57 protein-coding genes and 1 pseudogene (2 of these 58 running past the window's edge) are annotated in these 54,524 nt (G+C 73.1%); 28 read left to right on the top strand and 30 right to left on the bottom strand.

Translation table 11 applies throughout. The features are described from left to right. The 5 genes in view from paaA to paaE are tightly spaced (at most 9 nt apart) and all read left to right on the top strand, a layout consistent with a single transcriptional unit that may run on beyond the window. Positions 1-582 carry the 3' portion of a 1,2-phenylacetyl-CoA epoxidase subunit PaaA gene (gene paaA / locus ACFWJB_RS08590; protein WP_385457442.1) on the top strand. Its footprint begins 396 nt before the window's first position, so 582 of the gene's 978 nt are visible here — the last part of the coding sequence; the start codon falls outside the window, past its left edge; it ends in the stop codon at positions 580-582. After that, positions 579-872 (top strand): 1,2-phenylacetyl-CoA epoxidase subunit PaaB, encoded by a 294-nt coding sequence (paaB, locus tag ACFWJB_RS08585; RefSeq protein WP_386921111.1) that lies wholly within the window; start codon positions 579-581, stop codon positions 870-872. Before paaA ends, paaB begins: the two co-directional genes overlap by 4 nt. A 9-nt stretch (positions 873-881) precedes the next feature. Next, a complete protein-coding gene (paaC, locus tag ACFWJB_RS08580; RefSeq protein ID WP_385457439.1) occupies positions 882-1,709 on the top strand; it encodes a 1,2-phenylacetyl-CoA epoxidase subunit PaaC in 828 nt (275 codons plus the stop codon). Continuing rightward, positions 1,703-2,209 carry a 1,2-phenylacetyl-CoA epoxidase subunit PaaD gene (gene paaD, locus ACFWJB_RS08575; RefSeq protein ID WP_385457437.1) on the top strand — a complete coding sequence of 169 codons (507 nt, stop codon included), beginning with the start codon at positions 1,703-1,705 and terminating at the stop codon, positions 2,207-2,209. The genes paaC and paaD overlap by 7 nt, the downstream gene beginning before the upstream one ends. Beyond that, positions 2,209-3,315 (top strand): 1,2-phenylacetyl-CoA epoxidase subunit PaaE, encoded by a 1,107-nt coding sequence (gene paaE, locus ACFWJB_RS08570; RefSeq protein WP_385457435.1) that lies wholly within the window; start codon positions 2,209-2,211, stop codon positions 3,313-3,315. The genes paaD and paaE overlap by 1 nt, the downstream gene beginning before the upstream one ends. Before the next feature lie 7 nt (positions 3,316-3,322). On the opposite strand, the gene ACFWJB_RS08565 is transcribed toward paaE, so the two are convergent. Further along, positions 3,323-4,237 (bottom strand): aminoglycoside phosphotransferase family protein, encoded by a 915-nt coding sequence (locus ACFWJB_RS08565; protein WP_385457434.1) that lies wholly within the window; start codon positions 4,235-4,237, stop codon positions 3,323-3,325. A 65-nt stretch (positions 4,238-4,302) separates the two neighbouring features. Continuing rightward, positions 4,303-4,869: a tellurite resistance TerB family protein gene (locus ACFWJB_RS08560; RefSeq protein WP_385457526.1), complete on the bottom strand. Its 567-nt coding sequence runs from the start codon at positions 4,867-4,869 to the stop codon at positions 4,303-4,305. Between the two features lie 280 nt (positions 4,870-5,149). Between ACFWJB_RS08560 and ACFWJB_RS08555 the strand changes: the two genes are divergently transcribed. Then, positions 5,150-5,662, top strand: a complete 513-nt coding sequence (locus tag ACFWJB_RS08555) for a GtrA family protein (RefSeq protein WP_386921108.1) — start codon at positions 5,150-5,152, stop codon at positions 5,660-5,662. 223 nt (positions 5,663-5,885) lie between these two features. Here the strand turns inward: ACFWJB_RS08555 and ACFWJB_RS08550 are convergent, their stop codons facing one another. After that, positions 5,886-6,788 carry an endonuclease/exonuclease/phosphatase family protein gene (locus ACFWJB_RS08550; RefSeq protein WP_386921106.1) on the bottom strand — a complete coding sequence of 301 codons (903 nt, stop codon included), beginning with the start codon at positions 6,786-6,788 and terminating at the stop codon, positions 5,886-5,888. Between the two features lie 65 nt (positions 6,789-6,853). After that, complete coding sequence (locus ACFWJB_RS08545) at positions 6,854-7,666, bottom strand: SAM-dependent methyltransferase (protein ID WP_386921104.1); 813 nt, start codon at positions 7,664-7,666, stop codon at positions 6,854-6,856. Between the two features lie 167 nt (positions 7,667-7,833). Here ACFWJB_RS08545 and ACFWJB_RS08540 point away from each other — a divergent pair, with 167 nt between their 5' ends. The 4 genes from ACFWJB_RS08540 to ACFWJB_RS08525 all read left to right on the top strand — a co-directional run bounded on the left by ACFWJB_RS08540 (position 7,834) and on the right by ACFWJB_RS08525 (position 10,957). Continuing rightward, complete coding sequence (locus ACFWJB_RS08540) at positions 7,834-9,045, top strand: MFS transporter (protein ID WP_386921102.1); 1,212 nt, start codon at positions 7,834-7,836, stop codon at positions 9,043-9,045. Positions 9,046-9,124: 79 nt separating this feature from the next. Next, a complete protein-coding gene (locus ACFWJB_RS08535) occupies positions 9,125-9,706 on the top strand; it encodes a sugar O-acetyltransferase (RefSeq protein WP_386921100.1) in 582 nt (193 codons plus the stop codon). Between the two features lie 12 nt (positions 9,707-9,718). Continuing rightward, the gene (locus ACFWJB_RS08530) at positions 9,719-10,276 is read left to right on the top strand and encodes a TetR/AcrR family transcriptional regulator (protein WP_385457423.1); all 558 of its coding nucleotides are present in this window, start codon (positions 9,719-9,721) and stop codon (positions 10,274-10,276) included. A 69-nt stretch (positions 10,277-10,345) separates the two neighbouring features. Then, positions 10,346-10,957, top strand: coding sequence for a DUF998 domain-containing protein (locus ACFWJB_RS08525; protein ID WP_386921098.1), 612 nt, complete (start codon positions 10,346-10,348; stop codon positions 10,955-10,957). A 51-nt stretch (positions 10,958-11,008) separates the two neighbouring features. Here ACFWJB_RS08525 and ACFWJB_RS08520 read toward each other — a convergent pair whose 3' ends face one another. Continuing rightward, positions 11,009-11,677, bottom strand: coding sequence for a CBS domain-containing protein (locus ACFWJB_RS08520; RefSeq protein WP_385457419.1), 669 nt, complete (start codon positions 11,675-11,677; stop codon positions 11,009-11,011). 176 nt (positions 11,678-11,853) lie between these two features. Here ACFWJB_RS08520 and ACFWJB_RS08515 point away from each other — a divergent pair, with 176 nt between their 5' ends. Beyond that, on the top strand, positions 11,854-12,516 hold the full coding sequence (locus ACFWJB_RS08515; protein WP_385457417.1) for a glyoxalase: 663 nt from the start codon (positions 11,854-11,856) through the stop codon (positions 12,514-12,516). A gap of 48 nt (positions 12,517-12,564) precedes the next feature. Here ACFWJB_RS08515 and ACFWJB_RS08510 read toward each other — a convergent pair whose 3' ends face one another. Further along, positions 12,565-14,646: a SpoIIE family protein phosphatase gene (locus ACFWJB_RS08510; RefSeq protein WP_385457416.1), complete on the bottom strand. Its 2,082-nt coding sequence runs from the start codon at positions 14,644-14,646 to the stop codon at positions 12,565-12,567. 237 nt (positions 14,647-14,883) lie between these two features. Here ACFWJB_RS08510 and ACFWJB_RS08505 point away from each other — a divergent pair, with 237 nt between their 5' ends. The 4 genes from ACFWJB_RS08505 to ACFWJB_RS08490 all read left to right on the top strand — a co-directional run bounded on the left by ACFWJB_RS08505 (position 14,884) and on the right by ACFWJB_RS08490 (position 20,323). Continuing rightward, the gene (locus tag ACFWJB_RS08505; RefSeq protein WP_386921221.1) at positions 14,884-16,092 is read left to right on the top strand and encodes a Cmx/CmrA family chloramphenicol efflux MFS transporter; all 1,209 of its coding nucleotides are present in this window, start codon (positions 14,884-14,886) and stop codon (positions 16,090-16,092) included. A gap of 783 nt (positions 16,093-16,875) precedes the next feature. After that, positions 16,876-18,204: a uracil-xanthine permease family protein gene (locus tag ACFWJB_RS08500; protein ID WP_386921219.1), complete on the top strand. Its 1,329-nt coding sequence runs from the start codon at positions 16,876-16,878 to the stop codon at positions 18,202-18,204. Further along, positions 18,201-19,616 carry an amidohydrolase family protein gene (locus ACFWJB_RS08495; protein ID WP_386921095.1) on the top strand — a complete coding sequence of 472 codons (1,416 nt, stop codon included), beginning with the start codon at positions 18,201-18,203 and terminating at the stop codon, positions 19,614-19,616. Before ACFWJB_RS08500 ends, ACFWJB_RS08495 begins: the two co-directional genes overlap by 4 nt. After that, positions 19,613-20,323 (top strand): sulfite exporter TauE/SafE family protein, encoded by a 711-nt coding sequence (locus ACFWJB_RS08490; RefSeq protein WP_385457410.1) that lies wholly within the window; start codon positions 19,613-19,615, stop codon positions 20,321-20,323. The genes ACFWJB_RS08495 and ACFWJB_RS08490 overlap by 4 nt, the downstream gene beginning before the upstream one ends. A gap of 68 nt (positions 20,324-20,391) precedes the next feature. Here ACFWJB_RS08490 and ACFWJB_RS08485 read toward each other — a convergent pair whose 3' ends face one another. The 5 genes from ACFWJB_RS08485 to ACFWJB_RS08465 all read right to left on the bottom strand — a co-directional run bounded on the left by ACFWJB_RS08485 (position 20,392) and on the right by ACFWJB_RS08465 (position 24,785). Continuing rightward, positions 20,392-21,432 (bottom strand): substrate-binding domain-containing protein, encoded by a 1,041-nt coding sequence (locus ACFWJB_RS08485; RefSeq protein ID WP_386921093.1) that lies wholly within the window; start codon positions 21,430-21,432, stop codon positions 20,392-20,394. A 96-nt stretch (positions 21,433-21,528) separates the two neighbouring features. Next, positions 21,529-21,816, bottom strand: coding sequence for a hypothetical protein (locus ACFWJB_RS08480; RefSeq protein ID WP_386921091.1), 288 nt, complete (start codon positions 21,814-21,816; stop codon positions 21,529-21,531). Between the two features lie 214 nt (positions 21,817-22,030). After that, complete coding sequence (locus tag ACFWJB_RS08475; protein WP_386921089.1) at positions 22,031-23,221, bottom strand: GDSL-type esterase/lipase family protein; 1,191 nt, start codon at positions 23,219-23,221, stop codon at positions 22,031-22,033. Continuing rightward, positions 23,211-23,783: a TetR/AcrR family transcriptional regulator gene (locus ACFWJB_RS08470; RefSeq protein ID WP_386921087.1), complete on the bottom strand. Its 573-nt coding sequence runs from the start codon at positions 23,781-23,783 to the stop codon at positions 23,211-23,213. Before ACFWJB_RS08470 ends, ACFWJB_RS08475 begins: the two co-directional genes overlap by 11 nt. A gap of 144 nt (positions 23,784-23,927) precedes the next feature. Next, on the bottom strand, positions 23,928-24,785 hold the full coding sequence (locus ACFWJB_RS08465) for an NAD(P)-dependent oxidoreductase (RefSeq protein ID WP_385457522.1): 858 nt from the start codon (positions 24,783-24,785) through the stop codon (positions 23,928-23,930). A gap of 131 nt (positions 24,786-24,916) precedes the next feature. Here ACFWJB_RS08465 and ACFWJB_RS08460 point away from each other — a divergent pair, with 131 nt between their 5' ends. Together ACFWJB_RS08460 and ACFWJB_RS08455 are read left to right on the top strand one after the other, a co-directional pair. After that, positions 24,917-25,294 carry a winged helix-turn-helix transcriptional regulator gene (locus ACFWJB_RS08460; RefSeq protein WP_385457520.1) on the top strand — a complete coding sequence of 126 codons (378 nt, stop codon included), beginning with the start codon at positions 24,917-24,919 and terminating at the stop codon, positions 25,292-25,294. A gap of 142 nt (positions 25,295-25,436) precedes the next feature. Further along, positions 25,437-25,994, top strand: a complete 558-nt coding sequence (locus tag ACFWJB_RS08455) for a pyridoxamine 5'-phosphate oxidase family protein (protein ID WP_386921085.1) — start codon at positions 25,437-25,439, stop codon at positions 25,992-25,994. A 25-nt stretch (positions 25,995-26,019) separates the two neighbouring features. Here ACFWJB_RS08455 and ACFWJB_RS08450 read toward each other — a convergent pair whose 3' ends face one another. From ACFWJB_RS08450 to ACFWJB_RS08420, 7 genes are all read right to left on the bottom strand, one after another. Beyond that, positions 26,020-26,424 (bottom strand): PGPGW domain-containing protein, encoded by a 405-nt coding sequence (locus tag ACFWJB_RS08450; protein WP_386921083.1) that lies wholly within the window; start codon positions 26,422-26,424, stop codon positions 26,020-26,022. 221 nt (positions 26,425-26,645) lie between these two features. Continuing rightward, entirely contained in the window at positions 26,646-27,407 is a 762-nt protein-coding gene (locus ACFWJB_RS08445; protein ID WP_385457394.1) for a ZIP family metal transporter, read from the bottom strand. 40 nt (positions 27,408-27,447) lie between these two features. Then, positions 27,448-28,239, bottom strand: a complete 792-nt coding sequence (locus ACFWJB_RS08440; RefSeq protein ID WP_385457392.1) for an alpha/beta fold hydrolase — start codon at positions 28,237-28,239, stop codon at positions 27,448-27,450. A gap of 165 nt (positions 28,240-28,404) precedes the next feature. Next, entirely contained in the window at positions 28,405-29,610 is a 1,206-nt protein-coding gene (locus ACFWJB_RS08435; protein WP_386921216.1) for a VWA-like domain-containing protein, read from the bottom strand. A gap of 194 nt (positions 29,611-29,804) precedes the next feature. Next, entirely contained in the window at positions 29,805-31,073 is a 1,269-nt protein-coding gene (locus ACFWJB_RS08430) for an AAA family ATPase (RefSeq protein WP_386921080.1), read from the bottom strand. A 112-nt stretch (positions 31,074-31,185) separates the two neighbouring features. Next, the gene (locus tag ACFWJB_RS08425) at positions 31,186-32,646 is read right to left on the bottom strand and encodes a hypothetical protein (RefSeq protein ID WP_386921078.1); all 1,461 of its coding nucleotides are present in this window, start codon (positions 32,644-32,646) and stop codon (positions 31,186-31,188) included. Between the two features lie 114 nt (positions 32,647-32,760). After that, on the bottom strand, positions 32,761-33,150 hold the full coding sequence (locus tag ACFWJB_RS08420) for a VOC family protein (RefSeq protein WP_385457386.1): 390 nt from the start codon (positions 33,148-33,150) through the stop codon (positions 32,761-32,763). Positions 33,151-33,301: 151 nt separating this feature from the next. On the opposite strand from ACFWJB_RS08420, the gene ACFWJB_RS08415 reads away from it, so the two are divergent. After that, positions 33,302-34,189: a LysR family transcriptional regulator gene (locus ACFWJB_RS08415; protein ID WP_386921076.1), complete on the top strand. Its 888-nt coding sequence runs from the start codon at positions 33,302-33,304 to the stop codon at positions 34,187-34,189. 17 nt (positions 34,190-34,206) lie between these two features. On the opposite strand, the gene ACFWJB_RS08410 is transcribed toward ACFWJB_RS08415, so the two are convergent. Then, entirely contained in the window at positions 34,207-34,758 is a 552-nt protein-coding gene (locus ACFWJB_RS08410; protein ID WP_386921074.1) for a YciI family protein, read from the bottom strand. A gap of 74 nt (positions 34,759-34,832) precedes the next feature. Continuing rightward, a complete protein-coding gene (locus tag ACFWJB_RS08405; protein WP_385457380.1) occupies positions 34,833-35,267 on the bottom strand; it encodes a hypothetical protein in 435 nt (144 codons plus the stop codon). 167 nt (positions 35,268-35,434) lie between these two features. Between ACFWJB_RS08405 and ACFWJB_RS08400 the strand changes: the two genes are divergently transcribed. The 4 genes from ACFWJB_RS08400 to ACFWJB_RS08385 all read left to right on the top strand — a co-directional run bounded on the left by ACFWJB_RS08400 (position 35,435) and on the right by ACFWJB_RS08385 (position 38,702). Beyond that, entirely contained in the window at positions 35,435-35,644 is a 210-nt protein-coding gene (locus tag ACFWJB_RS08400; RefSeq protein WP_385457378.1) for a hypothetical protein, read from the top strand. A gap of 324 nt (positions 35,645-35,968) precedes the next feature. Further along, entirely contained in the window at positions 35,969-36,550 is a 582-nt protein-coding gene (locus tag ACFWJB_RS08395; RefSeq protein WP_386921071.1) for a TMEM165/GDT1 family protein, read from the top strand. A 201-nt stretch (positions 36,551-36,751) separates the two neighbouring features. Continuing rightward, entirely contained in the window at positions 36,752-37,750 is a 999-nt protein-coding gene (locus tag ACFWJB_RS08390) for an aldo/keto reductase family protein (RefSeq protein ID WP_386921069.1), read from the top strand. Between the two features lie 229 nt (positions 37,751-37,979). Continuing rightward, positions 37,980-38,702 (top strand): dienelactone hydrolase family protein, encoded by a 723-nt coding sequence (locus tag ACFWJB_RS08385; RefSeq protein WP_386921067.1) that lies wholly within the window; start codon positions 37,980-37,982, stop codon positions 38,700-38,702. Between the two features lie 72 nt (positions 38,703-38,774). On the opposite strand, the gene ACFWJB_RS08380 is transcribed toward ACFWJB_RS08385, so the two are convergent. Next, positions 38,775-39,269, bottom strand: coding sequence for a hypothetical protein (locus tag ACFWJB_RS08380; RefSeq protein ID WP_385457373.1), 495 nt, complete (start codon positions 39,267-39,269; stop codon positions 38,775-38,777). Between the two features lie 136 nt (positions 39,270-39,405). Further along, positions 39,406-41,358 carry an APC family permease gene (locus ACFWJB_RS08375; protein WP_386921065.1) on the bottom strand — a complete coding sequence of 651 codons (1,953 nt, stop codon included), beginning with the start codon at positions 41,356-41,358 and terminating at the stop codon, positions 39,406-39,408. Between the two features lie 234 nt (positions 41,359-41,592). Between ACFWJB_RS08375 and ACFWJB_RS08370 the strand changes: the two genes are divergently transcribed. From ACFWJB_RS08370 to ACFWJB_RS08350, 5 genes are all read left to right on the top strand, one after another. Further along, positions 41,593-42,315, top strand: a complete 723-nt coding sequence (locus tag ACFWJB_RS08370; protein ID WP_386921063.1) for a VOC family protein — start codon at positions 41,593-41,595, stop codon at positions 42,313-42,315. A 101-nt stretch (positions 42,316-42,416) separates the two neighbouring features. Further along, positions 42,417-43,379: a hypothetical protein gene (locus tag ACFWJB_RS08365; RefSeq protein WP_386921061.1), complete on the top strand. Its 963-nt coding sequence runs from the start codon at positions 42,417-42,419 to the stop codon at positions 43,377-43,379. A 262-nt stretch (positions 43,380-43,641) separates the two neighbouring features. After that, complete coding sequence (locus ACFWJB_RS08360) at positions 43,642-44,229, top strand: hypothetical protein (protein ID WP_386921059.1); 588 nt, start codon at positions 43,642-43,644, stop codon at positions 44,227-44,229. A gap of 457 nt (positions 44,230-44,686) precedes the next feature. Continuing rightward, positions 44,687-44,938, top strand: coding sequence for a DUF485 domain-containing protein (locus tag ACFWJB_RS08355; RefSeq protein ID WP_386921057.1), 252 nt, complete (start codon positions 44,687-44,689; stop codon positions 44,936-44,938). Continuing rightward, on the top strand, positions 44,935-46,608 hold the full coding sequence (locus ACFWJB_RS08350; protein WP_386921055.1) for a cation acetate symporter: 1,674 nt from the start codon (positions 44,935-44,937) through the stop codon (positions 46,606-46,608). The genes ACFWJB_RS08355 and ACFWJB_RS08350 overlap by 4 nt, the downstream gene beginning before the upstream one ends. 2 nt (positions 46,609-46,610) lie before the next feature. Here ACFWJB_RS08350 and ACFWJB_RS08345 read toward each other — a convergent pair. The 8 genes and pseudogenes from ACFWJB_RS08345 to ACFWJB_RS08310 all read right to left on the bottom strand — a co-directional run. Further along, a pseudogene (locus ACFWJB_RS08345) lies at positions 46,611-46,796 on the bottom strand (alpha/beta hydrolase fold domain-containing protein); the annotation flags it as partial. Positions 46,797-46,859: 63 nt separating this feature from the next. Further along, positions 46,860-47,417 carry a YceI family protein gene (locus tag ACFWJB_RS08340; RefSeq protein ID WP_386921053.1) on the bottom strand — a complete coding sequence of 186 codons (558 nt, stop codon included), beginning with the start codon at positions 47,415-47,417 and terminating at the stop codon, positions 46,860-46,862. 226 nt (positions 47,418-47,643) lie between these two features. Then, positions 47,644-47,781: a hypothetical protein gene (locus ACFWJB_RS08335; protein ID WP_385457357.1), complete on the bottom strand. Its 138-nt coding sequence runs from the start codon at positions 47,779-47,781 to the stop codon at positions 47,644-47,646. Between the two features lie 385 nt (positions 47,782-48,166). Next, positions 48,167-48,772 (bottom strand): GPP34 family phosphoprotein, encoded by a 606-nt coding sequence (locus ACFWJB_RS08330; protein WP_386921051.1) that lies wholly within the window; start codon positions 48,770-48,772, stop codon positions 48,167-48,169. Positions 48,773-48,994: 222 nt separating this feature from the next. Next, entirely contained in the window at positions 48,995-49,825 is an 831-nt protein-coding gene (gene nadE, locus ACFWJB_RS08325; RefSeq protein WP_385457353.1) for an ammonia-dependent NAD(+) synthetase, read from the bottom strand. 108 nt (positions 49,826-49,933) lie between these two features. Next, positions 49,934-51,223 carry an MFS transporter gene (locus ACFWJB_RS08320; RefSeq protein WP_386921049.1) on the bottom strand — a complete coding sequence of 430 codons (1,290 nt, stop codon included), beginning with the start codon at positions 51,221-51,223 and terminating at the stop codon, positions 49,934-49,936. Between the two features lie 216 nt (positions 51,224-51,439). Next, a complete protein-coding gene (locus ACFWJB_RS08315) occupies positions 51,440-52,042 on the bottom strand; it encodes an HD domain-containing protein (protein WP_386921047.1) in 603 nt (200 codons plus the stop codon). Between the two features lie 68 nt (positions 52,043-52,110). After that, the gene (locus ACFWJB_RS08310; protein WP_386921045.1) at positions 52,111-53,025 is read right to left on the bottom strand and encodes a YceI family protein; all 915 of its coding nucleotides are present in this window, start codon (positions 53,023-53,025) and stop codon (positions 52,111-52,113) included. Between the two features lie 339 nt (positions 53,026-53,364). Between ACFWJB_RS08310 and ACFWJB_RS08305 the strand changes: the two genes are divergently transcribed. After that, positions 53,365-54,524 carry the 5' portion of an APC family permease gene (locus ACFWJB_RS08305; protein WP_385457345.1) on the top strand. 220 nt of this gene lie beyond the right edge of the window, so 1,160 of the gene's 1,380 nt are visible here — the first part of the coding sequence; the start codon lies at positions 53,365-53,367; its stop codon lies off the right edge, out of view.

Below are 54,524 nucleotides of genomic sequence, written 5' to 3'. Positions count from 1 at the left end.
ATCGGCTGGTTCGTGGACGGCGCGGCGATCTGCAACCAGGTCCCGCTGTGCCGCAGCTCCTACGGGCCGTACGCGCGCGCGATGGTGCGCATCTGCAAGGAGGAGTCCTTCCACCAGCGGCAGGGCTACGAACTGCTGATGACGATGATGCGCGGCACCGACGCGCAGCGCGAGATGGTGCAGGACGCGGTGAACCGCTGGTGGTGGCCGTCGCTGATGATGTTCGGGCCGCCCGACGACGCCTCGCCCAACTCGGCGCAGTCCATGGCCTGGAAGATCAAGCGGCACAGCAACGACGAACTGCGCCGGCGCTTCGTCGACATGACCGTCCCCCAGGCCGAGAAGCTGGGTGTCACCCTGCCCGACCCCGAGCTGCGCTGGAACGAGGAGACGGGGCACCACGACTTCGGCACCCCCGACTGGGACGAACTCATGCGTGTCATCAAGGGCGACGGCCCGTGCAACGCCCGGCGGATGGAGCGGCGGCGCTCCGCCCACGAAGAGGGCGCCTGGGTCCGCGAGGCGGCCACCGCCCACGCGGCCAAGCAGGCCGCCCGTACGGAGAAGGGAGCGGCGGCATGACCTCCGGGAAGCGGGACTGGCCGCTGTACGAGGTGTTCGTACGCGGCAAGCGCGGCCTCAACCACGTCCACGTCGGCTCGCTGCACGCCGCCGACGACACCATGGCGCTCACCCACGCCCGCGACCTCTACACCCGGCGCAACGAGGGCGTGAGCATCTGGGTGGTCCGCTCCGAGCACATAGCCGCCTCCACGCGCGACGAGAAGGACCCCTTCTTCGCCCCCAGCGCCGACAAGGTCTACCGCCACCCCACCTTCTACGACATCCCCGACGACGTCCCCCACATCTAGGAGCAGGGCATGAGCGACGACCACGTCTACATGACCCTCGCCGAGGGACACGAGGACGACACCCGGTGGGCCTACGGCACCGGCTTCGAGGACCCGCTGCACGGCGTGGACACCGCCGTGCCCGAGGGCGTCGACACCGGGGAACTGGCCGCCCAGTGCGTGGCCCTCGCCGACGACGCCCTGGTCTCGGCCCAGCGGCTCGCCGAGTGGGTCACCCGCGCGCCCGAGCTGGAGGAGGAGGTGGCGCTGGCCAACATCGGCCTCGACCTCCTCGGCCAGGCCCGCCTGCTCTACTCGCGGGCCGGCCAGACCGACGGCACCGGCCGCGACGAGGACGCCTACGCCTACTTCCGTGACGCCGCCGACTTCCGCAACGTGCGCCTGGCCGAACTGCCGCGCGGCGACTTCGCGTTCGCCGTCGTGCGGCTGTTGGTGCTCTCCACCTGGCGGCTCGCGCACTTCGAACGGCTCGCCTCCCACCCCGACCCGGTCCTCGCGGCGGTCGCGGCCAAGGGCGTCAAGGAACTGACGTACCACCGGCAGTACGCGGCCGAGTGGGCCGTGCGACTCGGCGACGGCACGGACGAGTCCCACCGCAGGATGCGCACGGCCCTGGAGCAGGTCGCCCCCTACCTCGGCGAGCTGCACACCGCCTACGACGTGCGCGACGAGCTCACCGACGTCCTGCGCCAGGTCACCGAGGCGGCCGGACTGCCGATGCCCGTGTACCGGCCGCTGCCCGGTTCCGGTCGCGACGGGGAGCACACCGAGCACCTCGCGCCGCTGCTCGCCGAGTTGCAGAGCGTGGCCCGCGCCCACCCGGAGGCGACATGGTGACCACCCGCCTGGACGCCCGGCAGGCCCGGCGCATCGCCGAGCGGGTGCCGGACCCCGAGCTGCCCATGCTGACCCTCGCCGACCTCGGTGTGCTGCGCGACGTCGAGATGACCGAGGACGGCGCGGTGGTCGCGAGCCTGACCCCCACCTACTCCGGTTGCCCCGCCATGGCCGAGATGCGGGCGGACGTCGCCGCCCGCCTGCGTGCCGCCGGGTACGCGCGGGTGGAGATCCGCACGGTGCTGAGCCCGCCGTGGACCAGCGACTGGATCACCGAATCCGGCCGCCGCAAGCTCGCCGAGCACGGCATCGCCCCGCCCGGCGCCGCGCCCCGCGGCCCGGTCCCCCTCGTGCTGTCGCCCACCCGGCGCACGGTGCCCTGCCCCCGGTGCGGTGCGGCGGACACCGAGGAGACCTCCCGTTTCGCCGCCACGTCCTGCAAGGCGCTGTGGCGCTGCCGGGCCTGCCGCGAGCCGTTCGAGTACGTCAAGGAGATCTGATGGCCCCGACCGCCCCCGCCTCGGCCGTCCCGGCACGCGTCCGCCGCCGCCCGGCCTTCCACCGTCTGCGCGTCGCCGCCGTCCAGCGGCTGTGCGCCGACGCGGTCGCCGTCGCCTTCGACATCCCGGACGGGCTGGCCGGGGAGTTCGCCTTCGCGCCGGGACAGTCGCTCACGCTGCGGCGCGAGATCGACGGCCGCGACGAGCGCCGCTCCTACTCGATCTGCTCGCCGGCCGGATCGTCGCCGCGCATCGGGGTGCGGGTGGTGCCGGGCGGCCTGTTCTCGTCCTGGCTCGTCAACGACGTACGACCCGGTGACACGGTCGAGGTGATGGCCCCCACCGGCCTCTTCACCCCCGACCTCACCGCGCCCGGCCACCATGTGCTCATCGCGGCGGGCTCGGGCATCACGCCCATGCTGTCCATCGCCGAGTCGGTGCTGGCCGCCGACGACCGCTCCACCGTCACCCTGTTCTACGGCAACCGCCGCACCGACACGGTGATGTTCGCCGACGAACTGGCCGACCTCAAGGACCTGCACCCCGCCCGCTTCCAGCTCGCCCACGTGCTCTCGCGAGAACCCCGGGAGGCCGAGGTGCTCTCCGGCCGGCTGGACGCCGAACGGCTCTCGGCGCTCGTCGACGCCCTGGTCGACGTCCCGAACGCCGATCACTGGTGGCTGTGCGGCCCGCACGGCATGGTCCTCGACGCGCAGCAGGTCCTGACCGGCCTCGGCGTACCCGCGGACCGCGTCCACCGGGAGCTGTTCTTCGCCGACGACGAGCCGGTGCGCGAGGTCCACCACGAGGACGCCGGACCCGAGGGGCCGGTCAGCGAGGTCACCATCACCCTGGACGGCCGGTCCACGACGGCCTCGCTGTCCCGGGAGCGGACCGTCCTCGACGGAGCCCAGAAGAGCCGCCCCGACCTGCCGTTCGCCTGCAAGGGCGGTGTCTGCGGCACCTGCCGCGCCCTGGTCACCGACGGCAAGGCCGACATGCGGCGCAACTACGCCCTGGAAGCCGCCGAGGTCGACGCCGGCTACGTCCTGACCTGCCAGTCGTACCCGGCGTCCGACACGCTGACCGTCGACTACGACAGCTGACCCGGCTTCACGGCGCTTCCCGTCCGGTCTCCTCCAGGACCGCCCGGATCACGTGCCGGGCGTTGCGCGCCATCGCCTGGTTCGTCCTCCGGTAGTAGGGCAGTGCGATCAGTGCCTGGGAGAGCGTCCGCCCCCGGCCGCGCCGCCAGGTCGCGTCGTCCACGCCGAGCGCCCGGCGGAAGACCTCGCGCGCGCGGGCCGGCAGCAGGTTCCACGCCGGGAACAGGTCGCAGGCCGGGTCGCCCACGCCCGCACAACCGAAGTCGATCACCGAGGAGAGCCTGCCGGCCTCGAGCAGCACATTGCCCGGCATCAGGTCGGCGTGCAGCCACACCGGCGGCCCGCCCCAGGCCGGGGCGCGCAGAGCGTCGTCCCAGACGGCGGTCAAGGCGTCGCCGTCGACGCCCTCCTCCGGAAGGCGGCGCAGCTCCTCGATCGCCGCCCGCGTCGACGCGTCGAGCGAGGCGAGCGGGCCGCCGCGGTACGCCGGCGGCGCCCCCGGCAGGGTGACGCTCCGCATCGCCGCCACGAACCCGGCCAGATCCTCCGCCAGGCGCACCGGATCGCTCAGCGCCCCCTCCTCGGGAATCTCCCCGGGCAGCCACCGGTAGACCGACCAGGGCCACGGATACCCCTCGGCGGGCTCACCCGCCCCCACCACCTCGGGGACGGCCGCGGGCAGCAGGGGCGCGAGGCGCGGCAGCCACTGACGCTCCGCCAGCACGTCGGCGGCCCCGCCCTCCACGAGCGGCAGCCGCACGACCAGCCGGTTGCCCAGCCGGTACATCGCGTTGACCGTGCCGCCGGACGGACACCGCTTCACCGGCAGGCCGGACCACCGGGGGAACCGTCCGGCGACCAGCCGCCGTACGAGGTCGTCGTCGATGGGGTGCGTGCCGGGACGCGGCTGCCCTGAACTCATGGACGCCATCCGATCGCCGGGCGCGGACGCGCGTCAAACGCTTTCCGCCCGGCGGCCCCGGGCGCTCAGACGCCGAACTCCGAGGGAGACAGCCCCAGGGCGGAGCACGCCTCACGCACCGCGTACTGTTCGGCCGCCTCGAAGACCCCGTCCGCGCCGGCGACGACCATGCCGGTCTGGACGACCGCCCGGGCCTCCGCGGGCTTCTTGGCGGCCTTCGCGATCACCTGCAGCGCCTCGGCCCTGCCCGCCTCGAAGTTGCTCAGGAGCCGGTCCACGTGCTGGTTGAACCGCTGCCGGAGCTGGTCCGCGGGGAAGTTCTGCAGGACCTCGTTGGAGACGATGAGCTCCTCCACCCGCTGCCGCTCCGCCGGGTCCACCCGCCCGTCGGCCGCCGCCACCAGCGCGCACATGGCCATGCTCGCGTCCCGGTAGGCGCCGCTCTTGAGCTCCGTCTTCACCGACGCGAGCTGGGACTTGAACAGTCCGATCAGCTGGGCCTTGGAGCCGCCGGACGACGAGCCCGGACGGCCGGACGCCTGCTGTCCCGGCCCGTGCCCGCCCGTCCCACGCGTGCCCTGGGACTGCTGGAGCGTCCTGGCCTGGTCCTTGATCCGGTCCCACATCGCCACTCGTGCCACCTCGGCTTCTGCTGCTGCGTATCCCGTCGTGGTCCGCGGTCGTGCCGGGTCGCGGTCCGTCAGGTTGAACGCTCCCGGGCCGGGAGCGGTTCCCGGATCGTAAAGGAAAAGCAAAACGGTCTGTGGGACGTCACCCGGACGGACTCCGGGCAGGCCCCGCGGGTGCCCGTAGTAGGCTCCGCAGCCACGGGTGCCGACGGGGGCGGCGGGCACCGGAACCTACGGCGACGTGGCGATGCCGCGGCCGGTGATCTGCGGTGGAGGGTGACGCGTGGCTCGGCCGTGGACGTCCGGTACCGCCCGCACCACGGAGGGCCGCCGTCCGGTGCGGGATGCCGGGCAGGGCGAGGGGGCACCCGACGCCGCCCCCCGGCGCGGGGTGTGGTCGCGGGAGGTCGGCTGGTTCGTCGCCATCGGCGTCGTCTCGACCGTCGGACAGGCCCTGCTCTACTGGCTGTTGCGCACCTGGTGGCCCCCGGTCGTCGCCAACCTCGTCTCCCTGCTCGTCCTGACCGTGCTCAACACCGAGGCCAACCGGCGCCTGACCTTCCGGCACGCTCCCGTGCGGCCCGCCCGGGCCCACCTGGGCGCCGGGGGCCTCTTCCTGCTCGGCTACGTCGTGACCTCCGGTGCCGTGCTGGTCCTCGGACACGCGGATCCGGGCGCGTCCCCGGCCGCCGAGACCGTCGTCCTGACCGGCACGTCGGTCGTGGTCACCGTGGTGCGCTTCGTCGTCCTGCGGCTGGCCGTCTTCCGAGGACCGCGCCGGCCCCGGCGCGCCTGACCCGTCGGGTGCCGGGCCGCCGGCCCGGATGTGCGTCCCCGGGGCGGCTGCGCTACAGTCTTCCCAGGTCGTCCGGCCGGAACCCGGTGGATGTCCGTGCGTTGGTCGTCTAAGGCAAGACGTCCCGCTTCCTGCGGGGAAATGCAGGTGCAAGGCCTGCCCGGCGCTCCATTCCGAACCCCCGCCCCTGGCTCCCAGGGGTGGGGGTTTCGCGTGTGCCCGCTCAGAGCGTGATGCGGGCGGCCACCGGCAGGTGGTCGCTTCCGGTGGCGGGCAGGGTGCGGATGTGACGGACCGTCGCGGAACGGGCCATCACCTGGTCGATCCTGGCGAGCGGGAAACCGGCCGGGAAGCTGAAGGCGAGACCTCTCTCCGCGGGCTCCAGGTGGGCGGTCAGCGGGCTCAGTCCACGGTCGTCGACCGTGCTGTTGAGGTCGCCCAGCAGAAGCACCCTCCTCTGCTCCTCGGCGCCGACGGCCTCGCCCAGCAGGCGGGCGCTCTCGTCGCGCCACGACGACGCCAGTCCGGTCGCCCGGACACGCACCGACGGCAGGTGCGCGACGTACGCGGCGATCTCGCCGTGCGGCGTGTGCACCACCGCTCGCAGCCCGCGGTCCCACGGCTCCGTGATCCCGCGCGGTCTGATGTCCACCGGCCGGACTCCGGTCAGGGGATGCCTCGACCAGAGCCCGACGGTGCCCTGGACCGCGTGGTACGGATACCGGGCGGCGAGGGTCGCCTCGTACTCCGGCAGCGCCCGGGGCACCAGCTCCTCCAGGGCGATGAGGTCGGGCCCGGCGCCGGCCAGGGCGCGGGCCGTGCCGGCGGGGTCGGTGTTCTCGTCGCTGACGTTGTGCTGCACCACGACCAGGTCGTCACCGCCGGCCCGCGCCGCGGGCAGCAGCAGGACGCCGAAGTGGTGCGTCCAGGCGGCGACCGGCAGCAGGACGGCCACCAGCGCGACGGCCGAGCGGCGCAGCAGTGCCAGGCCCAGCAGCACCACGACCACCAGGCCGAGCCAGGGCAGGAACGTCTCCAGCAGACTGCCCGCCCGCCCCACGGAGTTGGGGACCACCGCCGGGAAGGCCAGCAGCCCCGCGGTCAGCACCGCCGAAGCGGCCGTCACCCGGCCCCCCGTCCGGGCCGGCGTGCCCGTGGCGGCGCAGGGCGGACGGCGGCCGGTCACGGGAATCACGGCTTGCGGGCGAGGCCGCCGTGCTCACCGATGGGCTCGGGTGCGGGGGAGAGGGCGTCCGGGCGCCAGAGCGGGACCGACACGACTCCGGGCTCCACCAGGTCCAGACCGTCGAAGAACGCCGTGATCTGGTCAACGGTGCGCAGCACGTACGGCGCGGCACCGCTCTCGTTGTAGGCGTCCTGCGCCTGCTCGAAGTCCGGGTCGACGCCCCGCGAACCGTCGTTGACGGACAGGTAGCTGCCCGAGGGCAGCGCGTCCATCAGCCGGGTGACCACGGAGCGCGCGACGTCGTAGTCGGGGATGTGGCCCAGGATGTTGCTCAGGACCAGCGCGACGGGACGGTCGAGATCGAGCGTGCCGGCCGCCGCCGCCACGATGCGGTCCGGGTCGAGCACGTCCGAGTCGATGTAGGCCGTGGCCCCCTCGGGCGTGGAGGTGAGCAGTGCGCGGGCGTGTGCCAGGACCATCGGGTCGTTGTCGACGTAGACGATCCGGGTGTCCGGGGCGATCCGCTGGGCGACCTCGTGGGTGTTGTCCGCGGTGGGCAGGCCGGTCCCGACGTCCAGGAACTGGCGGATGCCGGCCTCGGCGACCAGGTGGGTGATGTTGCGGCGCAGGAAGGCGCGGCTGCTGCGGGCGATGGTGACGATGCCGGGGAAGACGGCGGTGTAGGCGTCTCCGGCCTGCTCGTCGACGGGGTAGTTGTCCTTGCCGCCCAGCCAGTAGTTCCAGATGCGGGCCGAGTGCGGCACCGAGGTGTCGATGTTCGGGTGCGCGGGTCCGGGCGTCGTCACAGGGTCGCTCATGTGGAAGGTCCGTCTCTCGGCCGAGGCGTGAACTGTCCCGACCCAACCTACGTCTCAACGTTTCTTCCGTGTACGGGGGTTCGCGTACCGGGCCGCGCCGGGGTGCGTGCCTCGGAGTCCGGGAGCCCGGAGTGTACGTTCGTACGTTCAACATATAGGCTCCGCGCATGACTGTCGATGTCCTGCGCCCGCCCGGGCCCGTCGAACGGAAGGCCCGTGCGGCCGTCGCCGCGCTGTTCTTCACCAACGGGGCCCTGTTCGCGAACCTGTTGCCCCGGTATCCGGAGATCAAGGCGGACCTGGGCATCGGCAACACCGCCTACGGACTGGCGGTCGCGGCCTTCCCCGCGGGCGCCATCGGAGCCGGCCTGGCGGCGGGCGTGGTGATCCGCCGGCTGGGCTCGGCGCGCGCCGCGGTGGCCGGCACGCTGCTGACCGGCGCGGGTGTCCTCGCCGCCGGCCTGGCCGACTCCGTGGTGATGCTGGCCGCCGCGCTCTTTGTGGCCGGAGCCATGGACGCCGTCACCGACGTCGCGCAGAACGCCCACGGGCTGCGGGTCCAGCGCCGCTACGGACGCTCCATCATCAACTCCCTGCACGCCGTCTGGTCCGTCGGCGCCGTCACCGGCGGCTGCATGGCCGCCGCGGCGATCGCGCTCGGCCTGCCCCTGGGGCAGCACCTGGCGATCTCGGCCGTACTGTTCGCGGTCGTCGCGTGCGGTGCCCTGCGGTACTGCCTGTCCGGACCCGACGCCGAACCCGACGCCGAACCGGGCGCGGAACCCGGCGTGCGCGCCGCGGAAGGCCGGGCGGGCCGGACGTCGCGGCGAACGGTCCAGGTGCTGGCGGCGCTCGTCCTCATCGCCACGGCCGGCACCCTGGTCGAGGACGCGGGCAACTCCTGGGCCGCGCTCTACCTCGCGGGCTCACTGCACGCGTCGGTGTCACTGGCCGCCTCCGGCTACATCGCGCTGGTGGGCGCGCAGTTCGTCGGCCGTCTCGTCGGCGACCGGCTCGTCGACCGCTTCGGGCAGCGTGCCGTGGCCCGCGCCGGCGGTCTCGTCGCCGCGCTCGGCATGGGCCTGGCACTGGCCCTGCCCACGGTGCCCGGGACGGTTCTCGGCTTCGCCGCGGCCGGGTTCGGGGTGGCGACCCTGGTGCCCGCCGCGATGCACGAGGCCGACGAACTGCCGGGACTGGCGCCCGGCACCGGGTTGACCGTCGTCTCCTGGCTCATGCGTCTGGGCTTCCTGCTCTCGCCGCCCGTCGTCGGGCTGGTCGCCGACACGGCCGGTCTCCGGGCCGGCTTGCTCGTGGTGCCCCTCGCCGGCGTCGTCGTGCTCCTCACCGCCGGGGTGCTGCGGACGAAGCGGCGCTGACCGGACGCCGGAGCGAGGCACCGTCTCCCTCGTACGGCGGTGCGGGAGGTCCTCCGATCCAAGGTGTACGGTCGTACGCATGGCGACGGACTACTTCGCACAGGACCCCCGCACCAACCTCGAGCGCATGCTGGCGGGCGACCTCTACATCGCCGACGATCCCGAGATCGCGCGCCGGCAGAAGCTGGCCGTGCGGCTGGCCGCCCGCTACCAGGCCGCCTACGCCGAGGACGTCGACGCCGCCCGGCCGATCCTCGCCGAACTGCTCGGCTCCCTCGGCGAGGAGGCACACGTCAGGCCGCCGCTGTACGTCGACTACGGCAGCAACATCACCATCGGTGCCCGCACCTTCGTCAACTACAACCTGACCGCACTCGACGTCGCGGCGATCACCATCGGCGCGGACTGCCAGATCGGTCCGGGTGTGCAACTGCTGACACCGACCCACCCGCTGGAGCCGCAGCCACGACGCGACAAGCTGGAGGCCGCCCGCCCGATCACCATCGGGGACAACGTCTGGCTCGGCGGAGGCGCCGTCGTCCTGCCCGGCGTCACCATCGGCGACAACTCCGTCATCGGCGCCGGAGCGGTCGTCACCAAGGACGTTCCCGCCGACGTCGTCGCCGTCGGCAACCCCGCGCGCCCGGTCCGCGACCTCTGAGATTCTTCCGCCATGGCTACCGGACACGCAGACCCCCAGCGCCGCGAGCGCATTCTCGACGCGACCCTGGACCTCATCGCCGAAGAGGGCCTCGCCCAGGTCTCCCACCGGAAGATCGCCGCCCGCGCCGGTGTCCCCCTGGGGTCCATGACCTACCACTTCAGCGGCATGGACCAGGTGCTCCGCGAGGCGTTCGGCCGCTTCACCGACCACATCGTCGCCGTGTTCGACGCCCACCTCGCCGCCCCGGCCGACGGCGACCAGGCCCGACGGGCCGTGACGGACCTCGTGCACGCCCTCTCCGAGGGAAGCCCGCGCGACCTCGTGCTCACCCAGGAGCTCTACACCCTCGCGGCACGCCGGCCCGCCTACCGGGAACTCACCCACGAATGGATGCGGCGCAGCCGCACCCATCTGGAGAAGCACTTCGACCCCGGCACGGCCCGTCAGCTCGACGCCCTCATCGAGGGCCTGACGCTCCATCGCGCCCTGGCCCGTGAGCCGCACGACCGGGCCCTCACCCTCGAAGCCGTCACCCGCATCACCACCACCGGCCGGCCCGCCGCATAGGGCCGGCCGCCGGGTCGACCCGCGTCCGGGTGGGAAGGCGCCGGAAGGAGGGCGTTTTATGGTGGTTCGATGCGAACCGTTCCCAGGTGGGTGTTGTTCACGTCGGGGTGCGCGCCCATCCTGCTGATCGGAGGGTGGGCGATCGCGGCCCTGCTGATGGGGCCCGCCTACGACCCGTCCACCGATACGATCAGCGTTCTGGGATCCTACGGAGCCTCGGGGTTCTGGGTGATGAACGGGGCGTTCCTCGCGCTGGGACTCTGCCATCTGCTGACCGCCTGCGGGCTGCGGGCGGCCTCGGCCGCCGGCCGGCTGGCGCTCGGCGGGGGAGGACTGGCGGCGTTCGCGGTGGTGCTGCTGCCCGCGCCGAGCAGCGGAGGCTCCCTGCGTCACGGCACGGTGGCCGTGATCGGCTTCACGCTGCTGGCGCTGTGGCCGGTCCTGGCCATCGACGGCGACGGAGGCGCCCCGTGGGCCCTGCGGCCCGCACCGTCGATCACGGCGACCGTGCTGATGGCCGTCGGCGGCGCGTGGTTCCTGTTGGAGATGACGCGCGACGGCGCGGCAGGCGTGGCGGAACGGGTGGTCACGTTCGCCCAGTCCCTGTGGCCCTTCGTGGTGGTCACGTCCTGCCTGTCGCGCTCCGGAAGACGTGACGAGGGAGCCGGGCGGAGACGGTAGGGCAGAGCCCGCGTCCGGCTCGCGGCCCCGGGCGGCCGTCCCCGCCCGCCGTCAGCGACCGGACGCCGGACCGTCGCCGTCGGCCTCGCCCGTCGGCCGGAACTCCACGGCGACGACGCCGTCCACGCGCCGGCACAGCTCCTCCAGCGCGGACACGGACACGTCCTCGGGGAGCCCGCCGCTCAGGACGACGTGCCCGTGCGTCACGTCCACCTGCAGGGAGGAGGGCGGCAGGCCGAGGGTGCGCACCAGGGTCTCCTCGATGATCTCGGTCCGGATCGCCCGGTCCTTGCGCAGGAAGACCCGCAGCAGGTCGCTCCTGCTGACCACCCCGATCAGCCGCCCGTCCTCGCCGACCACCAGGAGCCGCTTGATGCCGTGCCGTGCCATCACGCGGGCGGCCTCCACGACGCTCCAGTCCTCGCGCGCACAGACGGCGGGCGACGTCATCAGCCCCGCCGCGTCGGTGGCGGAGGCCTTGGCGCCGGCGGACCCGGCTCCCGCGCCCGGCCCGGCGGGCCCGTCCGGCTCCGCGCCCCACATCTTCTGCAGGAGGTCCGCCTCCGACACCACCCCCACGGGCCGGTCCGCCCCGTCGACCACGGGGACCGCCGTGATGTCGTAGTCCTGCAGCAGGTGGGCGATCTCCTTGAACGGCGTTCCGTGCTGCACACGGACCACGGCGTCGCTCATCACATCGCACACCCTCTGGTGCTTCATTCCAGGACTTCCTCTCCGCTGCCGGGGCGCGTCGACCGGCATCCGACCTTCTCACCACCTGAAACGTCCCGCGAGCCGGAAGCGTGCCCCTGTCCGCCGGCAGCGCACACGGGAGCCGCCCGGCCGGTCAGTTTTCGAGAAGCGCCGGTGACCCGGCCGCCCGTACCGTCGATGACATGAACGCCATCGACTACGTCACCCTGGAGGTGGCCGACACCGCGGCCGCCGCCCGCTTCTACGACGACGCCTTCGGTCTGGACCCCTCACAGGTGCGGCTCCGCGGCTCCGACGCCCCCACGACCGGTTTCCGCGGTTTCACCCTCTCGCTCGTGGTGTCCCAGCCTGGTGACGTCGACGCGCTCGCCGCCGCGGCCGTCGATGCGGGTGCCACCGTCCTCAAGCCCGCCGCGAAGTCGCTGTGGGGCTACGGCGGCGTCGTCCAGGCCCCGGACGGCACCATCTGGCAGCTCGCGACGTCGGCGAAGAAGGACAGCGGGCCGGTCACCCGGAACGTCGACGAGATCGTGCTCCTTCTGGGGGTCGAGGACGTGAAGGCCTGCAAGCAGTACTACGTCGAGCAGGGCTTCGGCGTGGGCAAGAGCTTCGGCGGCAAGTACGTCGAGTTCACCCCCGGGGCGGGCACCGTCAAGCTGTCCCTGTACAAGCGCCGCGCGCTGGCCAAGGTCGCGGGCGTTCCCGTCGGGGGCACGGGGTCGCACCGGCTCGTGCTGTCCTGCGCCACCGGTCCGTTCACCGACCCGGACGGATTCGTCTGGGAGGCCACCGTCCCGGCGACCGCGACCCGCCCGGGGAGCCCGGACGCCCACGGGGCGGACTGACGGGGACGGCCACCGGACCGCCGCACCCGTCCGCGCCGAGGGGTCCGGTCAGTTCGGCGGCAGGGTCACTTCGCACCACACCGTCTTGCCGTTGCCCCGCGACTCGACCCCCCAGGCGGAGGCGAGCTCCTCGATCAGCATCAGTCCGCGGCCCGACGTCGAACGTTCGGTCGCGGCCCGGCGCCGTGGCGAGACCGGTGAGGTGTCGGTGACCGCCAGCCGCACGGTGGGGCCCCGGCCGGCCACCGGCGAGACCGTGAGGGTCGAGTCGCCCCGGGCGTGCAGCAGGGCGTTCGTGGCCAGCTCGCAGGCGAGCAGCTCCGCCGTCTCGGACAGCGGGCCCAGCGACCAGTCGGCCAGCGCCGTCCGCAGCGCCAGCCGGGCCGTGCGCAGGGTGTCGGGGTCGACCGGACGGATGGCGACCTCCAGCCGCTCGCTGGCCTCGGACGCATGGCGGTCGCGCCGTATGATCAGCAACGCCACGTCGTCGTCCTCGCCCGTGTGGGCGCTCATGGAGTTCAGCACGTGGTCGGCGAGGCCGTCCGGCTCCACGGGCCCGGCGGCGACGGCGCCGAGCAGCCTGCGGCAGCCCTCACCGATGTCGGCCGTGCGCGACTCGACGAGCCCGTCCGTGCACAGCAGCAGCGTCGAACCTGGGCTCAGCACCATCTCGAGGGCGGGATGCCCGGGCCGCGACCCCGGGTTCGACAGACCGAGCGGAAGGCCGCCGGGGGTCTCCAGCCACGTACAGGTGCCGTCCGGACGCCGCAGCACGGGACCCAGGTGACCGGCACGCACGATCACGGTGCGTCCGGTGCGCGGGTCGATCTGCACGAGCAGGCAGGTGGCGAACCGGTCGGTGTCCAGCTCGGTGAGGAAGGCGGAGGCGCGCGCGACGACCGTCGTCGGCGGGTGGCCCTCGGCCGCGTAGGCCCGCAGGGCGATGCGCAGCTGGCCCATCACGGCGGCGGCCGTGACGTCGTGACCCTGCACGTCGCCGACGACGGCGACGACCCGGCCGTCCGGGAGCGTGAGCGCGTCGTACCAGTCACCGCCGATCCCGCCGCGGGCGCTCGCCGGACGGTAGCGGGTGGCGGAGACCAGCCCGGGAGTGGGCGGCATGTGACCGGGGAGCATGGCGGTCTGCAGCCCGGCCGCCAGCTCGTGCTCCCTGTCGTACAGCAGGGCCCGCTGCAGCGACTGGGCGACCACCTTGCCCAGGGCGTTCAGCACCGTCCGCTCGTCGTGCGTGAACACACCCTTGCCGTCGAAGGTGAGGCCGAGGGCACCGATCGGGGTGTCGTGGGCGATCAGCGGCTGGTACACCGCGCCCGTCGCCCGCGAGAACATCTTCAGATAGGGCCGCAGCGCCGGGTACCGCTCGACGAACTCGTCGCGCTCGGTGACGAAGACGGGCTCGCGGGTGCGCACCGCCTCGCTGAGCGGCAGCGGCTGGTCGAGCCGGGACAGGTGGAAGTCCCGGACGAGCTGCCGGCTCAGACCGTTCGAGCCGATCAGTTCCATCCGGCCGTTGTCGACCAGCCCCAGGACGATGCTCGAGGCCCCCAGCCGCTCCATCAGGCGGGCCGAGGTGAGGGCCTCCGCGACGTCCTCCACCGTGACCGTGGGCATGAGGGCGTCACTGAGGTGCGCGACGATGTCCGCCTGCCGGCGCCGGTCCTGTCTGGCCTGGCGCAGCTGCTGGGTCTGGTCGATGGCCCGCAGCTCCTGGCTGGCGTCCCGCACGATGCCGATGACCTGGAGGGGACGCCGCTGGGCGTCGCACACGACGTGGCCCTGGGTGTGCGTCCAGCGCAGCCAGCCGTCGGGGTGCCGGACGCGGAAGTACAGACTGAACCCGGACCGGTCCTCGAGGGCCCGGTCCACGCTCGCCCGGACCGCGGGCAGTTCCGCCGCGAGCATCCGTTCACCGAGTGTGCTCAGCCGGCCGTCGAACTCGCCGGGGCGGAAGCCCATGACGGCGAGGGCGGCGTCGTCGTACTGCATCTCCCCACTGGGCACGTCCCAGGTGAAACTGCCCATGCCGTTGACGGCCAGGGCCACATGCGCGGCAGCCCGGCGGTCGCCTCGCGGCCGGTGCTCACCGCGTCGGCTCCCGGAGTGCTCCATCACTGCCTCCCGGCAGGTCGCGTCGCATCGGTGCGCCCCGTCCCGAGGCGGCCGGACGCCACCGAGCCGGCATGTCCTCCTCCCATTCTGCGCGCCCGCGGTCCGCGGCGCGCGTCCGGTGGTGGTGAGGGAGGCCGACCGCATCCTGAGACCGGGGGCCGTGGGGGAATGACAGGAGGAAGATCTTGGTTGGCACCTGTCATGCCCGAATCCTCCGCGCGGCCCATGGCGCCCCGCATGCCACTCGCCGTCTACATCCTCGGCCTCTCCGTCTTCGCGCTCGGTACCAGCGAGTTCATGCTGTCCGGCCTGCTGCCGCCCATCGCGGACGACATGGGCGTGTCCATCCCCCGGGCCGGACTGCTGATATCGGCGTTCGCCATCGGCATGGTGATCGGCGCCCCACTGCTCGCCGTCGCGACGCTGCGGCTGCCGCGGAAGACCACCCTGGTCTCCCTGATCTCGGTCTTCGGCCTCGGCCAGGTCGCGGGCGCCCTGGCACCGACGTACGAGGTCCTCTTCGTCTCACGGGTCGTCAGCGCCCTGGCGTGCGCGGGATTCTGGGCGGTGGGTGCTGCGGTGGCCATCGCGATGGTGCCGCAGACGTCGCGGGCCCGCGCGATGGCGGTGATGATCGGCGGACTGTCGATCGCGAACGTCCTCGGCGTCCCGGCGGGCGCGTTCCTCGGTGAGCACCTGGGCTGGCGCTCCGCGTTCTGGGCCGTGGGCGCGGCGTCCGCGATCGCCCTCGTCGGAGTGGCGACGAAGATCCCCCGCATCCCGCTGCCGGAGCGGCTCCCCGTGCTCAAGGGCGAACTCGCGATCTACCGAGACCGCCAGGTGTGGCTCTCCATCGTGGTGACCGCGCTCGCGGCGGGCGGCGTGTTCTGCGCCTTCTCCTACCTCGCGCCGCTGCTCACGGACGTGGCCGGCCTGGAGGACGGCTGGGTGCCGACCGTGCTGGCGCTGTTCGGCATCGGCGCGCTGGTCGGCACGACGATCGGCGGACGCGTCGCCGACGCCCACCTGTTCGGCGTGCTCCTGTCCGGTATCACCGCCTCGACCGTGCTGCTGACCGCGCTGGCCCTGTTCGCCTCCAGTCCCGCCGTCGCCATCGCCCTGTCGTTCCTCCTGGGCGTCTCCGCGTTCTACACCGCGCCGGCGCTCAACGCCCGCATGTTCAACGTGGCGGGCGCCGCGCCCACGCTCGCGGGCGCGACGACGACCGCCGCCTTCAACCTGGGCAACACCGGCGGCCCCTGGCTCGGCGGCACGGTGATCGACGCGGGCCTCGGCTACGCCTCCACGGCCTGGGCCGGTGCGGCGATGACGGCGGTCGCGATCGGCCTCGTCGCCGTCTCGCTGCGCCTGCACAGCCGTTCCCGCGTCGTGATGGGAAGCCTCGCCGCGGAGCCCGCGGGCACGGAGCACGCGCAGCGCGTGTGACGGCAGGGCGGCCGGCCGGCCGCCCCCGTCCGCCGCGCGCCGTCGCGGAGGGCGCGCGGTGGGGAGGGCGCGTGGCGCGGCCGGTGGGCGGTGCGGCCGGTGGGCGGTGCGGAGGGCGCGTGGCGCGGCCGGTGAGAACGCCCGGCAGGGCGCGCCGCCCGTGTCCTGCAGCTGCCCGAACTCCGGGACCGGTCCGCGCATCCCTTCGGCGGGCGGCCGCGCCGGCGTGATGCCCCCGCAGGAGGGCACGCCGGGAAATCGTTGCGCCCCAGCCTCCTGCTCCCCGCGCGCCTCCCCGCCCTGTCTCACGGCTCCCGGCGCGCCACACCCTCCCGCTCCGCCACACCCCGCGCGCCCCCTTCCCTCCCGCTCCGCCGCACCCCGCGCGCCCTCCTTCCCTCCCGCTGCGCCGCCCCGCGCCCCTTGACGCTCGGTCGGAGGGATCACATACTGGCGGCCAAATCGATTTGGCCAAATCGATTTGGCTCTCCGTCCAGGGCCGGATCGCGGCTGAAATCCGAGCGTGCCCGTATGCCCGAACGGAGCCCGAACGTGTCCAGTCCCCGCCAGACCCGGCCCCCGGCCGGAGCCTCACCGAACCCCGGCGGCGAAGCGGCCGCGCAACCACCGGTCGCCTCCGGCGTCGCCCCCACCGGGACGGCCGACCGCCGCCCCACCGTCGAGGAGACCGCCGGCCCCGACCGGACCCCGCCCGGCCGCGGCCCCACCCAGGCCCCGCCCGACCCCGCCGAGGCGCCGTCCGGGGACGTCGCCCGGCCCGCCGTGCACCCCGTGGACGAGGCCCGGCCCGTGGGGCGGATCCTGCTCTTCGGCATCCAGCACGTCCTCGTCATGGCCGCCACCCCCATCTCGGCGATCTTCTTGATGAGCGCCACCCTCCGCCTCGACACCGACCTCACCGTCGACCTGCTCTCGGCCGCCTTCGTGCTCTCGGGGGCGGGGTCGCTGCTCCAGTCGCTCGGACTGTGGAAGTTCGGACCGCGGCTGCCGTTCGTGATGCTGCCGGGCGGGGCACCGCTCATCCTGTTCCTCGCGATCGCCGAGCAGCACGGAGTGCGCACCGCCACCGGCGCGGTGGTACTGACGGCGGTGTTCACCTTCGTCGTCCTGCCGGTCTTCTCCCGGCTGCTCAGATACTTCCCCGCTCTCGTCATCGGCACGATGATCGTCATCGTCGGCGTCAATCTGGTGAAGGTCGGCGCCGTCCTCGTCACCGGGCAGCCCGGCGCGCCGGGCTTCGCCGACCCCGCCGACCTCGGTCTCGGCATGGCGACGATCGGGTTCACCGTCGTCTTCTACCTGTTCTTCAGCGGTGTCGTGCGCCAACTGGCCGTGATGCTGGGCCTGCTCGCCGGCACCGCGCTCGCCGCCGTGACCGGTGTGCTCCACGGGGGAGGCGCGGCGGGGGGCAGCCTGGTGAACGTGCCCCACCTGATGCCCTTCGGCTCGCCCCAGTTCAACCTCGTCGCCGCGCTGCCGCTGATGCTCTACAGCCTGGCGTCCATGGCCGAGGCCACCGGCCAGACCGTCATCAACGCCGAAGCCGTCGGCAAGGAGATCGACAAGCGGACCGATGTGCCCAAGACCGTCCGCGGAGACGCGCTCACCTCGCTCTTCGGCGGGTTCTTCGGCCTGCCGCTCATGGTCACCAGCGGGGAGAACATCGGAATCGTCCGCGTCACCGGGGTCCGCAGCCGGTTCGTCACCGCCGCGGCCGGCGTCGTGCTCATCGTCGTCGGATTCCTCGCCCCCGTCACCCGCACGATCAGCGTGATCCCGACCGCGGTCGTCGGCGGCACCGCCATGGTCGTCTTCGGTGTCATCACCGTGCTCGGCGTCCAGATGCTCGGACGCTCCGAACTCGACCGGCACACCAGCACCTTCATCTGCGCCGTAGCACTCGCGCTGGGACTGCTGCCCATCCTCGTCCCCGGCGTGTACGGGGCCTTCCCCGCCAACGTCCGGATCCTCCTCGAAAGCGGCGTCGCCGTCGGCACGTTCACCGCCGCCGTCCTCAACATCCTTTTCCACCACGTCAGGCCCGGCGCCGTCGCCCGCCTGACCTCCGCACGCACAGGAAGCGACCGATGAACCCATCCGACCGTGACGCCCTCGCCCGCCCCGGCCCGCTGCTCCTCCTGCCCGGCGCGGTCCTGCTGCCGGAAGGCCCCGTCGACGGCTGGGCGGTCCTGGTGGACGACGGCCGCTTCGAAGCCGTCGGACCGGCTGCCGAACTGGAGCGCGCCCACCCGCGGCAGCGGACCGTACGGCTGCCCGGCCACCTGCTGATGCCCGGCTTCGTCGACGCCCACCACCACCTCACCCAGAGCTTCGGCGCGGCCCTCGCCTTCGGGGAGCCGTCCGAGATCTTCCGCCGGGTCTGGGTACCGCTGGAGGGCGCGCTGGACGAGGAGTCCGCCTACACGGCGGCCAAGCTGGCGGCACTCGAGGCGCTGCGCGGCGGCTTCACCACCGTCGCCGACGCCGGCACCCGCGCCGACGTCGACGTGGACGTCGTCGCCTCGGCCGCACGCGACGCCGGGATCCGCTGCGTACTCGGGCTGGTCTGCAACGACGCGGACGCCGGCGACGGCACCGGTCCGGCCGTCCTGGAACACGCCGAGAAGCACCTCGCCCGCTACACCGGCGACGCCCTGATCCACCCCTCGCTGGCCGTCTCGATCCCCGAGGCCGCCACCGAGGACACCCTGCGCGCCACCGCCCGCCTGGCCGCCGAGGCCGGGACCGTCGTGCAGATCCACGTCAACGAGCACCTCGCCGGCGTGGAACGCTCCCTGGTGCGGCACGGTCTGCGCCCCCTCGAGCACCTGCACGGCATCGGCGCGCTCGGCCCGCAACTGCTCGCCGCGCACGCCACGCTCCTCACCCCGCGCGAACTGAGCCTGCTCGCCGACACGGGAACGGCCGTCAGCTACAACCCCGTCGCGAGCGCGTGGAAGGGCAACGCGGTCGCCCCCGCGACGGCGATGGCCGAGCGCGGCGTCCGATTCGGACTCGGCACCGACGGCACCCGCGGCGACGGCTTCCGGCTCGCGGACGCCGCCGAGTTCGCCCAGCGGCTGGCCTACGGGCTGGCGACCGGCGACTCGTCCTGCGGAGCCGGCTGGACGTGGCTGGACCGTGCCACCCGCGGGGGAGCGGACGCCGTCGGGCTCGGCGCCCTCACCGGCACCGTCGCGCCGGGCGCGGCGGCCGACTTCCTCCTCGTCGACGCCGACACCCCGGAGACGGCGCTCTCCTGGGACCTGCCGTGGGAGCTCGTCCGGCGCGGCAACCGGGACCAGATAACGGCCGTGTTCGTCGCCGGCCGGCTGCGCATGTGGCACGGCCGTCCCGTCGGCTGGGACGGGCCCGCACTGGTGAGACGGGCCGCCGACCTGGCCCGCGCCACCGTCGCCAGGGCCGGCGTCACCCGGGTGCACCCCACGTCGACGGCGTCACGGGCGCTGAGCACGACACAGGAGCGGAGCGCGGCACAGTGAGTACGCAGATGCTGGCGGTCCTCGCGGTGACGGTCGCCGTCGCCGCGTTCGTCCAGGGCAGCAGCGGACTGGGCTTCGCGCTGATCGTCGCGCCCGTCGCCGGGATCGTCGACCCCGGACTGGTCCCGGTCTTCGTCCTGGCGTCGATGATCCCGCTCAATCTGTACGTCGCCTGGCGGGAACGGGCGTCGATCGACCTGCGCGGCGCCGGCTGGATCACCGGGGCGCGGCTCGCCGCCACCCCGGCCGGTCTGGCCCTGTTGTGGCTGATACCGGAACGCAGTCTGGGCCTGTTCGTGGGCGTGGCCACCGTACTCGCCGCGGTCGTCAGCCTGACCGCACCGGCGTTCGCGCCCGGGCGGGTGGCGTACGTCGGCGCGGGTGCCGTCACCGGGCTCACGGAGACCGCGACCGGCGTCGGCGGTCCCCCGCTCGCGCTGGTCTACCAGCACCGGCCGCCCGCCGAGCTGCGCTCCACCGTCGCCGCCTGCTTCCTCGTCGGGGAAGTCGCCTCCCTGGTACTGCTGTTCGCGACGGGCAAGGCGCAGCCCGCGGAGCTGGGCCAGGCGACCATGCTGCTGCCGGCGATCGCCGTCGGCGCGTGGCTCAGCCGCCTGGTGCACCACCGACTGGACGCACGCAGGATGCGGCTGTTCGTGCTGGTCTTCGCGCTGGTCTCCGGCCTGGTCCTGATGTTCGGAGCCTGAGGGGCCTGAGGGCCGTCAGACCCGCCCGTGACGGCACGCCCTGTGCCGGACCCGGTCCGTGGCGGACTTCAGGGGCGGGCGGTCCGTACCGACGAGGCCCGGGCGATCACCCGCGGCCGCGGGGACACCGCCACCGACGCGGTGGCGGTGTCCCCGCGCAGCCGTCCCAGGAGGAGCTCCACCGCGTCGGCCGCCGCCCGGTCCAGGTGCAGGTCGACCGCGGTCAGGGGCGGCTCGCAGGTGCGGGCCCGCAGGCCGTCGTAGCGGGTGACGACCATGACGTCGTCCGGGACCCTCCGCCCGCTGTCCCGGACGGCCCGGACCGCGCCCACCGCGAAGGCGTCGACCAGTGCGCACACCGAGTCGGTCTCCGGGTGCTCGGCGAGCAGGGCCGCGCACCTCTCGTACCCCGCCTGCTCGCCCCCCGACTCCGGCACCTTCGCCACTACGGGCGTCCAGCCGTGCCGTTCGGCGACCCGTTCGTAGGCGGCGAGCGCGTCGACGGACGAGTGCCGGGTACCGGAGCCGACGATCAGCGCCGGACGTACCGCGCCCTGCTCGTGCAGGTGCTCGAGCAGCAGTTCCGCCACCAGATCGCCGCGCAGGTCGACGTAGGGCGCGTCGTCGTCCGGCGACACCGGCCTGCCGAGCGCCACGTACGGCAGCCCGCGTTCGCGCAGTTGCGCGGCCGCGGCGTCGTCCACCTCCGGCTCCACCACGATGGCCCCGTCGATGTCGACGGAGTACAGCGCGGAGCCGGACTGGACGGGAGGCACCAGGACGAGGGCGTAGTCGTGGAGGAGGGCGCTCTCCGCGGCGGCCGCCGCGACCTCCATGTAGAACCCGAGCCGGGACGGCCCGCCCGCCACCGCGAACGGCATCGAGGAGGCCAGCGCGATGGCCTTCGCCTGTCCGCGCCGCAACCGCTGCGCCCGCAGATTCGGGCGGTAGCCCAGGTCCGCCGCGGCCTGCCGGACGCGCTCCCGGGTCCGGGGGTCGACCTTGCCGAGCCCGTTCAGGGCATGCGACACGGTCGTGCGCGACACACCGGCGACGCGGGCGACGTCGGCGATCGTCGGCGGCTTCGGGCCGGGGGCGGAAGTAGCCATCTGCGCGAAGACTCCTCGCTGGCGTGGACGGTTGACGCCGACCATCTTCGCCGACGCGCCGTCCGGCCGGACGAGGTCCCCCGGCCGGGGCCCGGGTCAGCCCGCCCCGACCGGCCGAGCGGGGAGCGACGGCCCCTCCGCGAACGGCGTGAAGTGCGCGGGCGGATGATCGATGCGCGGCAGGTCGCCGCGCCAGGAGGTCAGGATCTGGGCACTGCACTCGAACAGCCCCTGCGGCAGCCCGTCCAGCGGCCACCAGCGCCAGTCGCCCACGCTTTCGCCCGGCTGGTCGCGGGGATCGCCCCGCCACGCCGCGACGACGGCGCCCACGGTGACGCGCACCACGTCACCGACGTGGTCGACGAGCGTGCCCAACAGCGTCACGTCCTCGGGGCGGGCGAGCCCGGTACGGCGGGTCGGCGGGCGACGTCATGAGGCGCGGCCCTTTCGTGGCGGGCCCGGGCACGCCCGGGCGGGACGGCGGTGGTGGGGCGCCCGCGCCCCCGACGAGGAACACATCGCCCTGAACAGTCCCCACTTCGGGACGCCGTCACACGCCCGGCCCGGTGGACGCCTCGGCGACCGCGCGGGCGAAGCGTCAGCCGCCCGTCGCGGCGAAGGGGCCGCCGTCCGCGAACACGAGCCGGGCGAAGTTCTCGCCGATGCGGCGGTGACCGGCGGGATCGGGGTGGACCTCGTCCGGCAGCGGGAACTCCGCGTAGTCCTTCTCGCCGTACAGTTCACGGCCGTCGAGGTAGTGCAGGTTCACGTCGTCGTCGGCCCGCTGCTCGACGATCCGGGCGAGCGCGTCGCGGATGACGTTCAGCGTCAGGCGTCCGGCCGCGCGTTCGGCGGGATCGCCAGTCGCCTTGAACCGCACCGTCCCGCCGTCGAAGTCGGGTGCGAGAGGGCCGGGAGTGTCCTCCTGGACGGGGCACAGGACGGGCGACACGACGAGCAGCGGCGTGCCCGGATGCCCCTCGCGGACGGTGTCCAGGAAGCCGTGCACCGCGGGGACGAAGGCACGCAGGCGCATCGCGTCGGCGTTGACGATGTTGATGCCGACCTTGAGGCTGATCAGGTCCGCGGGGGTGTCCCGCATGGCGCGGGCGGTGAACGGGTCCAGCAGCGCGCTGCCGCCGAACCCCAGGTTGACCAGCTCCACTCCACCCCGGCTCGCGGCCAGTGCCGGCCAGACGGCGGTGGGGTGGGCGGCGTTCGAGCCGTGGCTGATGGAACTGCCGTGGTGCAGCCACACCCGGCGCCCGCGGTCCGGCGCCGCTTCGACCGGGGCGTCGGTGCGCAGCGAGATCAGCTCGGTGATCTCCGTGTGCGGGAGCCAGATCTCGACGTCCTTGTCCCGTGCGGGCAGACCGGTGAACCGGGCGGTGCCGGCAGGCCCTTCGCGCAGTTCGGCGCGCTGGGTGACCATGTCGACGACCGTGCGGACGTTGCCGCCCGCGACGGTGGCCTGGGCGGCGAGGCGGCCGTCGACCAGCAGGTCGTAGACGCCGTCCGCCGGGGCGGGGAGGCCTCGGTAGGCCCGCTTGGTGGGCAGGGTGACCAGTTCGACGGTGGTGGCCCGGGTACGGAAGACCAGCCGTACGCCGGAGGGCTGGGCCTCCGCCACGGCCAGTTGGTCGTCGGGGATCTGCCGGCGGGCCCTGGCGGGCAGCCGGTGCGGCAGCAGGCCCTGCGCGGTGCGCTCGACGTCGAGGTGACCGCGCAGCAGGTCAGCGGTCACGGGTGTGGTGACCCAGTCGTGGTCGGTGTCGTGGTCAGTGCTCATTGCCTTGGTTCCGTAGTAGGGCGTCGAGTGAGTCGAGCATCCAGGCCCACGACTCCTGCGGATCGACGGCGGTGTGGCTGAAGCCTCCGGCCATCTCCAGGCTGACGTAGCCGTGGAAGACGCTGCCCAGCATCCGGACCGCGTGGGTCTGGTCCGGCTCCGTCAGGTCGTAGCCGCGCAGGATGGCCCGGGTCATCTGCGCGTGCCGGACGCCGGCGCTGGCCGCCGCCGTCTCGGGGTCGAGCCGTAGCCGGGCGGCGTCGTAGCGGCCGGGGTGCTCCCGGGCGTAGTCCCGGTAGGCGTCCGCGAAGGCGGCCAGGGCGTCCTTGCCGGCCCGCCCGGCCAGCGCGGCGGCCGCCCGGTCCGCGAGCTCCTCCAGCGCGAGCAGGGCGATCCTGGTCCTGAGGTCGTGGGAGTTCTTCAGGTGCGAGTACAGACTCGCGACCTTGACGTCGAAACGCCGGGCGAGCGCCGAGACGGTCACCTGGTCGAAGCCGACCTCGTCGGCCAGTTCCGCGCCCGCCCGGGTCAGCCGTTCCGGCGTCAGCCCTGCTCGAACCATGACCTGCCTCCCGTTCACCTAAAGGCATTATGCTCATGCCTAAAGCCTTTAGGCAAGCGCTGGTCATTCGGGCGGCAGTCGCGGATGGTGCGGCGCCGGCCGGGCGTCAAGCCCGGGGAGCAAGGGGTACGCCGTGCCGCGCGGTCAGCGAGGTCCTCGGATGCCGTCGATGATGCGCGTCCAGTTGTCGCTGCCGTGCCCGTCCTCGATCGCGCGACGGTAGTGGGCCTGTACCGCCAGGGGGAGCGCGAGGTCGAGGCCGAGCGCCGTACTGGTCTCGACGATGTGGTCGGACGTCGCACCCATCATGGTGACCGTGCTGAGGTCGCCGGGATGCTCTCCCGCGTCGAGTGCGGCACCGGGACGCTCCTCACCGGCCCGCAGTATGGCGCCGATCGAGTCGGTGAAGAAGAGCAGCTCCGGCAGGGACTCCTCGGCCTTCATCCCGGCGGTGCCCAGCATCGCCGTGGCGTGCATCAGGCCGGACAAGGTGGTCAGGAACACCGCGAGTTGGGCCTGGTACATCATCTGGGCCAGGCCCGGGTCCTCACCCAGGTACTTCGGCGTCCCGAGCAGCGCCAGTGTCTCCCGGTGACGCTCCATCACCTCTTCGCGGCCGCTGTAGAAGACGTACGACGCCTCCGTGCCGACCATCGGCGCGGGCACCATCACACCTCCGGTGAGGAACGCGGCGCCGTGGCCGGCCGCCCAGGTCGCGGCCTCGCGTGTGCGGTCGGGGGTGTCGGAGCTCAGGTTGACCAGGGTGCGGCCGGCGAGCGACGCGGTGGCGGTGCCGAGGACGTCGTACATCGCCCGGTAGTCGGTGAGGCTGAGGACGACGAGGTCGCTCGCCTCGGCCGCGGCGCCGGGCGTCGCCGCCAGCGTCGCCCCCTCGGCGACGACACCGTCGGCCCGGCCGGCGGTGCGGTTCCACACGGTGACCCGGTGGCCCGCGGCGAGGAGCGCACGGGTCATCGCCTGACCCATCGGGCCGAGCCCCATCACGGTCACGGCGCTGTTCTGCCTGGTGGTGCGGTTCTGTTCGTTCACGCCTCCATCCTCGAAGAGCGTGACTAGGCTCGGAAGTACCCACTATTTACTGCGGTACTTACCTTTTCGTAAGGGGATCGATGATGGCCAAGGCGCCGAGGAACGGGCCGTACATCTGCGGCGTCGACGCAGCGCTCGATGTGGTCAGCGGCAAGTGGAAGGGACTGATCCTCTGGGAACTCGACACTCATGGCGTGCGCCGCTTCGCCGAGCTGCGCCGCGGTCTGCCGGGGGTGAGCGAGAAGATGCTGACGCAGCACCTGCGTGAGATGGAGGCGGACGGTCTGGTGCTGCGGGAGGTGTATGCCGAAGTGCCGCCGCGGGTGGAGTACTCCCTGACCGAGCACGGGCACACCCTCAACCAGGCGCTCGGGCCGCTCGGTGCCTGGGGGAGCGAACGGATGCGTCGCGAAGGCTGCGAGACGGTCGACGTCCCCGGAACCGCCGCCGCCCCGGCGTGAGCGCACCCGGTCCCGACCACGGCCTGTATTCCCGCGGTGAGGGCCGGTTCCGCGACGACCGCGATGATTCCGGCGCGCGGAACCGGTCCTCATGAGGAGAGCTCCTCATGAGGACTCATGAGGAGAGGGAAGGAGAACCGCCATGCCGGCACAAGACCGCCCCGAGCGGCCCACGACCGAGCTGGACGCCCGCTACAGCTCGGCGCTCAATCCCCGTCCGGGTGCCGCGGACGCCACGGCGACCGAGTGGGCCGAGGCCCAGCGGCAGCTGGAGACCGCCGAGATCTTCTGGGTGTCCACGGTGCGGCCCGACGGGCGCCTGCACGTCACCCCGGTGATCGCCGCCTGGCACCGCGGGACGCTGTACTTCTCCACCGGCGCCGGGGAGCAGAAGGCGAGGAACCTCGCCCACGACGGACACTGCGCGCTGACCACCGGCGGGAACTCACTCACCCGGGGGCTCGACCTCGTCGTCGAGGGCACGGCGGAACCGGTCGCCGACCCGGCCGTCCTCGAGGAGGTGATCGCGGCGTACGAGGCGAAGTACGGGCGGCACATCACCTCACCCGACGGGACCTTCCACGGGATCGGGGACGCGTTCCGAGAGGGGCACGCGACGGTGTACGCGGTCGCCCCGGCCACGGCGTACGGCTTCGGCCGCGACGGCGGGGTGTACAGCCACACGCGGTGGGTGTTCTGACGACCGGCCCGCTCGGGACCGCGGCTCAGCGACGGTCGCCGTGGACGCGGCGGTAGCTCCAGGCGAGGAGGGTGAACAGGACGAGGCCCGACAGGATCAGGCTCGCTCCCGTGCCCCACCCGGCGAACGGGACCCGGGGGACCAGCCCCCACACCAGACCCGCCCCGACGAGGCACAGTCCCGCCGTGACCGACCCGGCGATACGCCACGGCGAGGAGACGCTCTCCTCGACCCCGCGCATCGCCTGCCTGCGAACGGGGCCGACGTACCGGTCCAGCGCGGGTACGGCGCGGGACAGCAGCACCACTCCGGCGAACACCAGCAGCAGCCCCGGGCCGGGCAGCACCAGCAGGGCCACACCGACCAGCACCAGCACCGCGCCGAGGGCACCCAGCGCCACTCGCCGGACCGATTCGACGCTTCGCGCCATGTCGTCCCACTCTCCTGAGCTCAGCGCGGACGGCCCCACGGTGGCGCGCGTCCGTGCGGCCGATGCCACCGCGCCTCTGTTCCCCGTACCGCGGCAAACCATGCCCCTGCCGCAGGGACGACCGCGTCGTGCCGTCGATCCCCGCATCGCCGCCCGGACCGCCCGGCGGATCACGGCGGCCCGCGTCCGGTTGATCCGCCGCCGTACGGCCGCTCCGCGGCTCAGGCGTGGGACAGGGCGAACGAGACGAGGAAGCCGCTCACCGTGACCAGGCCGATGGCCAGGTGGGCGTCCTCGAAGGCCTCCGGAATCATCGTGTCGGCGATCATGGCGAGGATCGCCCCGGCCGCCACGGCGGTGACGGCGGCGATCACCGCCGGGGAGAAGGCCCCGACGACCGTGTAGCCGAGGACGGCGGACACGGTGCCGGCGGCCGCGATCGCGCCCCACACACCGAAGACGTACCCCCTGCTCCGGCCGGCCCTCCTCATCCCCGCGGAGCTCGACAGCCCTTCCGGTACGTTGCTGATGAACACCGCCGCGACGGTCACCAGGCTCACCGCGCCGCCGTCGAGCAGACTCACCCCGATCACGGCGGACTCCGGGACCCCGTCCAGCAGGGCCCCGAGCGCCAGCGCGAGACCGGACCCGCCCTGCTGGGCCTCGGACGGCTGCGCCTGCGCCGTGCGGTGGCCGGAGCGTTTGCGGTGCCGGGCGCCCCGGCGCGCCAGCCAGAGGTTGCCGACGGTGTAGGCCACCGCGCCGAGGATCGTCCCGACCGCGGCCGGAGCCAGCCCGGCCTCGTCGTAGGCCTCCCCGACCAGCTCGAAGGAGACCGCCGAGAGCAGCACCCCCGCTCCGAACGCCATCACCGTGGCGATCACCTTCTGCGGCACCCGCACCCCGAAGCCGATCACCGCCCCCAGCAGCAGGGCCGAGCCCGCCAGCAGTCCCCACAGCCCCGCCCGCACCACCTCGATCATCCCCTGCCGGTACCCGGCGGCGCCCCGACGATGCCGTGCGTCAGGAGCCCGGGGCGGGGGCGCGCCGGATGGGCATCATCGTCTCGACCGAGTCCTGCGCCAGATGGTCGAGGATCAGCCGGTTGACGAGGGCCGGCTTCTCCAGCGGGACCAGGTGCGAGGCGCCGGGGACGACGGCCAGCTCCGACTCGGGGATCGCGCGGTGGAGCGCGGTCGTGTGCTCCAGCGTCATCATGTCGTCGTCGCCGACGAGGACGAGAGTGGGTGCCCGGACGCGGGCCAGGTCCTCGACGGTCATCGTCGGCTGGGTGCGCCACATGTCGGTCAGCTTCGCGGCGACCGTCGGCCAGTGGTCCGCGCCGTCCGGCGTGGCGGCCTCGTACAACTCGCGGAAGAACGCGAGAGCGGGGCTCTGCGGCGTCATCGCGTCCAGCATCGACGGCTGGACGAAGCACTCCGGGCCCGGACGGAAGTTCGCCCCGATCAGCACGACCTTGCGCACCAGGTCGGGCCGTGCGGCGGCGACGAGCAGGGCGACGATGCCCCCGTCGCTCCAGCCGACCAGGTGGGCCGCTGCCCCGACGACCGTCTCGAGGAAGTCCACCGTGTCGTCGGCCATGTCCTGGTAGGTGAGCGGCCCTTCGACGTCGGGGGTGTGTCCGTGTGCCCGCCGCTCGGGGAGGAAGAGGCGGTACGCGGCGGCGAGGTCGGTGCGCTGCGCACCCCAGGTGTCGTTGGTGCAGAAGCCGCCGTGCAGCAGGACCAGCGGATCACCGGTCCCCTCGGTCTCGTACCAGGTACGGACCCCAGGGAGGTCCGCGTAGTCGCCCATGGTGTCCCGGCCCTCTCGACGGCTGTCCCCGCGGGGCCAGTCTCCGGCCCGGCCCCCGCACCCGCAACAGCGTGCCGGAGCCGGACCGCCTTTCGCGCCCGTGCCTCCCGCCGCTGTGTCGCGATCCGGACGGCCCTGGCGAGCATCCTGCTCCGCCCGCACCCGTCAGCCGATGGTGACCACACGTGCCCAGGCCGGGGGAGTGTCCGGGACGTAGTCCGGGTCGCTCTCGTCGACGCCGCCGGCCGGTCGCGGGAAGAGCCCGACCACCGTGCGGCACGGAGGCTGCGCGGACGGCCACGGCGTCTGACCGTCCGTCAGCGCGACGATCACGTCCGGGCGGGGCCGGGACCGCAGCGCCTGCGCGAAACCGGAACGCAGGTCCGTTCCGCCGCCGCCGAGCAGCTCGATGTTCTCGGCCCGGCACAGCGGGGCGGCGACCCCGGCCGCGGCGTCGCAGGAGATCACCGAGACGAGGTCGCGCCGCCCGCCGACCGCCTGCGAGATCGCCGCCACCTCCAGCAGCGCGCTGCCCAGCTCCGCGTCGCTCACCGACCCGGAGGTGTCGATCACGACGCAGACCCGGGGCGGCGTACGGCGCAGACTCGGCAGCAGCACCCCGGGCACGCTCGCCGACCGCCGGGACGGACGCCGGTAGCTGTGGTTCTCGCCCGCCCCCGGCGCACCGGCCGCCGAGCGGACCGCCGCTCCCAGCAACTGCCGCCACGGCTGCGGCGGGTGGAAGGCCTCGTCCGCCCAGCGGCGCCACCCGTCCGGTGCGTCACCGGGCCGCCCCTTGATGCCCTCCGCGACCCGGAAGCGGACCGCGTCCCGCTGCTGCCTGCTCAGCCCGTGCGCGCCGTCGGGCCCCAGCTCCCACGGCCGCTCCTGCCCGTCCGCGCCGCTGCCGCAGTCCAACCAGGCCAGGCCGGCGGCGAGCCCGGACATCGACGCGGTCCGCAGGTACTCCTCCATCAGCAGACCGGAGGACAGCCGCAGCAGCGAGGGCAGCACCGCGCCCTCGGGCCGGGGCAGGCCGTCCCCGTAGATGTCGTCGTTGATCTCGAAGTCGGCGGCGATGTTCCGCCGCAGCCGCTCGCCCGGCCCGTGCTCCTCGTGTTCCCGCGCGTACCGCTCACCCCGCCCGTGATGGTCCCGGAGCAGGTGGGAGACCTCATGGACCCAGACGCCCGCCAGTTCCTCCAGCGGCATGCGCGCCACGAAGCCGGGGGAGACGTAGCAGCGCCAGTGCGCGTCCACCGCCATCGTCGGCACCGACCGGTCCTCCACCACGTGCAGCGCGAACAGCGCGTCGGCCAGGTAGGGCCGGACCTTCACCGCGTACAGCCGGGCGGCCAGCAGCTTCTCCATGTCCAGCCGGAGCTCCGGCCCGCCGGCCCGTTCCCCGGGCACGGCCGGCTCACCCGCCCCGGCCCTGGTTCCGTTCCACGGCTCAGGCAGCTCGGCCCGTACCGGACGCGGGGGCGCGACCGGCCTCATCGGGTACGGCACCGGCCGCTTCCGGCGGGACGCGGGACGCGGCTCCGGTCGCCGCCCGGCCCCCGTCATCGGCTCGTCCCCGCCGCCCGCGCGGTGCCGGCCGCCGCCGCGACCCGCTCCACCGACCGGTCCGCCCGCCGGGCGAGGCCGATCACCCCGGCCATCCGTTCCACCGCCGCCGGCACTTCCCAGTCGTCGCGCCGCAGCGCGGCCAACGCCGTCGCGGGGGCGACCAGCAGATCCGGGGTGCCGGTCTCCAGGGCCCGCACCAGCACCGCCCAGCCGGCCTCCCACCGCTCCCGCCGCGGACGCGCTCCGACGGCGGCGACCACCGCCTCCAGCGTCGCCTGCCTCAGGTCCCCCCGTTCCGGCAGTTCGGCGGCGGCCGGGTCGGCGAGCAGCGACTCCGGGTCGGGCAGGTCCATCCGGTCCAGATGTGCGAGCAGTTCGAGGCCCGGCCCGTCCCCGACAGCCCCCCGCACCAGCAGCGCCAGCACGTCCCGGGAGACGGAGGCGGCCGTGCCGAACGCGAGCAGCGTCAACGCGGCCTCCCAACTGCGGGGCGAGGGCCAGGCACCGCCGCGCCGCGCCTCGCTGCTGGGCAGCCGGTGGATAAGCGTCGGCCGGGCCTTCAGGAAGCCGCAGACCGCCCGCCGGGCGAACGCCACCGCCTCCGGCAGCCGTTCGGCATCCAGCCGGGGCAGCTCCGCCCGGGGCCAGACCCCGCCCAGCCCACGCACCACCACCTCCCGGTCGTGCGCCCAGTACAGGTGCACGAACCGGTTGGCCAGCGGCGGGCTCAGCTCCCACCCGTCGGCCGCTGAGGCCCGCGGATTGGCGGCGGCCACGATCCGTACCCCCGGCGGCAGTCGCAGTGCGCCCACCCTCCGCTCCAGGACGACCCGGAGCAGGGCCGCCTGGACGGCCGGGGTGGCGGTGGAGAGCTCGTCCAGGAAGAGCAGGCCCCGCCCGGCCCGCACCAGCTCGACGGCCCACTGCGGCGGCGCCATCGGCACCCCCTGCACGGCCGGGTCGTCACCCACGATGGGCAGCCCGGAGAAGTCGGACGGCTCGTGCACACTGGCGATCACCGTGGTGAGGGGCAGGTCGAGGGAGCCGGCGAGCTGGGTCAGGGCCGCGGTCTTGCCGATGCCCGGCTCGCCCCAGAGCAGGACGGGCAGGTCGGCGGCGACCGCCAGGGTGAGCGCCTCGAGGTTCTCGTCGGGGCGGGGCTCGGTGGTGGTCGTCCGCAGAAGGGACAGCAGGGCCTCGGCCAGGACGAGTTCGGAGTCGGTGCTCCCGGTGGATCCGGGCAGGGAAGTGCGGGAAGTCATGGTCATCACCTGGGTGTGTGGGACGGAGGGACGGGAGGGCCCGTCCCGGAGGTCATGGGGGACATACGGCGGGAGCCGCAGAAGGGCACGGGGAAGCGGGTGGGCCGGCCGGTCAGGAGGCGAGGCCGGTGCGGGGCCGGACCCGGCTGCCCCGCTTGCTGCGCATGGCGAGCGGGATCCGGCGGTCCGCCCGGGGACGGTGCCCCGCCTCGGTGCGCGCCGCTCCGGCGGCGGGATGCGCGGCGACCAGCCCCGAGCGGTAGAGCCCGTGCTCGACCCGGCGGGCCGCGGCCGACTCCAGCGCGTCCCGGAGCGGCCCGTCGCGCAGGACCGCTCCCGGGCCGAGCAGCGCCTCGACCACGGCCAGCGCCCCGGCCGCGTCACCGTGACCGAGTCGCTCCCGGACCGCGGGCAGGGCCTCCGGGCTGCGGTGTACGGCGTCGATGGCCCGCAGGCAGGGCAGCGGCGGTCCGCCGAGCGCCGCCAGCAGGTCCTCCCGCCGCAACTGGTCCGCGTCGTGGTCGACCGCCGTCAGCACACCGTCCCGCAGGGCGATCCGGTGGATCTCGCCCCGGCACTCCACCCGGTGCGGATCGCCGGACCCGGGGACGAGTCCGGCCCGCGGACCGGAAGCGGCCGGCCCGGACGGTGCGCCGTGACCCGTCAGGGCCGGGGCGACGAGCGGATGCAGTTCACCGGCCGTGACGAGCCCCGCCTGCAACAGCTCCAGGTCCGGCAGGACCCGGGCCGCCGCCTCCGGCAGCACCGGGAGCGCCGCGACCTCCTGGGACGGCAGCGCTTCGGGCACGGGCCGGAACGTCGGGACATGAGTGTCGTCGGGGGCCACGAGCCGGAGCACGGCGCGGGTCCGAGGCCCGAGCCGTACGGTGAAGGAGTCCCGCGGGCGCTCCTCCGCACGCAACAGGTACTCCGCCTCGGCGGCCCAACGCCCCACCGCCCAGGCCGCGTTGGGCAGGTCAGGAGTGGCGTGTCCGGTGACATCGCGGGGCGCCGGCGCGGACCCTGCCCCGACCGCGCCGCACCGCCGGGCCAGCTCACCGCTCCGGTCGGCGTCCCAGAGGTGCCGGTGCAGGTCGAGCCGGAAGCGCCGGTCGGGATGCGGATGCGGATGATGCCCGACGGGGTCACCGCCGGACCCGTCCCACAGACTCAGGGACATGCGCTGGCCGGCGTCCGCCCGGGCGGGCGGTGTGCGCACCACCAGATGCGGCGTCGTGGCGCCGGAGCCGGGATAACGGGCGAGGGAGACGGTGAGGCCGGGTCGTAGCCGTCCGTCGGGGGCGATCCGGGGCATGTGCCAGCGCAGCAGGTCCGGCGCCAGCCGGCGCAGGTCCGCGCGGAGGCGGCGGGCGAGGTCGGTGCCGTGGCGGTCGCGCACGGCGCGCAGATCGAGGTCGACGTCGATCCGGGCGGCGGCACAGGCCCCCGCCCAGTCACCGACCGCACGCCGTGCGGTCGCGGTCTCGATCATGGACGGTGGCACGGCGTACTCACGTACGCGCTGCCACATCAACAGGTGGGCCGGGATACCGTTCGCGAAGTGATGTGCCATCAGCACTCACCTTCGGCGAACGATTCCCCCAATCCGTGCGAGGTGAAGTTCGTCATCGCGGGCATGGTAACCGCCGGTGTGATGATCTGTCACTCGTGATGTGCCGCGCGGCCCTCAGGAGTCCTGCGGGTACCAGCGCAGTTCCACGGTGTTGCCGTCGGGGTCCGCCACGTAGAGCGACACGGCGGTGCCCCGGGCCCCGAAGCGCTCGCCGGGCCCGTCAAGGACGGTGAAGACGCCGGAGTCGACGACCTGCTGCCAGTCGAGGGGCTCGACCACCAGACAGATGTGGTCGACGTTCGCCCCACGCGGCCCGTCGGCGGGACCCTCGACGAGGTCGATGATGGTGGTGGGGCTCACCCGCACGGAGGGGAAGGGCGCCTTGCCGGCCCGCCACTCCTCGGCCCGCACGGGCTCCAGGCCAAGGGGGCCGGTGTAGAAGGCGAGCGAACGCTCGACGTCGGCGACGTTGAGGACGAGGTGGTCGAAGGCGATCACGCGCATGGGTGTCTCCACTGGTGAAGGCGCCCGGGGCGCCGAGGGACCGCGAGGGGCCGGTCATTGCCGTCCGGCCCGGCCTTCAGCATGGCGGAGCGGTCGTTCGGCGGTCCAACGCATCTTTGTCATCCGATCCATCGTGCGTCACGATCCACGCATGGATCTCCAGCAGATGCGCTACGTCGTCGCGGTCGCGGAGACGGCCAGCTTCACCCGCGCCGCCGAACGGTGCCACGTCGTCCAGTCCGCGCTCAGCCACCAGGTCGCCCGGCTGGAGAAGGAACTGGGAGCCCGGCTGTTCGAGCGGACCAGCCGGCGGGTGCGGCTGACCGCGGCGGGCGTGGCGTTCCTGCCGGCCGCCCGCGAGGCCCTGGAAGCGGCCGAGCGTGCCCGTGCGGAGGTGGCGGCGGCGACTGGCGAGATACGGGGCAGGCTGACCGTCGGATCGATCCCCACCGTCGCGGCCGTCGATCTCCCGGCACTGCTCCGCGACTACCGCCGGCGCCACCCCCAGGTGCGGATCAGTCTCCGCGCGGGCTCCAGCGAGGGCCTGGTCGAGCAGGTGCGCGACGGCACACTCGACGCGGCCTTCCTCGGCCTGCAGCCGGGGTTCCGGCTCGAGGGCGTCCACGACAGGGAACTCGCCCAGGGCCGGCATGTCGCCGTGGTCGCCCCGGACCATCCGCTGGCCTCGGAGGACGAGGTGGACCTGCACCGCCTCGCCGACGAGGTGTTCGTGGACTTCGCCGAGGGCAGCGCCGCCCGCGCCCAGTCGGACCGGGCGTTCGCGGCGGCCGGCCTGCGGCGCGAGGTCACCTTCGAGGTGTCGGGGGTCGAGCTGATGGTCCGGATGGTCCGCCACGGACTGGGCATCGCCCTGCTGCCCGCCGCGTTCACCACCGAACTGCACGGGCTGCGCTGCGTGGTCGTCGCCGACGGACCCGTTCGGACGGAACACCTGATCTGGCGACGCGTCCCCCCGTCACCCGCCGCCTCGGCCTTCCTCTCCCTGCTGGACGTGCGCGCCGCCCGCCCCCTGCCGTAGCCCGCCGGCCGTGGGGACTACGAGGGGCGCCCACCGAAGTCCCAGTTGTGCACCTCGACACCGGCGTACCGGTCCGGGGTCAGGACGGCGCGCGCCGTCCGCGCGTCGGGCGCCCGCACCAGCGCCGCCGTCCCCAGCCAGGTGACGCCGTCGTCGGACAGCAGAGGCCCGTAGGCGATCAGCTCGTCCGGGTCGTGCGGCACCGCGAGGTCGGCCGCCTCTCCCGCACCGAGGCCGAGCACCAGGTAACGGTTCCCGCCGGTCCGGCCGCCGGGGAACTCCCACATGGTGCGCCCCAGCATGTTGCGCCACCGCCGCAGCAGCACGTCCCGGTAGGCACCGGCCTGGTAGTTCGGCTCGTCGAAGGCGAACGCCCGGGCGGCGGCGGAGTCGGGCAGGTCCACGATGTGCAGGCTGCCCGTGGGCGTGTCGAGGTCGTCGGCGAGCGTCGGACCCCGCGCGATCATCTCCTTCGCGTAGCGGTCCATGTAGGACAGGTGCTCTTCGTTCAACTCGTGGCGCAGGGCCGCGGAGCCGGGCCGGTCGCGGTGGTAGCAGAGGAACTCCATGGCCCAAGGATCCCCTCCGGGGGCCGACCCGGGCGAGCGGGTTTCCCCGCGGCGCGGTGCGGGTGACGGCGCGGTCAGGACCGTGCGTCCGACTCCCGGTCGGCCGACGCGTCGGCGCCCCGGCGGCAGGAACGGTCGTGCAGCTCGCCCAGCGACGTCCACCACCGCTCGCAGCAGTCATGGACGGCAGGGCGGGGATACGCGGCGGACCGGGTGCACTCGGGACCGTGCCCGAGCGTGTCCGCAGACCGCCAGAACGCGCAGCACGGTGCCGGGACGGCCAGTGGTCCTTCCGGCTGGGGCCGGGCGAGCCGCTCCTCCCACCGTGCCCGCGCGATCTGCCGCCGGTACTCCGCGCGGGCATCGGCGGCACAGCAGACGAAGAGGGCCGCGCCCAGCAGGCCGGGCACGGCCAGCAAGGGGTGAAAGGTGGCCGCGTAACCGGCACATCCGAGAAGCAGGACGGCGACCGCACTGCAGGTGCGGAAGGTGCACAGGCTCGGCTGCACGGGAGCTCCCAGTGGTCGGCGACGTTCAGGCTCGGAAAGCCGTATGCCCCGTCGTCGCCGCCGTACGTGCCCGGACCCGTGACGCGCTGCGACTCGTCACCGGTGACGGTCGACGACGTGCTCGGGGACGAGCTGCGGTGGTGCCCCGACGGGTGGACCATGGAGTCATGGGCAGGCGTCCTGTGGTGGTCGGGCGGCCGTCGCCGAGCGGCGGACGCAGGGTCCGTGCGGACGGGGAGATCCTCGGGCTCGCCTACGACCTGCGGGACGTGGAGGAGTTCCTCCGCCGGGCCGGTCTGGAGGACATCGACGTGGTCTCGTCGGACCTGATCGAGTGGCGCGGTGGCGGCCCGGGAGTATGGACGGTCCGGACGTAGCGCGCCCCTGCGGCGGGCCTACGGCACCCTCCGGGCGGCGGCCGGTGCCTGCGGCGGTTGCCGCGGGGCGGGTGCGAGCGTGTAAGGTCGGGGGCTGCGAAGGGGAGTAGTCCCGCAATACCGCTGGTCGACACACTGGACAGCCTGCCTGTCCCGGCCATCGGGCCCCGGCACCCGTGCCGCGGCGGACGAGACCTTCGGCCTGTATGACCACCATGTCCGCACATCCGTGCGGGCTGATCCGTCGTACCGGGCCGAACTGGTTCTCGCCGCCCGCCCAGGTGCTGCGTGAACCGGCGGCCCGGCCCAGCAGAAAGCACCAGGATGACCTTCGACCCCCTGGCGATCCTCACTGCCTTCGGGCTGATCTTCCTTGCCGAACTACCGGACAAGACGATGTTCGCCTCCCTGGCCATGGGCACCCGCATGAGGCCCCTGTACGTGTGGTTCGGTACCTCGACCGCGTTCATCGTCCACGTGGCCATCGCCGTCGGCGCCGGCAGTCTCCTGAGCCTGCTTCCGGGCATGGCGGTCAAGCTGGTCTCCGCCGCCCTCTTCGCCTTCGGTGCCGTCGTCCTGCTGCGCAGTGGCGGCGACGACGACGACGAGGACGGAGCGAAGACCGTAACGGGCTTCTGGCCGGTCTACACGACCGCCTTCATGGCCGTCTTCATCAGCGAGTGGGGTGACCTCACCCAGATCACCACCGCCAACCTCGCCGCCACCAACGGCTGGCTGCCCACCGCCATCGGCTCCGCCGCGGCCCTGATGTCCGTCTCGGCCCTCGCCCTGCTCGCCGGCCGGTTCATCGCCAAGCGTGTCCCGCTGAAGACCGTCCAGCGTTTCGGAGGCCTGTGCATGGCCGCCCTGGCTCTGTGGACGCTCGTCGAAGCCTTCACCGGCTAGAACGCGCCGATCGCGCGCCTGCCCGCCACTCCCCCGGGGGAGCCGGGCTCGGCAGGGGCGCCCTCCCGGGGCCGAGCGGGAACGGCACCTGCCGCTCCCGCCGGCCCGCCGGGCGTCCATGCCCGGCGGTGCCGCTCTGCTCCCGGAGCGCGGTACTCCGGGCTTTCGGGGTACTCACACCGTCCCGAGGAAGGAGCGATCATGCAGTACCGAAAGCTGGGCAGCTCGGACCTGGAGGTCTCGGAGATCTCGCTGGGCTCGTGGCTGACCTACTCCGGCGGCGTCGAGGCCGACGCCACCCGCGCCTGCACCGAGGCGGCCTTCGACGCCGGCATCAACTTCTTCGACACCGCCAACGTCTACGGTCAGGGAGCCGCCGAGACGGCCTGGGGCGAGATCCTCTCGGCCCATCCCCGCGACTCCTACATCCTGGCCACCAAGGTCTACTTCCCCATGTCGGACGACCCGGCCGACCAGGGTCTGTCCCCGGCCCAGATCGCCAAGCAGATCGACGCCTCCCTCACCCGCCTGAAGACCGACCACGTCGATCTGTACCAGGCGCACCGCTTCGACCCCACGGTGCCGATCGAGGACACCGTCGAGGCGTTCCGCAAGGTCGTCGAGCAGGGCAAGGCCCGCTACGTCGGCTTCAGCGAGTGGACCCCCGAACAGATCCAGGCCGGCATCGACATCGCCGGACCCGACCTGTTCGTCTCCTCCCAGCCGCAGTACTCGATGCTGTGGCAGGCCCCCGAGGCCCAGGTCTTCGGCCTGTGCGCGGACAACGGCATCTCCCAGATCGTGTGGTCCCCGCTCGCCCAGGGGGTTCTCACCGGCAAGTACAAGCCGGGGCAGCCCGTGCCGGAGGGCAGCCGGTTCGCCTCGGCGGACATGGCCGTGTCCCAGGACCTCGTCTACAGCGACGCCACCCTGGAGGCCGTTCAGCGCCTCGTCCCCATCGCGGAAGAAGCCGGCATGAGTCTGCCGACCCTCGCCCTCGCCTGGATCCTGCGCCGTACCGAGGTCGCCTCCGCGATCACCGGCGCCTCACGCCCCGAGCAGGTGCACAGCAACGCCGCGGCGTCCGGTGCGACCCTCTCCGCCGACGTGCTGGCGGCCGTCGACCGGGCCCTCGGTGACGCCCCCGTCACCGAACCCACCCTCGCCCCCGCCGCCCGGACCGGCGTCAAACACCGCTGACCGGCCGGCTTGGGATCAGTGGGCCCTCGCGCTCGGGTGGTGCGCGGCCTCCCCGGAAAACAGCTGGCGGACCACGGCGGCCGTTGCTAACCTCCGGGAGGCCGTGCGAGAGATCGAGGAGGTGGTACCCGTGAACGCAGTATCGACATGGGTGCTCCCCTCAGGGGTCACGGTCGGGCGGTAGGTCGTCCGGGAGCGCCGTTCAGCAGCACTCCCGAAAGGCACGACCATGCGCTTCACTTCCGAACTGCGCCTCGACGGGGGCGTCCTCGAGCGCGAATTCACGCTCGGCGACATCCCCGGCACCCTGTGGACGCCCGGGACCGCACCGGCCCCGCTGGTCCTGATGGCCCACAACAACGGCCTGCCCAAGGCGGAACCCCGGCTGGTCGCCCGGGCCCGGTACACCGCGCAACGCGGCTACGCGGTGGCCACCATCGACGCCGCCGGGTGCGGTGACCGGCCCCGTTCCGCCGCCGACGAACAGGCCCGCGCCGACCTCCGGCGGGCGATGCGGGCCGGCGAGCCGGTCGACGAGATCTTCGAGTCCTTCATCGGCCCGCTCGTCGAGAACGCGGTCCCGGAATGGCGCACCGCTCTGGACGCCCTCCTCGAGCTGCCCGGGATCGGCGGCCCGGTCGGCTACGCCGGAGGGTGGACCGCCCTCGGTATCCGGCTGGCGGTGGCCGAACCGCGCATCACGGCCGCGAGCTTCTTCGCCGGGGGATACGTGCCCCGCGCCCAGCGCGAGGAGGCCCGGCAGATCACCGTCCCGCTGCTGTTCCTGCTGCAGTGGGACGACGAAGGGAACTCCCGGCAGGACGCCCTGGAGCTGTACGACGCGTTCGGCAGCAAGGAGAAGACACTGCACGCCAACCTGGGCGGACACACCGGCACGCCGGCGTTCGAGCTGGAGGACGGGTGCCGCTTCCTGGACCGCCACCTGAAGTGAGCCCGCGCCGTCCGGCGGACAGCATCCGGTAAGAGCCGTCGGCCAGACCGCCGTACCGGCCGTACCCCGGGCTCAGCCTCCGACCTGCTTGCCCTTGGCGTTCAGCACGTACCAGACGGCGCCGAACTGGTCGAGGCCCTGGCCGTTGGTCTGCCCCGGCTTGGAGTCACCGGCGTAGTAGTAGAGGGGGTGGCCGTTGTAGGTGACCTGCTCGGCGCCGTCGGAGCGCTTGGCGGTGTCGAGCAGCTTGTCGTCCACCCCCTTGCCGGCCTTGGCCGCGCCCTTGGTGAGCAGCGGCGGCCACGCCTTGGCGCAGTCACCGTCGCAGTTCGACTTGTTCTTCTTGTCGGCGAGGAACAGGTAGAGGGTGCGGTCCTTGTCGTCGACGAGGATGGTGCCGAGGTCACCCGCCTTCTTCGTGTCGACGGTGGCCTGCTTCGTGTCCGAGTTCGAGGTCGTGCCGTAGCCCGCCCCGGAGGAGCCGGCGGAGCTGTCGGAGCAGCCCGTGAGGACGGCGGCGAGCAGTACGGCGGCGGCGCAGGTCGCGGTCGGGATGGTGCGCTTCATCAGAGGGCTCCGGGGGTCGGTGCGACGGGGCCCGGTATGCCTTCCCGCCGGCACCGGGAAGCCCCCGGGGCTCCGGCCAAGAGCACTCCTCCAGCACAACGGCCGGGCACGCGGAGAGCCGGACGTTCGGGTCGAGTCAGTCCAGCCCGGGCGTCCGGCCGGACTCCAGCGTCTTCAGAGCGCGTGACGCGTCGAACGGCAGGATGGTCACCGCGACGTGCGGCAACTGCTCCAGCGTCCTGGCCATCGCCTCGCCGGTACCCCGGTGGAGGAGCTTGCCCAGGGCGTTGGCGTACATCCGGCGGGGCACGAGCACGGTCAGCGAGGTGTCCCCGTCCTGCGTGGTACGGACGGCCAGCTCCCGCATCGCGTGACGCAGCCGGCGGTCCGGGCACGCCACCAGCTCCAGAGGCACCGAGGTCGCGGACGTCGACTCCCACGCGTCGGACAACCGATGCGCGTGCGCCTCGTCGATGGCGAAGTGCACCGCCAGGACGCTGTCGGGCCGCAGCTCATGGGCGTAGCGCAGGGCCTTCAGCGTGGCCAGGTCCAGCGTCTCGACGAGGACGAGAACACGGTGGCGGCGGGACCGCGGGCGGTCTCCGTGGGCAGGCAGCCGTTGCAGCGCGGCGGTCTCGTGCCGGTACTCGCGGTTGATCCGCACCAGCGCCCAGACACCGAGTGGAAAGATCACCACGACCAGCCAGGCGCCCTCGGTGAACTTGGTCACCGCGAAGATCAGCACCACGGCCGCGGAGATGACCGCCGCCAGCGCGTTCACCGTGATCTTCACCCGGCGCATTGGCTCACGCCGACGCAGGTGGTAGGCCGTGAGACCGGAGCCCGCCATGGTGAACGCGGTGAACACGCCGATCGCGTACAGGGCCACCAGCCTGTCCACGTTGGCGCCCGTGACGAGCAGCAGAGCCAGCGAGACGGCGGTCAGCGCGATGATGCCGTTGGAGAAGGCGAGCCGGTGCCCGCGCCGGGTCAGTACCCGCGGCAGGAACCGGTCCTCCGCGACGAAGCTGGCCAGAAACGGGAAACCGGTGAACGGGGTGTTGGCGCCGGTGTAGAGCACCAGCGCGGTCGCGAGCTGGACGAGGACCAGTCCGGCCGTCCCCAGCGGTCCCGCCCCGAAGGCGAGCCGTGCCTCCTGCGCGATGACGGTCGGGGTGCCGTCGGTGTAGGGGACGGCGTGCGTGTAGTGCGCCAGGGTGGACACGCCCAGGACCAGGACGGCGAGCACGCAGCTCATGGCGACGAGGGTGTGCCGGGCGTTGCGGCCCTGCGGTTCGCGGAAGGCGGAGATGCCGTTCGAGATCGCTTCGAGCCCGGTGAGGGACGAGCCGCCGTTGGCGAAGGAGCGCAGCACGATGAACAGGGACGCCCCTTGGAGCCACCCGTCGCCGGGACTCCCCAGGGGGACGACTCCGGGGGCCTCCAGGTCGGCGTGCGGCAGCTCGCCCGTGAGCCCGCGTACGGTCGCGACGAGGAGGACGAGACCGATGGCGGCCATGAACAGATAGGCGGGCAGCGCGAACATCCGGCCCGCCTCGCGCACTCCGCGGAGATTGCCGTACGCGAGCAGGAGAATCACCGCCACGGAGACCGGCAGCTGCAGGTGGTCCAGGCCCGTCCAGCCGTTGCCGGCCAGGTGGGCGAGCGAGATGAGGGCGTTGGTGCCGGCCGAGACCTGGACGGCGACGGTCACGATGTAGTCGACGAGCAGCGCCACCGCGGCGACCTGCGCGACGTTCGGCCCGAAGTTCTCCCGGGCGACCACGTAGGAGCCGCCGGCCCGGGTGTAGAGCGTGACCACGTCGCTGTAGCAGAGGGTCAGGAGCAGCAGGACCAGCAGGATCGCGCCGGTCAACGGCAGGATCATGGTGAAGGCCGCGACCCCGACGACCGGGACGAGGACGCGGAGCATCTCCTCGGAGCCGTACGCCGACGAGCTGATGCAGTCGGAGGCGAGCACCCCGAGCGCCGTCCGGTTGGTCAGCTTCTCGTCGCTGACGTGCTCGGTGGTGAGCGGTTCGCCGAGGAGGCGTCGCTTGACGCGGTACGCGGGCCGGTCGAGGGTCATGCCGCCATCCAAGCGGGCGTTCGCCCAGGGACCGGGCAGACACCACCGGCAGGTCCGAAGGCTGCGGCGAGCGGGGGAGGGCGCCGGCCCGGGACCCGGCGGCGGCAGGTCGGCGGAGCGGCCGGGGCCCCGCGGCGGAAACTCGGATGCGGGTACCGACCGGCCACCCTAGGCTGCGCTCGCGGGGGACGCGAAGCCCCGTGCCGTCGTTGGTGGATCGGAGATGCACGGGGTATGACCAGTCGACTGTCCGCGATCTGTTTCCACGCGACCCGACCCTCGGACCTGGCGCGGTTCTGGTCCGGGGTCCTGGGCTGGGAGCGGGCCGACGATCCGGACGGCGACGTCGCGGTCGTGCCGCCCGATCCCACCGGGTTCCGCATCCTCTTCCTGCCGGGCCAGGAGCCCAAGAACGGCCAGAACCGCGCGCACTTCGACCTGACGAGCACCTCGCCGGAGGATCAGCGGCGGACCGTGGCCAGGGCACTCGAGCTCGGCGGGAAGCACATCGACGTGGGTCAACTCCCCGAAGAGGGACACGTGGTGCTCGCCGATCCGGACGGCAACGAGTTCTGCGTCATCGAGGCCGGCAACGGGTTCCTCGCCGACACCGGCTTCGTCGGAGCGCTGGCCTGCGACGGTACGCAGGAGGTCGGCTACTTCTGGAGCAAGGCGCTGCGGTGGCCCCTGGTCTGGGACCAGGACCAGGAGACCGCGATCCAGTCACCGGGCGGCGGTACGAAGATCACCTGGGGTGGTCCGCCGGTGGCGCCGAAGAAGGGCACGAACAGGCTGTGCTTTGAGCTGGCGCTCCCCGCCGGCGCCGACTGGGAGGCGGAGGCCGCCCGCCTGGTCTCGCTCGGCGCGACGCGCACCGGCACCGGCGAGAGCGCCGGCGGCCGGGCGCTCCTGCTCGACCCCGACGGCAACGAGTTCTTCGTGCGGAGGTCCCGGTAGCCCGGCCTCAGGCGATGAGGCACGTGTAGCGGCCGCTCTGTCCGAGGCCGATGCGGCCGGTGCGAGGAAGCAGTACCGGGTCCGGCCGTCCGACGGAAGCCATGGAGCAGGCGGGGTCGCCCACCACTCCCGCGGCGGCCATCCGCCGGGCGGCGGCCACCGCGGCCGGGGACGTGTACCACGTCGTCGTCGCCGTCCCGCCGGCGCTCGGCTTCGGTGCGGGGGAGGCCGGGTGTCTCGGCGTCGGCTTCGGCTTCGGTGCGCGGGTGACCGACGACGCCGGCGATCTGGGCGGTGATGCCGTACCCCGGGCGGGGGGCGGCACCGTGCCGCGCGAGGCCGGTGCTGCGGAGCGCGTGGGGGTCGCCCTCGCCCGGGAGGACGGCGCCGCGGGGGAACTGGGCGTGATTTTCGGTGTCAGCCCGGTCTCCGGAGCGGTGGTGGTCCTGGGAGGCGACGGCGTCCGCGGCGGCCGTGGGCTGGTCCCGGCCCGCGAGGACGCTGCGGACGGGGCGGCCGTCCTCCGGGGCGTCGGGGCGGTGGTGGTGCTGGGACGCGGGGCCGTCGGAGTGGTCGTCCGCGATCGTGGGGCGGTCGGGGCGGCGCTGGTACCTGATCGCGACGGCGTCGGACCGGCGCTGGTACGCGATCGCGGCGGCGTCGGCTCCCGGCGCGGGGCTGTCCCGGTCCGCGAAGACGCGGGGGAGGGGACGGGCACCGCCCCGGGTGTCCGCGCGGCCGACGGGGCGACGGCGCCCCGGGAACGCGATGCCTGGTCGCTGGCCGGTGCCGGCGGCCGGGGACCGGCCGGCGTCTTCGGGGCGGGGTTCGAGGCACGGGGCTGTCTCGGCCGCGCCGTGCTCGACGTCTCGGGCGTCGACGACGAGGACGACGGGGACGGCAGCGGAGCCAGGGTCGGCAGAGAGAGGTCGGCCGAGGCCGACGGCGCCGGACTCGGCGTACCGCCGTTCTGCGCCACCCACGCCCACACGCCGACGCCACCGAGGACGAGCACGGCGGCGCCGCCGGCGATCCAGGGGGCCCGCCGGGGTGGGCGTCGGTGACGGTTCATGGTCCTCACCGTCTCCCGCCCGGCGGCAGGGCGCTCGCCGGGAACAGCCGTGTGCCGCGCACGCGTCGGGAGGCCTGTCCGAAAGCCGCCCCCTCGGGGATGCGTCCCTGGCACCTCGGGTATGCCTCGTCCACGCGTGCGTGCGCGGGGTTGGGGGGAACTGGCCCGTGACATGGTGCCGTCCGGGAACCGGAGTCCAGGAGTCCAGGAGAGCGCGGCGACGCCGGGCGGTGCGCCTGCTGAGAGCCGGCGGCATGTACGGACCCGAGCTGCGGGAGGTACTTCCGGCGCTGGCCGGAACGGTCCTCACGGCGTGCGGCGCGTTCACCGGCCTCGTGGTGGCCTACCGCTTCCTCGGCCCGGCGGTGCCGCTGGCCGTGCTCGCCCTCGGGGTGGTCGTCGTACCGGTGGTCGTCCGGCGCCGTCGGCCGCTGACCCGGCGCCGCCGCGGGTACTACACGCCGCAGGAGATCGCGGAGCTCGACACCGACGGCCTCGCGCTGGCCGTGTGCCGCATGCTCCGCCGGGACGGCTGGGCCGTGCGGCGGGCGGCAGACGACGGCATCCGGCCGCGAGTGCGGGCCCGCCACGACCGCGGGCACCGGCTGGAGGTCGCGTTCCGCCCGGTGGCCGAGCCGCTCCCGGACGAGGACCCCCCGCCCGCCCCGGCACACCGCGGGGACCTCCCGCCACGGCTCCGGCTGGTCGTGCACCGCGGCACCTTCACCGGGCGCGACGTCCGGTGGGCGCGGGCCGAGGAGAACACCCGCCTGATGGACGGCAGACTGCTGAGGCGTTGGGCGTACGGCACCCCGCTGCACCGGCTGATCGATCTCCGCTGAGCAGTGGACAGGAGTCCGAGCATATGTACGACGAACTGGGGATCGACAGTGTGCGGGGGGAGTCGCCGCCGGCCCCTCAGGACACCGGCGGCACAGCAGCACCACGGGCAACGACCGAGGGCGACGGCGCCCCGGGCCGCCCCGCGAAGTTCGACGGAAAACCCTCCGCGTGGGCCGACCGCCCGCATAGCGTGCGGAGACCCGAACCGCCCCCACCCTCGCGCGGTCCGTGCACGTCGGGCCCCGGCCGCCCCAGGAGTTCGAGATGTCCCACGACCGCTCCGAGTCACCACCCTTACGACAGCAGAACGGACGGGCCCCCTCCGCCTCCTCGTACCTGCCGGTTCAGCTCCCACCGGCCGACGAGCGACCGGTAGGCGGGGCCCGTCGTGGTTCGGCCTACGGCTACCATCGCGCGCTGCGAGTACTGCGCCGCGCCGCCCGATGGCAGCGGAGGGTGGCCACCGTCGTCGCCCTCGGATACTTCGCCGTCTTCCTCACGCTCACCGTCGAAGCCCCCGCCCTGATGGCGCGCCCCGTCCTCGGCGGTCTGCCCACGGGACTGCTGCTCGCCCTGGTGCAGGTTCCGGTGACCTGGCTGGCAGTCGTCCTGTTCGAGTACACGGCGCGACGGTACGTCGATCCCCTGGCCCGGAGAGTCGGCCGGTACGCACGTCCGGACGACGGTGACGGGAAGCCGCGCGGATGACGGAACTCGGCGGCTCCGCGCAGTCCTGGTCCCTCGTCGCCTTCTGCAGCGTCGTCACCGTCACGCTGCTGCTGTGCGTGGTCACCGGCCCCGGCCGCGACGACCTGGAGGAGTTCTACACCGGCTACCGTTCGCTGTCCCCGATGCGCAACGGCCTGGCCGTCGCCGGCGACTACATCTCCGCGGCGACCGTGCTCACCATCGGCGGCGTCATCGCGCTGTGCGGCTACGACGGTGTCGTACTGGCCCTCAGCACGCTGCTGTCCCTGCTGCTGCTGATGGTCCTGCTCGCCGAACCCCTGCACAACACGGGCCGCTTCACGATGGGCGACGCGCTGGGCCGGCGCACGGCGGGCCGGTCCGTGCGCGTCACCGCCTGCGCCGTGACCCTGCTGGCGCTGATGCCGATGATGATCGTGCAACTGGCGGGCGTGGGACAGCTGCTGGCGTTCATCCTGGGCTTCTCCGGCAGCGTCCTGAAGACGGGCTGCATCGTCGGGGCGGGAACGCTCATGATCAGTTACGCGGCCCTGGGCGGGATGAAGGGCACCGCACTGATCCAGATCCTCAAGACGGTGATCCTCCTCGGCTCCGGTCTCGTGGTCGCCGTGCTCATCCTCCACACCTTCGGCTGGCACCCGGGGACGATGGTCGACACGGCCGCACGGCGCAGCGGCGCAGGTGAGGCGTTCCTGCGCTACGGACTGCAGTTCGCGGACGGGCCGCACCCCGCGGCCGACATGGTCAGCACCCAGGTCGCCATCGTGCTGGGCGGCGCCTGTCTGCCGCACGTCACCATGCGCATGTACACCGCGGGCAGTGCCCGGCAGGTGAGGCGCACCATGTCCTGGGCGGTGTCGGCGGTCGCCCTGTTCATGCTGGTGATCACCGTCATAGGCATCGGCGCCACGGCGCTCGTCGGCCGGCAGCGGATCACCGCGGCCGACCCGCGCGGCAGCACCGCCTATCTGCTGGGCGCGCGGGCCGCGTTCGGGCCCGAGGTGTCCCGCGCGGAGAGCCTGCTGTTCAGCACGGTCACGACGGCGGTCTTCCTCACCCTGCTCGCGTCGGTGGCCGGCATGACGCTCGCCTGCGCCAACTCGCTGGCGCACGACGTCGCGGCCTCCCGTCCCGCCGGCATGGCGCCGCCGCGCGAGATGACCCTGGCACGCGTCTCGGCGCTCGTCGTCGGCGTACCGGTGGTCCTGCTGGCGGCCCTCTTCCAGCACCGCAGCCTGCAGCCGCTCGCGACGCTGTCGTTCTGCATGGGCGCCTCGGCCATCGCCCCGGCCCTGGTGTACTCGCTGTTCTGGCGCCGTTTCAGCCGTACCGGTCTGCTGTGCACGCTGATCGGCGGTTCGTTCACCGTCCTGGTGCTCATGTCGGGCACCCGGCTGGTCTCCGGTTCGCCGACCTCGGCCTTCCCGGAGGCCGACTTCGACTGGTTCCCGTTCACGACGACCGCCCTGGTGTCGGTGCCGTTGGGCTTCGCGTTCGGCTGGCTGGGCACCCTCCTGGGCGGCCGCCGCGGCGCACGGCGCGAGCGCGAAAGGTACGCCGCCGTCGAGCACCGCATCCTCGCCGGCCCACCGAGGCGCCGGCCGGAATGGAGCCCGGACGAGACCACCGCGATGTCCCGTTCCGTACGTGATGGGCGGGACAAGCCCTAGGTTTGCTCGGTGGTGGTGCGCAGCGGGGAGGCGGTGATCTGGGCGCGCTCGCTCTCGTCGGTCGTGTACTGGTCCCGGAACCACTGCATGCCGTCGCGGCGCAGGAAGTAGCCCTCGGCGAACTGGTGGTAGGAGGCGGTGTCGAAGCTCGCGTCGGTGACCGGGTAGAACAGCACCGCAGCCTGCAGCCGCTCGCGCGGCCTGCCCGGGCGAACCGACGAACTCGCCCCTCTCGCCAGGCCGCGCTCCGCCTACCCCTGTTTGATCGCGGAGATGTCGAACTCCAGGACGATCTTGTCGCCGACCAGCACGCCGCCGCCTTCAAGGGCCGCGTTCCAGGTCACGCCGAAGTCCTTGCGGGAGATCGTCACCGATCCCTCCAGGCCGACGCGCTGGTTGCCGAAGGGGTCGACGGCGTTGCCCGTGTATTCGAAGTCGATGGTGACCGGCCGGGTGGTGTCCTTGATGGTGAGGTCCCCGGTGACGCGGTACTCGGTGCCGGAGCGCGGCTCGACCGAGGTGGTGCGGAAGGTGATGTCGGGGAAGTTGGGGGCGTCGAGGAAGTCGTTGGTGCGCAGGTGCTCGTCGCGCTGCTCGACGCCGGTGTCGATGCTCTGGGTCTTGATCACCACGTGAGCGGTGGAGCGGGCCGGTTCGGCGCCGTCCAGATGGGCGGTGCCCTCGAACTCGTGGAACGCCCCGCGGACCTTGGTCACCATGGCGTGGCGGGCCACGAAACCGATACGGGTGTGGGCGGGGTCGAGGACGTAGTCCCCGGTGAGGTCGGCGTGGCCGGCGGGCGTGGTCATGGTTCTCCTTGAAGGTCGGATCACGGCGGCGGTCGTCCGGAACGTTCCCGAAGCACGCTAGGCCGTCGCGCGTCCCCGGCTCGCCCGGACGCGCGAACTGCTCCCGGAGTGCACTCTGACCGGTGATTTCGAGCCATCGGTTGAGTCGTCTCCACAGCGGGGCCCCGTTCGGCGTCCCTTCCCTCCGGGACCCCACTGCCGGGTCACCCGTCGGCTTCCCGGGCCGTCACACCCAGTGGCCGACGGACCCGTACAGGTCGATCCCGGCCTGCACGGTGCGCAGCGTCCAGTACGTGGCCGTCATGCCGGCCGCCACGATGACGCAGCTCCTGCGAAACCTCCGCCACACCTTCCACTCGCGCATTGCGTACCTCCCCTTCGTGCGTACTGACGTGGGGCCAGGGCCCGGTCCGCGCTCTCGGGACCGCGGTGCTCGAGAGTCGTAGGCCGGTGCCGGAGGGGGCGACGTCGAACGGAACAGGAGGAGCAGGGAACACACGCTTCGGGGCTGGGTACCGGCGCCTCGGTCACGGAGGGACGGGCTTCGACGCAGCTCGGGAACACGCGCTGCAGGTCGCGCACTTGACGATCTGCTGATTCGGGTTGGGCGTCGCCGCCCTTCTCTACCTCGGATGATCCCGCCGTGATGCATGCCGCGCGCACTTTGGCGTGGCGTGTCGTCGGTCAAACCCCCGGACGGCCGCGCCCCGGGGCCGGGGGAGTGGTCCGCCGCCGTGCGCCGCACGACGTCACGGCGCTCGCCAGATGTTGTCGAAGGCCGCCTCTTCGATCTGCCGCTGTTGCCGTACCCCCGCGAGTTCCGTCACCGCGTCCTCGACGGCGGCCAGAACCGTCACGAGCGCGTCGGCGTCGAAACCCTCGAAGTCGCCGACCGGCTCGTCGTGCACCCCCACGACGGCGGCGAGGCCGGAGAGGACCGGCTCGCCCGACCTCCAGCGCTCGGCCGCGTGGCGCCGGGCCGGCGAGTCGACCGGAGTCTGCCGGTCGGACCTGCGGCGAAGCCAGCCGCGCCGTTGCCGGGTGTCGTCCCCTTCCGCGTCCAGCGTGGCGCGATACGCCTCGGACAGGCCGCGGCCCCGGCGCCACAGCCAATCCTCGACGGACTCGTACGGCGCCACCCGGTCGAGCGACGACTCCGCCTCGTCCAGCAGACGATCGTCCATGCCCCGCTGCGTGCCGGGCACGATGCGGTCGCCGTGCAGAGTGACGGCTCCGGCGCCGAGCAGGTCGACGAGTTCCGCCCCCGCGAGCGCCAGCGAGAGATCGCCCCTCTCCACAGGGCGGTCGGAGGCGGTTTCCAAGGTGACGATCAGCAGGTCCATGGGTGTGGTCATATCGGACTCCGTAACCGGATGCGCAGTAGGGGGCGGCAGCGGTAACCCAGGCCATCGCCTCCGTCACGCCGGCTGGGCGTGGGGATCGTGGCAATCCCAGCTTACGTACGGCCCCGGTCACCGCGGTGCTGATCCGCCGTCAGGTCGGCGTCGCGACCGGCACCGGCATCCGGCCCCACCGCCCGCCGGGCGGACACCCGGCGGGCGGTGACACCCGCTCCCTCAGGGGGCGATGGGCAGCTGACGCTTGTGCTCGGTGAGGTGGTAGCGCGCGACGATCTTCTTGAAGACCGCCTCGTCCACCGGCTTGCCCTCCAGGAAGTCGTCGATGTCGTCGTAGGCGACTCCGAGGGCGTCCTCGTCGGCCTTGCCCGGGGCGAGGGTCTCCAGGTCGGCCGTCGGCGTCTTCCGCACCAGCTCGGAGGGAGCGCCCAGCGCGTCGGCGAGGGCGCGCACCCGGCGCTTGGTCAGGCCGGTCAGCGGCACCAGGTCGGCGGCGCCGTCGCCGAACTTCGTGAAGAAACCGGAGACGGCCTCGGCGGCGTGGTCGGTACCGACGACCAGGCCGTCGTGCGCCCCCGCCACCGCGTACTGGGCGATCATGCGCTGCCGGGCCTTGATGTTGCCGAGGACGAAGTCCTGGTGGTGGGCGTCGCGGAAGGCGACGTCGGCGGTCACCGCGGCCTCCAGCGCGGCGTCGCTCGCGGGCTTGACGTCGACGGTCAGCACATGGTCGGCCTGGATGAAGGAGAGCGCGAGCTGCGCGTCGTGCTCGTCGGCCTGGGCGCCGTAGGGCAGCCGCATCGCGTAGAATCGCGCCTCGTGGCCGGCGGCGCGGGCCCGCTCGACGGCGAGCTGGCACAGGCGGCCCGCGGCCGTGGAGTCCACTCCACCGCTGATCCCGAGGACGAGGGACCGCAGACCGGTGGAGGTGAGCCGCTCGGCGAGGAAGGCCACCCGGCGCTCGATCTCCTGCTCGGCGTCGAATTTCTCTGCCACGTGGAGTTCCCTGGCGATCTGCTGCTGCTGGGCGATGGGCGCCGGCTCGCTCACGTCTGCTCCTGATCTCGTTCGCGTTGTGCTGCCGTTCCCAGCCTACCCAGACGCCCCCACCGGCATGGGGGCCGCGTCAGGCGCAGGCCGCTCGGGCGGTGAACCGCGTCATGGGCGGCCCGGTTCCGGAAGTTCACGGCCCAGGCGGGCGAGCGGGGAGAAGGCCATCACCGCCGGGGAGAGCATCATGCCCGCGGCCGTCACGAGGAGACTCGTGCGCAGCCCCCACTCCGCCGCGAGGAACCCGCCGGCCAGCGAACCCAGCGGCGCCGTCCCCATGCCGGCGAACGTGATCGTCGCGGCCACCCGGCCCTGCATCCCGTCCGGAGTGACGGCCTGCCGGACGGCCATGAGCGTGACGTTCACCAACTGGCCGCCGAGCCCGAACACGAAGCCGACCGCGACGAGCGCGGTGACCGTCACGGCCGACGAGCCGTGCAGCGCCGCCACACACAGGAACGCGCCGTCGCCGAGCACCGCCGCCCACACGAGCACGACGCCGTGACCGAACCGGCTCGGCAGCCGCGCGGCCAGCACCGAGCCGACCAGCGCCCCCGGCCCCACCGCCGCGAGCGCGAGCCCGACGACCGTGCCCGACAGGTGCAGTTCCCGCGGCAGGAAGAGAAGCTGGACGGTCGTCACGGCCGCGAAGGAGAACTGGAAGACGGCCGAGGCCAGGCACACGGTCCGCAGCGCGGGGTCGCCGGCCACGAAGCGCAGGCCCTCGCGAACGCGGCGCCGGACCCGGGGCGCGTGCTCCGCGCGTCCCGGGACCGCTTCGGACCGGCGGATGCGCCGGATCGACAGGAACGACAGCGCGAAGAACAGTGCACCGGAGGCGACAGCGACCGGTGCCGACAGCAGCGACACCAACGCACCGCCGAGAGCGGGACCCCCGACCTGTGCCGCGGACCGGCTGCCCTCCAGTGCGCTGTTGCCCCGCACGAGCCGGTCGCGTTCCACCATGCGCACCAGAGACGTCTGGTAGGCCACGTCGAAGAACACGGACAGCGTTCCGACGGCGAAGGCCAGCACGAGCAGGCCGGGCAGGACCATGAGGCCGAGGACACAGGCCGATGCGGCGGCGCCCAGCGCCAGAGCCCGGCCGGCGTCCGCGAGCACCATGGTCGTCCGGGTCCGCCACCCGTCCACCCACGCGCCGGCGACGAGCGAGAGCAGCAGCACCGGCGCCTGGCCCACCGCGCGGAGGACGCCCAGCTGACCGGCACTGGCGTCGAATGTCAGGACCGCGAGGAGCGGCAGGACGACCAGACTCGTGTGTTCACCGAGCTGAGAGGCTGTCTGACCCAGCCAGAGCCTGCGGAAGTCGGCGTCCCGCCACAGGCTCGACGGCACGGGATCGACGGAATCGGGTACGGCGGAGGAAGCGGACGGCACGGGAGTCCCTCGGGTGGCCGACGACGAGGCCCGCCGCCGGCACCTGAACGGTGTGCCGGCGGTGTTCGGGCGGGGAGGGCTCGCTGTGCCGCGCATCGAGGGCAGCACGCGATGACAGGCCGGTCACGGCCCACAACGTCAACGCGCGCTCGGACGACCGACCATGTCTCGACTCCTCGTGAGTGACTCCGTGCGCCGTACGGTAGCCGACGGCGGTCACGGCCGGGCGGGCATCGCGCCGCGCGGCGGCGGCACGGACAGGTCGGGATCGCCGAACTCCGTGCGCAGGGCCTGGAACGCGGTGACCTTCTCCGCACCGAAGCGGCGCACCTGGGAGGCGTACTCGTCCGCGGTGAGGAACGCCGTGGGCCTGGACTTGCTGTGGAACTTGTCCGCGTACATGACGAGCCGCTCCTCGTCCGTCACCGCCAGGTAGTCGGCGACGGGCAGGGGAAGGCCCTGGCTCACGACGTCCTCCTTGGTGACCCCCACTCCCGTGTGGTGGGAGCAGAAGCGGCGCAGCGCCTCCGGGAAGCCCTCGTCCTCCAGGATCCCGTGGCCGAGCAGCCCGTGCCGGATGTAGTTGCCGTGGTCCAGCCGTCCGTCGTCCCCGTACAGGCGGTAGACGCCGATGTCGTGCAACAGGCAGCCGGCGCGGACCAGTTCGGCGTCCAGGTGACCGAGGCGGGGCGCGGCGAGGAGCTGCTCGGCGACGCTCCAGACGATCTCGCAGTGGGTGTGCACGAGATCGAACGCCTCGGTGGTCGGGGCGTACTTCCGGTGCAGCGCACGGATCTCTTCGGTTCCCGGAATCCTCACCGGGGGAGCCTAACAACCTCTTCGATGACGACGACGAGGCCGCCCGGCGGATCCCCGGCCACCGTCGCCTACTCCGGGGGCGTGGGGGTGTCGTGGGTGCGGTACATCGCCTGCACGTCCAGCTCCAGTTGGACGGTCGGCCCGACCACCGCGATGCCGCGGGCCAGCATGGAACGCCAGTTGAGGGTGAAGTCCTCCCGGTGGAGTTCCGCCTTGGCGAGCGCCGCGCACCGCAGTTCCTGGTCGTAGCCGCCGTTCACCGTCCCGAGGTAGGTCGTGTCGAGACCGACGGAGCGGCTGGTGCCGTGCATGGTGAGCGTGCCGTGCAGCGTCCACTTGGAGCCGCCGCGGTAGGCGAACCGGGTGCTGGTGAAGTCGATGTACGGATACCGCTCGACGTCGAGGAAGTCCGCGGAACGCAGGTGGTTGTCGCGGGTGTTGTTGCCCGTGGTGAGACTCGAGGCGTCGATGCGCACCGAGACGTGGGAGTCTGCCATGTTCGGCGCGACGCGGATACCGCCCTGGAAGCGGGTGAAGCGGCCGTGCACATGGGCCATGCCCACGTGCTTGGCGATGAAGCGGATCGCGGTGTGCGGGGGGTCGAACAGCCAGGTGCCGGCCGTCGGCAGTTCCAGTTGGCGGGCGGACTCCAGCGCGACACGCACGGGAGGAAGTGCCACTCCGGCGGTGATGTCGAGGTTCTCGCGGGCCGGCGCCAGGCCCTCGGCCACCGTCATCACGCTGTAGGAGCCGGGTGGCAGCGTCGCCACGAAGAAGCCGTTCGGGTCCGTGGTCCCGTGGGTCGCCACGCGGTGGCTGTCCACGGCGGTCACCGTGACGTCGGCTCCGCCCATGGGCTGTCCCATGGGGTCGACGACCTCGAAACCGAAACCCCCCGCGCCGGGCGGCAGGGGGACCGACAGGCTCGGCGTGGCATCGGACGAGCCGCGGGAACGCCGGCGTCGGAGCAGCCCGAGGGCCATGGAGTTCACCTTTCATCACGCGTGTCACTGACGCGTCCCGCTCGACCTCCTGCGTTCGCGGTCGTCAAGAACCCTCCGGAAGGGGGCGCGGGCGTGACGCGGCAGTTCGTTAACGATCATAAAGCCGTCGCCTCGGGCACGGTTACTCAGGGGGCATGAGCTGGCAGAACCGTCCCAAGGCCGAAGAAGCGGCGTACAACAGTGCTGCAATGCGGTGAATCTCCGCGCTCCGGACCCGGGAATTTGCAGTGGTGCTGTGGCGAAGAACACGGAGGAAGGCCGCGCACCGTGGGAGGTACCGTGAGCGTGGTCTTCCGTATTCGGGGGACATGAGGCGACATGGCGAATGTCGGAACACAACCGTCGGCGGACGTATCGGGTCCCGCGCTCAAGCGCGCGCTGACCACCCCGCTGCTGTACTTCTTCATCCTGGGCGACGTCCTCGGCGCCGGCGTGTACGTCCTCGTGGGGCAGGTGGCCTCCGACACCGGGGGAGCGGTGTGGGTGCCGCTCGTCGTCGCGCTGCTGCTGGCACTGCTGACGGCCGCGTCCTACGCGGAACTGGCGACGAAGTACCCGCGGGCGGGCGGGGCCTCCCACTACGCCACGCTGGCCTTCGGGCCGTTCGCCGGGTTCATCGCCGGGTTCTGCATGCTCGCCGCCGGCATCGTCTCCGTGGCGGCCCTCGCCCGGGGCTTCGGGGGCGACTACCTGTCCGCCTTCGTGACGCTTCCGGTGGGGGTCGTCGCCGTCCTCTTCCTCGCCCTGCTCGCGCTGGTCAACGCCCGCGGCATCACCGAGTCGACCCGCGCCAACGTCGTCGCCACCGTCATCGAGGTGGGCGGCCTGGTCGTCATCGTCGTCCTCGGCGGGTGGCTGCTGCTGCGCGGCGACGGCGACGCGGGACGCCTCGTCCAGCTCGGCACGCCGGAGAAGGGGGCCGCGGCGGCGGTGCTGAGCGGCTCCGTGCTGGCGTACTACTCCTTCGTCGGGTTCGAGACGTCCGTGAACGTCGCCGAGGAGACCCGCGACCCGCGGCGTTCCTACCCCCGCGCCCTGTTCGGCGCCCTGGCCACCGCGGGGGCCGTGTACGTCCTGGTGGGCGTCGCCGCGTCCGCGGCCGTACCGACCTCACGGCTGGCCGAGTCGAGCGGCCCGCTGCTCGAGGTCGTGAAGGCCGCCGGAGGGGTCCCGACGCGCCTGTTCAGTGCCATCGCGCTCGTCGCCGTCGCCAACGGCGCGCTGCTCACCGGCATCATGTCCTCCCGGCTGGCCTACGGCATGGCCCGGGACGGACTCCTGCCCGCCGGGCTGGCCAAGGTGCTGCCCGGCCGCCGGACACCGTGGGCCGCGATCGCGGTGACGACCCTGCTGTCGATGCTGCTCGCGCTCACCGGCAGCGTCGCCACCCTGGCGTCCACCCTGGTCCTGCTGCTGCTCGTGGTCTTCTTCATGGTCAACACCGCCGTGCTCGTCCTGCGCCGCGACCCGGGCGGCGC

Origin of the sequence: Streptomyces sp. NPDC127100 (assembly GCF_042724095.1) — a bacterium.
GTDB lineage: Bacteria > Actinomycetota > Actinomycetes > Streptomycetales > Streptomycetaceae > Streptomyces.
The sequence above is the reverse complement of the archived record's forward strand: the minus strand, read 5'-3'. Positions and strand labels throughout refer to the sequence as shown.

Bases quoted from the DNA above. Each gene is read 5' to 3' on its own strand.
- ACFWJB_RS08430 (WP_386921080.1), bottom strand. From the start codon at position 31,073: ATGACTTCCCGCACTTCCCTGCCCGGATCCACCGGGAGCACCGACTCC.
- paaE (WP_385457435.1), top strand. From the start codon at position 2,209: ATGGCCCCGACCGCCCCCGCCTCGGCCGTCCCGGCACGCGTCCGCCGC.
- paaD (WP_385457437.1), top strand. From the start codon at position 1,703: ATGGTGACCACCCGCCTGGACGCCCGGCAGGCCCGGCGCATCGCCGAG.
- ACFWJB_RS08380 (WP_385457373.1), bottom strand. From the start codon at position 39,269: ATGAAGCGCACCATCCCGACCGCGACCTGCGCCGCCGCCGTACTGCTC.
- ACFWJB_RS08535 (WP_386921100.1), top strand. From the start codon at position 9,125: ATGGCGACGGACTACTTCGCACAGGACCCCCGCACCAACCTCGAGCGC.
- ACFWJB_RS08390 (WP_386921069.1), top strand. From the start codon at position 36,752: ATGCAGTACCGAAAGCTGGGCAGCTCGGACCTGGAGGTCTCGGAGATC.
- ACFWJB_RS08470 (WP_386921087.1), bottom strand. From the start codon at position 23,783: ATGGTTCGAGCAGGGCTGACGCCGGAACGGCTGACCCGGGCGGGCGCG.
- ACFWJB_RS08375 (WP_386921065.1), bottom strand. From the start codon at position 41,358: ATGACCCTCGACCGGCCCGCGTACCGCGTCAAGCGACGCCTCCTCGGC.
- ACFWJB_RS08350 (WP_386921055.1), top strand. From the start codon at position 44,935: ATGACGGAACTCGGCGGCTCCGCGCAGTCCTGGTCCCTCGTCGCCTTC.
- ACFWJB_RS08450 (WP_386921083.1), bottom strand. From the start codon at position 26,424: ATGGCGCGAAGCGTCGAATCGGTCCGGCGAGTGGCGCTGGGTGCCCTC.
- ACFWJB_RS08310 (WP_386921045.1), bottom strand. From the start codon at position 53,025: ATGGCCCTCGGGCTGCTCCGACGCCGGCGTTCCCGCGGCTCGTCCGAT.
- ACFWJB_RS08505 (WP_386921221.1), top strand. From the start codon at position 14,884: ATGCCACTCGCCGTCTACATCCTCGGCCTCTCCGTCTTCGCGCTCGGT.
- ACFWJB_RS08365 (WP_386921061.1), top strand. From the start codon at position 42,417: ATGGAGCAGGCGGGGTCGCCCACCACTCCCGCGGCGGCCATCCGCCGG.
- paaC (WP_385457439.1), top strand. From the start codon at position 882: ATGAGCGACGACCACGTCTACATGACCCTCGCCGAGGGACACGAGGAC.
- paaB (WP_386921111.1), top strand. From the start codon at position 579: ATGACCTCCGGGAAGCGGGACTGGCCGCTGTACGAGGTGTTCGTACGC.
- ACFWJB_RS08425 (WP_386921078.1), bottom strand. From the start codon at position 32,646: ATGGCACATCACTTCGCGAACGGTATCCCGGCCCACCTGTTGATGTGG.
- ACFWJB_RS08485 (WP_386921093.1), bottom strand. From the start codon at position 21,432: ATGGCTACTTCCGCCCCCGGCCCGAAGCCGCCGACGATCGCCGACGTC.
- ACFWJB_RS08370 (WP_386921063.1), top strand. From the start codon at position 41,593: ATGACCAGTCGACTGTCCGCGATCTGTTTCCACGCGACCCGACCCTCG.
- ACFWJB_RS08460 (WP_385457520.1), top strand. From the start codon at position 24,917: ATGGCCAAGGCGCCGAGGAACGGGCCGTACATCTGCGGCGTCGACGCA.
- ACFWJB_RS08360 (WP_386921059.1), top strand. From the start codon at position 43,642: ATGTACGGACCCGAGCTGCGGGAGGTACTTCCGGCGCTGGCCGGAACG.
- ACFWJB_RS08395 (WP_386921071.1), top strand. From the start codon at position 35,969: ATGACCTTCGACCCCCTGGCGATCCTCACTGCCTTCGGGCTGATCTTC.
- ACFWJB_RS08340 (WP_386921053.1), bottom strand. From the start codon at position 47,417: ATGACCACGCCCGCCGGCCACGCCGACCTCACCGGGGACTACGTCCTC.
- ACFWJB_RS08545 (WP_386921104.1), bottom strand. From the start codon at position 7,666: ATGAGCGACCCTGTGACGACGCCCGGACCCGCGCACCCGAACATCGAC.
- ACFWJB_RS08515 (WP_385457417.1), top strand. From the start codon at position 11,854: ATGAACGCCATCGACTACGTCACCCTGGAGGTGGCCGACACCGCGGCC.
- ACFWJB_RS08420 (WP_385457386.1), bottom strand. From the start codon at position 33,150: ATGCGCGTGATCGCCTTCGACCACCTCGTCCTCAACGTCGCCGACGTC.
- ACFWJB_RS08410 (WP_386921074.1), bottom strand. From the start codon at position 34,758: ATGGAGTTCCTCTGCTACCACCGCGACCGGCCCGGCTCCGCGGCCCTG.
- ACFWJB_RS08440 (WP_385457392.1), bottom strand. From the start codon at position 28,239: ATGGGCGACTACGCGGACCTCCCTGGGGTCCGTACCTGGTACGAGACC.
- ACFWJB_RS08455 (WP_386921085.1), top strand. From the start codon at position 25,437: ATGCCGGCACAAGACCGCCCCGAGCGGCCCACGACCGAGCTGGACGCC.
- ACFWJB_RS08530 (WP_385457423.1), top strand. From the start codon at position 9,719: ATGGCTACCGGACACGCAGACCCCCAGCGCCGCGAGCGCATTCTCGAC.
- ACFWJB_RS08475 (WP_386921089.1), bottom strand. From the start codon at position 23,221: ATGAGCACTGACCACGACACCGACCACGACTGGGTCACCACACCCGTG.
- ACFWJB_RS08510 (WP_385457416.1), bottom strand. From the start codon at position 14,646: ATGGAGCACTCCGGGAGCCGACGCGGTGAGCACCGGCCGCGAGGCGAC.
- ACFWJB_RS08465 (WP_385457522.1), bottom strand. From the start codon at position 24,785: ATGGGGCTCGGCCCGATGGGTCAGGCGATGACCCGTGCGCTCCTCGCC.
- ACFWJB_RS08445 (WP_385457394.1), bottom strand. From the start codon at position 27,407: ATGATCGAGGTGGTGCGGGCGGGGCTGTGGGGACTGCTGGCGGGCTCG.
- ACFWJB_RS08385 (WP_386921067.1), top strand. From the start codon at position 37,980: ATGCGCTTCACTTCCGAACTGCGCCTCGACGGGGGCGTCCTCGAGCGC.
- ACFWJB_RS08495 (WP_386921095.1), top strand. From the start codon at position 18,201: ATGAACCCATCCGACCGTGACGCCCTCGCCCGCCCCGGCCCGCTGCTC.
- ACFWJB_RS08565 (WP_385457434.1), bottom strand. From the start codon at position 4,237: ATGAGTTCAGGGCAGCCGCGTCCCGGCACGCACCCCATCGACGACGAC.
- ACFWJB_RS08415 (WP_386921076.1), top strand. From the start codon at position 33,302: ATGGATCTCCAGCAGATGCGCTACGTCGTCGCGGTCGCGGAGACGGCC.
- ACFWJB_RS08520 (WP_385457419.1), bottom strand. From the start codon at position 11,677: ATGAAGCACCAGAGGGTGTGCGATGTGATGAGCGACGCCGTGGTCCGT.
- ACFWJB_RS08400 (WP_385457378.1), top strand. From the start codon at position 35,435: ATGGGCAGGCGTCCTGTGGTGGTCGGGCGGCCGTCGCCGAGCGGCGGA.
- ACFWJB_RS08525 (WP_386921098.1), top strand. From the start codon at position 10,346: ATGCGAACCGTTCCCAGGTGGGTGTTGTTCACGTCGGGGTGCGCGCCC.
- ACFWJB_RS08435 (WP_386921216.1), bottom strand. From the start codon at position 29,610: ATGGAGAAGCTGCTGGCCGCCCGGCTGTACGCGGTGAAGGTCCGGCCC.
- ACFWJB_RS08335 (WP_385457357.1), bottom strand. From the start codon at position 47,781: ATGCGCGAGTGGAAGGTGTGGCGGAGGTTTCGCAGGAGCTGCGTCATC.
- ACFWJB_RS08540 (WP_386921102.1), top strand. From the start codon at position 7,834: ATGACTGTCGATGTCCTGCGCCCGCCCGGGCCCGTCGAACGGAAGGCC.
- ACFWJB_RS08330 (WP_386921051.1), bottom strand. From the start codon at position 48,772: ATGACCACACCCATGGACCTGCTGATCGTCACCTTGGAAACCGCCTCC.